Raw genomic sequence first — 56,175 nt, 5'->3', positions numbered from 1 at the left:
GCCGGCCAGCAGCCCAGAGGGCCAAGTCAATATTAGATTAAGGACTGGCTGGGTCGCTAATCCAACCGGGGCCGCCAAGCCCCTTGAACATGGCTCGATCAGGCTGGTTTCTACTGTAATGGGGGCTACTCCACGCCCACCATAACGTCGGTGGACTTCACGATGGCAAGCGCCTCGCCGCCTTCTGCCAGCCCCAGCTCTTCAATGGCCTCGTTGGTGATGGAACCCTTGATGAGGGAACCCTCGGCGGTTTTCAACGCCACTTGGCCGTTGACGGCGCCCTTTTTCACGGATGCGATGGTTCCCGGAATTTGATTGCGGGCGGAGATGCCTGCGATGCGCTTGGTTCCGGCGGCGAACATGACGCTGCTGGCCTTGATGATAGCCGTGGCGCTCATGCCCTCGGCAAGCCCCAGGTCGGCGATGGCCTCCATGGTGATGTCGGCTTTGACTACGGTGGATCCCAAGTTGATGGACACCACGCCGTTGACGGCTCCTTCGGTTATTCCCGAAACGGTGCCTTTAAGCTGGTTGCGAGCGGAAATCTTCATGTGCGATTCCTTTCGTTGGGGCCTCTAGTATGTCGGAGGCCGATTGGGTATGGCCGCAGTATCGCAGCACCCGACGATTTCGTGAAGAAGTCGGGCGGAATCGTCTCCCATTTGTATTCTTGACCGGCTTTTGCGGGCGGTATTCGGGGCGCCCGGTCACCGTGTCTCGCTTTCGACCTGCGGTCGGCGCTTGCGGCAACGGCTCAATCCCGCTTACGCGGTGCGTGACGTCCCCCTTCGCTGTCAAAACGGACGAGTTTTGCGGCGGTTTTCGGCCCTTTCGGGGCGACCCGGCTGCGGGTGTTTTGCAACATGCCAGGTCAGAGGCTTGCCGCCGGTCATTATCCTGATTCGAGGACCAGCAAAACTCGTCCGTTTTGACAGCAGAGGGGGCCGGGCGGTCCAAGCCGGGCAGGTTCGGGGTTCCTACACGCCCACGGTCATGTGCATGGCGTAGAACGCGAAGCGCACGGCGAACGAAGCGGCAAGGGCCAGCATTCCGGCGCCCGCAGTGAGCAGCAGCCGCACCGTGCCGGTGCGCCGGGCAACGGTGAAGGGGTCGATCGACGCGGGCGCTGGCAGCGTTTTGCGCAGCGAGGCAACGGCGCACAAAGCAACGGCCCCGGCTTCCAACGTCAGGTACAAGCCCAGCAAAAGGCCAAGGTTGGGAACAAGGTCGGTCGCGCGCGTCGTGGTGGTGACAATGCCTTCAAGCGCTTGCCACTCCAAAGCCAGAACACCCGCGTTCGCCGCAGCTGCGCAGGCCGTAACCGCAAGCGCGACGAAGGCCGCGCGCCGCGACGGCTCCTGGCGAGCAAGCGCCAGCCCGAACAGTCCCACGATGGGCCCGCTCGACAGCGCGTTCAGCCACAGCGTCAGCGGCGCGGTGGGCAGGTTCCACGTGGGAACCGAGGGCACCGAATACGCCACGCCGATGAACCACACGAACGCGAGGCCCGCCGCGATGGTGGGCACGAGCCAAGCGGTGCGAAAGGCGCGGGTAAGGTCGTTGCGAAATGAGATGATCCAGTAGATGCCGCCAAGTGCCAGAAACGCCACCGCGGCCACCACTTCGTTCGAAAGCGGCGACCTGCCTATGCCCGTAATCACGTACAGCGCGTTCGCCGGGGTGCCCAGATGCGTGGCCGATGCGATGAGGCCGGAGATGGCCAGCACAAGCGGAACCACCAGATGGCGGCTGATGGCGTCGGCGCGGTCCTTCTTGCTGGCGCGTACGATAGCTGCGGCCATAAGCAGATAGCCTATCACGCCTGCGGGTGCGATAGTGGTGAACAGCACGAGCGTGATCTCGTTGATCGCCGTCTCCATGAGCGTCGGGCCTCTTTTCGCGTGTCGTGGGCGGTGGTTTCCGATACGTGCATCGGCAACCACCAGTATAAAGAATACGGGCGAGCGGAGGGAGACCGCTCGCCCGTATTCCGGGAGGATACTGCTTTGTACGAGACGTTACAGGGCAATTCCCATGAACAGTCCGTAGAATCCGATGCGCGCTACGAACACGCCGACAGCCACGATGGCGCACGAGCCTACCATAAGCGCCGGCGCGAACGCCTTCTTCGACGCGACGTAGGCCAGCACTGCTCCCAGCAGACCGCACGCGGCGAACGCTGCCAGCATCATGCCGATGGCCGGAACCAGCTGCGCCGCCGATCCCCAGATGTTGCGGATGCCTTCAAGCCCGGCGATCTGCATGCCGAAGCCCGCAGAGGCTATCACAACGCCGGCCAGCGTGAGGGCCAGAGCTACCGTGCCGGCGCCCTTCGGCAGTCCCACCTTGGCAAGACCCACGGTGCAGAATCCCAGCACCGTGCCGCCGGCCACCATGAAGCCCACCATCTGAACAATGGACGTCGGGGTGTTCCACGTGGGGATGGTGTGCATCATGTACGCCAGGCCGCAGAACGCCGAGAACACGACGGCCAGAACCGACAGCGCAATCAGGAACGCGCGACGTGCGCCCTCGGACAGCTTTCCTGCCAGGCCAAGCGCCCAATAGATCACAGCCGCTACGACGAACAGCACGCCCGCCAGGATCTCGTTCGAAAGTGGCGAGGATCCCACGCCCGCGAATACCCCGAAAGCTCCCAGAGGGCTGGCCAGGTGCATGAACGCACCCGCAAAGCCCACGGCCAGTACTGCCAGCGGCAGCGCGGTCCAGCGGTCGAGGCGCTTTGCGGCCGCCTGGTCGGGCTTGCCTGCCAAGAACGCGTACGTCAGGACGATGAACGCTCCTGCGCCCATGGGAGCGAGGGTGGTGAACACCGCCAGTGCGGCATGCTCGAATCCGGAACCCATGTTACCTCACCTCCGTCTTGTTGGCCACGACGCACGAGGTCGAGCCGCACGGCTGCGCTGCCGCGCAGTTCTTAATGTAAAAGTTCGGCGTGGTCACGCTGGGATCGGGCAAGGGCGCTACCGCCGCGCGGCCGTCGCCTTGCTCCAGCTGGTCGATCGGCCCGAACTCGATGGCGCGCATAGAGCATGCCTCCACGCACATGGGCTGCTTGCCTGCGGCTACACGGGACGCGCAGCCGTCGCACTTCACGCTGTGGCCCTTCTGGCGATCGACGTGCGGGTTGCCGTACGGGCAGGCCAGCTCGCAGTAACCGCAGCCGATGCAGCGATGCGTATCCACGGAAACAATGCCCTTATCGTCTTTGTGCATTGCGCCGGTGGGGCATACGTGCGTGCATGCCGGGTTGTCGCAATGGCTGCATGCGAACGACGTGTAGTACGTGTAGGAATCGGTGCTCCAGGTGCCGTCGGCCGCCTGGGTCCATCCGCCGCCTTCAAGCTCGTACACGCGGCGGTACGAATAGTCCAGCGGCAGGTCGTGATAGTCGCGGCAGGCCGCTTCGCAGGTCTTGCAACCCGTGCAGCGCGTCGCGTCGAAATAGAAACCGTACTGCGTCATGGCTTACCCTTCCACCTTCTCGATCGTGCCGATTACGCTGTGTTGGCCCGTGCCCTTCGACACCGGGTTGCAATGGCGGCTGGTCAGCGTGTTGCTGCAACCGCCGTGGTCGATGCGGTCGCCCTGCATGTCGGCGCGATGCCAGGCTCCCTGCGGGTACATGATGGTTCCGGGAATGACGCGGTTCGTCACCTTGGCCGTCGTGCGGATTTCTCCCTGTGCGCTGACCAGGCGAACCTTGTCGTTGTCCGCGATGCCGCGCGAAGCGGCGTCCATCGGGTTGATCCACGCCTGGAACGGAGCCAGCTTGTGCAGCGTCGGGTTGGCGGCGTACGTCGAGTGGGTGGTTCCCTTGTGATGGAAGTCCACAATCTGGAACGGGAACTCTTCGGTCGTGGAATCGGGGCCGTCGAAGCCAGGATAGTACACGGGGATGGCCGAGATCACGTCGCCTTCCTGCAGATCCCATGTCTCGGCGATCTTCGCCAGCTCGGGGGAGTAGATCTGGATCTTTCCAGTTGCCGTTTTAAGCGGGTTTGCCACGGGATCCAAAATGAAGTCGTCAACCTTGGTGGACGGTTCGATGTCGTACGTGAACGCGCCCATCTTCACGCCCTCGTCGTACGTGGGAAGCTCGGGCTTGTCTTCGCGCAGCTCGTCGTAGAGCTTGCGGCACCAGTCTTCGCGGGTCAGGCCGCCCTCGGAATACTCGTCGTACACGCCCAGGCGCTTCGCCAACTCGCCGCACACCTCGTAGACTTCGCGGCGCTCGAACTTCGGACCGTAGAGGGGCTGGCCGAAACGGATGCCCTCGACGTCGTTGGACTCGCCGGCGGCCGTCAGGCTGTACGTTTCCTGCGGGGTCAAGTCGGGCAGGACGATGTCGGCCCAGTTGCACGAATCGGTCCAGGCTATGTCGTACTGCAGAATGAACTCGCACAGGGTTTCGTCGCGCAGGATATCGGTGGTGAAGTTGATGTCGGCGTTTTGGTTGGCCATCATGTTGTTGCCGTAGTTCACCAGGAATTTGACGCCCACTTTCAGGCCGTCGGCGTTCTGGATGCCTGCGTTGGCGGCGGTCAGCTTCGCGCCGTCGCGGATGGCTTCGGGCCACAGGAAGTTCGGGAACTTCGCCTTGATGGGGTTCTTGCCCGTGGGCAGGGTGTTCAAGCCGATGTCGTCGTTGCCGATGGTCCCGCCCGACGTGGTGCCCGGCTTGCCTACCTGGCCCACCAGCTGCGGCAGCACCATGATGGCGCGCGAGGCGTTGTCGCCGTTGGTATGCCGTTGGGGCCCAAGGCCCTGGCAGATGTAGCACGGGTCGGATTCGGCAATCTCGTGCGCCAGCTTCACGATGCGCTCTTCCGGCACTTTCGTGATGGCGGATGCCCACGCGGGGGTCTTCTCCACCTGGTCGTAGCCGGTGCCCAGGATGTAGTCGCGGTAGGACAGGTTCTTGCCGCGAGCATCTTCGGGCATGGTCTCCTCGTCGAAGCCCACGCAGTACGTGTGCAGGAAGTCCAGGTCAACCAAGTTTTCGGTGATGAGCACATGGGCAAGGCCCGCTACCAGGGCTGCGTCGGTGCCGGGCACGATGGGAATCCATTCGGCGCCCTGGTTCGTGCAGGTTTCGTTGCGGCGCGGATCGATGACGATGACGCGCGCGTTCTTCTTCTCGCGAACCACGTTCAGGTCGTAACCCGGGCCGTCACCGGCCATGCGCATGTCGTTCGGCGCGAAGCCGAAGAACACGACAAGCTCGCCTTCCTGGATGGTCTTGAGCGAGCGGTTGCCCCACGACTTGCCGTACGTGTACGGGTACGCCCCGAAGCTGATGGACGCGCTCGAGTAGCTGCCGTAGCGCGTGACTTCGCCGCCCAGCAGGTTGAACAGGCGGAAGAAGGGATTGTTCATCATGATGTTCTGCTCGACGCCCGAGCATTCCTGGATGAACACGGCCTCGTTGCCGTACTGCTTCGTGATGCGCGTGAATTCGCTGGCGATGATGTCGAGCGCCTCGTCCCAGCTGATGCGCTCGTACTGGCCCTCGCCGCGCTTCGTGCCCTCGACGCGCTTCATCGGGTAGTTCAGCCGGTCGGCGCTTCCCAGCCACGGGCGGATGGAGCGGCCGCGCAGGCAAGCGCGCGCCTCGACGGCGCCGAATGCGGGGTCTCCCGTGTTGTCGGATTCGACGTACTTCAATTCACCGTCCTGCACATGGCACTGCAGCGGGCACGCGCCTCCGCAGTTGACGTGGCAGTGCGTCCAGACGATCTCCTCGTTGCCAGCCGCGTCTTCGGCATAGGCTTGCGGAGCGTCGGCGAACAGGCTTTGGGATGCCGCTCCGCTTGCGGCGGCAAGCGCGCCGAGCGCGCCCGTCGCCTTCACGAAGGTGCGGCGGGTCAGTCCCTGGGATGTCGTGGTGTTCGACATGCAACCCCCTCCAATACTCGTAGGTTCCTCGTTTGCTTCGTGCGCCTTGCCTTCGCCTCGTCAACGCTCGGCAGGGCACGTCCATGCAGTTCGAACTGGCGAAAACTATAGATGTTTCGGGGTTGCAACCTTGTCACCAGAATGTTGTGATATTTTCGTTTCCCCAGGTAAAAGCTGTCACCATATTGTCGAATGGCTGAGTTTCACCCCGTTTTTCGGCATGAGAGCGTCTGTTAGAATGGCACCACGACAACCAAAGGAGGGATTCCGTACATGCGCGCGCCAACCGCACTCAGACCGGACGTCCCCAGCTTCGGGTACGCTGCATTCCTGTCGATAAACGCAACGTCGATTTGGGGAGGAATCTTCCCGTATCTGTCCGCACCGTGCCAGACCCCGCTTACTACCATTGTATTTTATACGGTGCAGATAGCGTCGTTTTGGGCTGCGTTCTGCGTATGCATGGCGGTCACATGGGCGCGTCCGGCCTTCGCCCGGCGGGCCCATGTTTTGGCGTTCTCCGTTCCGCTGGCGTTTGGTCCGCTGATGCTGGTGGGCGCTATGTACCTGGAATCGCTGGCGTTCGCGCTTATCGTGGTTGCCGCGGCGCTCATAGGCGTGGGATCGGCCGGATACCTTATGAGCTGGCAGCGCGTGTTCGCTTCGCTCGACAGCGCGCGGGGGAACATGGCGCTCATCAAGGGCACGGGCTTTTCGGCGCTGCTGTACTTTTTCCTGTGCTTCATTCCCACGGCTTTGACGGCGTACTTGATTCCGCTTGTGCTGGTTCCGTTGGCGGGGCTGTGCCTGTGGATCGCGGCGGAGGGCACCGACGACGCGCAGCCTATGTTCGACGACGTTCCGCGCGAGCATGCGCTGGTGTATCGCAACGCCTTGCGCGAGAGCTTGCTGCCGGCGCTTTCGGTGGGCGCGCTGGGATTTTGCTCGGGCGCTATTCGCTTTATTGCGGTTACGCACCAGGACCTGCTCAGCACCATCAACATCTTTTCCATGTTCGCGCTGCTGGCCGTGGTGGCGGCATTTTACGGAGCATGGCGTATACGCACCATCCACGTTGACTTGATGAGCGTTTTTCGGGTGCTGTTCCCGGTGGCGGCGACTTGCTTGATCGTTCTTCCGTTCGCGGGCGAGTGGTTCACCATCATTGGCAGCGGGGTTACGTACGCCTGCTTCATGCTGGCCACCGTGCTGGTCATGATGCACTGCGGCCAGATATCCCGCGATAGCGGCATCAATCCGGTGTTCATTTTCGCGTTCTACGGCACCATCACGTACTTTCTGCAAATGTGCGGGTACGTGGTGGGCTACGCTTCCGGCAGCGAAGTCACCTTGGGCGTCGAGCAGCTTTCGTTTGTGGGACTGGTTGCGCTGTACGTTTTGTTGCTGGTTGCGTTGGTCGGTCGCAGGGTGGGCAAGCTGCACACTAACCGCCTGGAGTTTCTTATGCTCACGCCGAAGGCTCGCCGGAAGGAGGCGTCGGCGGAGATTGCCGTGAGCCGCGCCGTGCGCGCTCGCACGACGGCCGAGGCGGATGCGTCCGAAGAGGGCCGGGCGAGCGCGGCGAAGGGCCGGGCCGCGCGAGCGGCGGGCGCGAATCCTGCGGTGTCGGGCGAGGCGGGCTCTTCCGCGGCTTCGTCTGCGGTTGCGGTTGCGGGATCGGCGCCTTTGGTGGATCGGCTGTCGAAGCAGTGTCTGCGACTGAGCGAGTTGTACGGGTTGTCCAGTCGAGAGGCCGAGGTCATGGAGCTTGTTGCGCGCGGGCATTCGGGTCCCGCCATTGCCGAGATGCTGTTCATATCCGAGAACACGATGCGCACTCACAGCAAGCGCATCTACGCCAAGCTGGGCATTCACAAGAAGCAGGAGCTGTTGGCTCTTCTGGACGAGGTGTAGCCGCAGGCTGGCGGCTGGCATGGGACGCGTCGCGCGGCGCGGATGCGGGTGTGGGTGCGGGCGTAGTGCGTGCCGGGGGTCTGGGGCTGGTGCGGGGCGCTCGGCTCCGCCGGGGCGGAAGCGGTGCGCGGCGTACGGGCATGGGACGCGTCGCGCGGCGCGGATGCGGGCGTGGGTGCGGGCGTAGTGCGTGCCGGGGGTCTGGGGCTGGTGCGGGGCGCCCGGCTCCGCCGGGGCGGAAGCGGTGCGCGGCGTACGGGCATGGGACGCGTCGCGCGGCGCGGGCGTGGGCATCCGGCGTGCCGGGGGCCTGGGGCGGCGACTTGCGCCCGCTTTTTCAGTTCGCGTGGCGGCCCCATCTTGCTCCCGCAGCGCGTGGCGCTCCCCTCGCTGTCAAAACGAGCGAGTTTTGCGGCGGTTTTCAGCCCTTTCGGGGTGCCTCGGCTGCGGGCGTTTTATAACATGCCAGTTCAGAAGCTCGTCGCCTGCCATTATCCTGATTCGAGGACCAGCAAAACTCGTCCGTTTTGACAGCGGCAGGGGATCGACGGCGAACGCGACCGCCGCGCGACGGCTCGCGGCCCCGACGGCGACCGCGACCCCATTACAGTAGAAACCAGCCTGATCGAGCCATGTTCAAGGGGCTTGGCGGCCCCGGTTGGATTAGCGACCCAGCCAGTCCTTAATCTAATATTGACTTGGCCCTCTGGGCTGCTGGCCGGCCGCCTCCGGATGGCCCTAGTCCCCTGCCTCTCGCGAAGGCCCGGGGGGTGTTGCCACCGGAGGTCGGCCGCCGCGATTCCGGCTGATAGGAACCTGCCGGGCGCATCGCGCGCCACGGCCGAGTAATGTGGTTGCCGAGACGCGGCGAACGGTGCGGCCAGCCGTGTAGAAAGGGTAACACCATGGCCGAGAAGAACGCAACGCTCACGAGCAAGCACGCCGCCTACCTGGGGCTCGACGTCGGAAAGTTCGCCCACTGGGCGTATGCGGTCGACCTCGACGGAGAGGTCCTGCTGAGCAGGCGCGTCGCCAACTCCGAGGGGGAGCTCGACGCGCTGCTGGCCGAGCTTCCCGCAGACACGCTCGTGGTAGTCGACCAGCGCCGCAACATCGGCGCGCTCGCAATCAAGCGCGCGAGGGCGGCGGGAAGGCCCGTCGCCTACCTGCCGGGATCCGCCGAGCACGAGCTCGCCAAGAGCTTCCCCGGGATCGCCAAAACCGACGAGCGGGACGCGCAGGTCATAGCGCGCGCGGCTCTGGGCATGCCCCAGACGCTCCGCCCGGTGCCGGCCGAGGACCCGGCGCTCGACGGCGCCAGGATAATGTCTGCCCAGGTGGCGCAGGTGCAGAAGGACCGCACTGCGTGCGCCAACGCCCTGCACTCGCGCCTGCTCGAGTCGTGCCCGGCATTCGAGGCGGCATGCGAGATGACCGAGCCGTGGTGCGCCGGCATGCTCGCCGAGCTGGGAGCGCCCTGGACCATGCTCGACGCCGGGCGCAAGAGGTTCTGCGCGGCGTCCCGCAAGCACCGCGCCACCCGCGAGCAGCGAGACCGCCTCTGGAACTCGATCTGCGGCGAACGCCCGTCTGAGCAGGCCGTGGCCGCCGAGATGCGCTACGTCAAGCATTTCGCGGGCCGCATCGTGGCAGACAACGAGGCCGAGTCCGAGCTCGAGGACGCGATAGCGGAATCGCTGTCCGACAACGCCGACTTCAAGAACCTGCAGACAATCCCCGGCATCGGGCCGAGGACGGCCATGCAGCTGGTGGTCTCCATCGACATCTCCGAGTTCGGCAGCCACGACAAGCTGGCCAGCTATTGCGGGCTGGCGCCTTCCACCCAGCAATCCGGAACCTCCACCAACTACGACAGGGGGCACCGCGGCGGAAACAAGCCGCTCAAGAACCTGCTGATCTTCTCGTGCAACTCCCTGACCAGGTCGAAGGGCTACTACGGGGAGTATCTAAGGAAATGCCGGGCCAGGGGCATGAAGTACAAGTGCGCGCTCAAGGCCACGGCGAGAAAGAGGATGAAGGTCATCTACGCGGTCATGCGCGACGGGGTGCCGTACTCCGCGTAGCAAGCTCGGGCGCAGGTCGCCGACAACCGCCTCCGCCTTGAAGCCGGGGCGGCGCGTCACCATGCCCGCAGATGGATTCGTCATTGCGGAAATCCCGCCAAATACCTACTTGACGGATTCATAGGAACACCCCCCGACGGCGAACGCGACCGCGGCCCCCCCGTCGGCGAACGCGCCTGTTGCGCGGCCCGCAACGACAGGGCGACCTCCCGTTTTCGCCGTCGTGCGTGTGGCGAATCGGTCCGTTTCCGCGCCGCAACAAGGTTGCCATATCTTACTTTGATATACTTGCTTATAGAAGAAGCAAGAAGCGGGGGTGAAGCGGATGAGTGAGCTCATGGTAGGGACGATCCTGGTGCTGCTGATATGCGCCCTGTTCTTGGCGCTGGCCTGGAACTACTGGCATGGGCGGTGGCTGCGGTCGATTGCGGGAAACACCATGGCTACCGACGAAGAGCTTGCTTCACCTGAGCAGAAGCGGTTGGGCAAGCGCATGTCGGCGGTCATGCTGGTGTGCACGGCGGCGCTTCTGCTTCTGGTGGGATCGACGTACGTGCGCGAACTGGGAGGTTTCGACTTCGTAGGCATTGCGATATTCGCGGCTATTGCGGGCATCGTGGGTTCCTGCGCGTGGACATGCCTTGCTACCTGGCGCGATAATCGTGCGATTCGGAAAAGATCTCAGCAAGATAGCGAGCCCTTGAGCGAGGACGCCAAGCTTGATCGACGCGCGGGCATTGTTCTTGCCGTCATCCTGGGTATCTACCTGGTTGTATCGTTCGTGGTTGCTCCGCTGGCGAAAGGCTGACGCTACCGCGATCTTTTCGGGGCGCGCCGTGCGTGGGCCGTGCCGCCGCCTGCGCCTTCGGCGGTGACACGCCTTCTCGAATGTGGGACAATGGCAGGCGAACTATTCGAAACTTCGCACGTTAGGTATCAGAATCATGTCTGCCCAGTTCAACATTAAAGCGGCCGATCCCGCTTCCGTGGATCTATTGCAACGCGAATTGGCCTTGCCGCGCTTCATCGCGGCCACGCTCGTCGCGCGCGGCATCGAGCGCCCCGAAGACGTCCGTCGCTTCCTTGCGCCCTCTATCGAGCGCGATTGGCTTGACCCGTACATTATTCCCGGGTTGTCCGAGGTGGCCGACGCTCTGGAGGCCGCTGTCAAGCGCGGCGACCACATCTTGGTGTTCGGCGATTTCGACCTGGACGGCATTTCGGCCACCACGGTGCTCACCCGCGGTTTGCGCGCCTTAGGCGCGCAGGCTACGCCGTTCATTCCCCTGCGTTTCGAGGAAGGCTACGCGCTGTCCGAGGCCGCGTTTTTGCGCGCGTGCTCGTTCGGCCCGGACTTCATCGTGACCGTGGACTGCGGCATCGCCTGCAAAGCGGAGGCGGCCATGGTGGTGGAGGCCGGTCTCGGCCTGGCCGTCACCGACCATCACGAGCCGGTTGACCTGGTGCCTGAAGGCGTGCCCGTGGCCGATCCCAAATGCGATCCTGCCTGCCCCAGCGCCATTCTTGCCGGCGTGGGCGTGGCTCTCAAGCTGGTGCAGGTGCTGGGCGGTCGCCTGGGGCAGCCGCACCTATGGCGGGACTACACCGACTTCGCCACCCTGGGAACGGTGGCCGACCTCATGCCCATGCGCGGCGAGAACCGCGCGCTCGTGGCAGACGGCATCGCGCGCATGAACAAGGCGCCCCGCCCGTGCATCGCGGCGCTCCTTGCCACCAGCGGCGCCATCGACAAGCCCATCAGCGCCACCAATTTAAGCTTCTCGGTCATTCCGCGTCTGAACGCCGCCGGCCGCATGGGCGACGCGCAACTGGCGCTCGATCTGCTCATGACCGATGACTTCGAAGAGGCCAATCGCTTGGCGGCCGAGCTCGAGCACGTGAACGACCAGCGCCGTGCCATCGAGGCGGAGCTTTCCGAGATCGCGAAAGCCCGCGCCGCAGAGGTGTACCAGGGCCAGCGGGCGCTTGTGGTGTCGGGCGAAAGCTGGCACGAAGGCGTGAAGGGGATTGTGGCAAGCCGCCTGGTCAACACGTACGGCGTGCCCAGCCTGCTGTTCACCATCGACGGCGACGAGGCGCGCGGCAGCGGTCGCAGCGTGGGCCAGGTGAACCTGTTCAAGGCCGTGGAAAGCGCATCCGATCTGCTCACGCGCTTCGGCGGGCATGAGGCCGCCGTGGGCGTGACGCTGCCGGCCGACAAGCTCCCCGAGTTCGAGCGGCGCCTGTGCGCCTACATGGACGAGCTGCCCGAGGGCGCGTTCCATCCGCTTGTGAAGATCGACGCCTGCGTGAGCCTGGACGAGCTGACGTTGGAAAGCGTGGCTCAGCTGGACAAGCTTGCTCCGTTCGGTCAGGAGCATCCGGTGCCCGTGTACCTGGCGCGCGACGTGACGCTGGTGAACGCGCGCGCGGTTGGCGCCGAGAAGAACCACTTCTCGTGCTCGCTCACGGACGGGCGGGCCACGGTGGCCGGCATCATGTTCCACTGCTCGGACATCGAAACGCTCATGCGCACCGACAGCGTGGTGAACGCCGCGTTCGAGGTGCAGATCGACGAATGGCGCGGCCGCAAATCGGTGAAGGCCATGCTCCAGTCGCTGGCTCCTGCGCGTACGTGCGGCGCGCTGGAAGCGTGCCTCAACCCTGAAAACCTCAGCTTCGTGGCCGATCTGTATGCCACGAGCGATGCGGAGCTGTGCGCCAACGTGCAGCATCGTCCCGAGGACGTGGAAGCGTACGAGGCTGCGCTCGAGAAGAACCGTGCGTTCTGGGAGGCCAAGGCCGTCGAGGATCCCGAGGGTTTGGAGCGCGATATCGTGCGCGCCATCATCGGCGACCGTCGGCTGCACGACGCCCAGCGCGACATCTTGGACCACCTGGACGCGGGACGTTCGGTTCTTGGCGTCATGGTGACGGGACGCGGCAAGTCCCTGACCTTCCAAGTGCACGCCGCCATGCGCGCGCTGGCGAACCACGAGGTGAGCCTGTTCGTGTATCCCTTGCGCGCGCTTATTGCCGATCAGGCGTTTCATCTGCGCGAAGCGCTGGATGCGTTCGGTGTGCGCGTGGTCACGCTCACGGGCGAGAGCACGCCCGAAGAGCGTCGTCAGGCGTTCGCCGGATTGGCTGACGGCATGTACGATATCGCCCTGACCACGCCCGAGTTCCTGGCGTGGCATGCGGACGAATTTGCCGCTACGGGTCGCGTTCGCTTCGTGGTGGTGGACGAGGCCCATCACGTGGGCTTGGCGAAAGCCGGGCAGCGCGTTGCCTACGCCACCATTGGCGCCGCCATCGCGAAGCTGGGAAGCCCCGCCCCTACGGTGCTGGCGCTTACCGCCACGGCTGACGACGACGTGACCGCCGCCATCGAGCGCGAGCTGCCCATCGATTCCTGCGTGTTCGACACCGCAGATCGTCCGAACCTGGCGGTGGACGACCGGCGCAACCTGCGCAATCGCGACGACTACCTGGCCAATCTGGTGGCGTCGGGCGAAAAGACGGTCATCTACGTGAACTCGCGCGAGCAGTCCGTGGCCGTTGCGCGCAGCTTGCGCAAGCGCGTGCCGCAGGTGGCGCCGCTCATCGGCTTCTACAACGCGGGCCTTTCGCGCAGCGAGCGCAAGCGCATCGAGGAGCTGTTCCGCACCGATGCGCTGAGCGTGCTGGTGGCTACGAGCGCGTTCGGCGAGGGCGTGGACATTCCTAACATTCGCCATGTGGTGCTGTACCATCTGCCGTTCAACGAGATAGAGTTCAACCAGATGAGCGGCCGTGCGGGGCGCGACGGGCAGGGCGCGAGCGTTCACCTGCTGTTCGGGCGCAACGATTGTTCCATCAACGAGAGCATCTTGCGCGACATGACTCCCGACCATGATTGCTTGGCGCAGGTGTACCGCAAGCTGCGCAGCTTGCAGCGCGAAAGTTCCGATACGTTCTTCACCTTGGGGAACGCCGATTTGGCCGCCGCTGCCAGCACGGACGTCTTCCCGGTGAGCCCCGCTTCCGCGGCATGCGGTGTGGCGGTGTTCCGCGAACTGGGCCTCATCGAGACCCATGCGGCGTTCGGCGCCGACGGGATGGCGCGATCCATTCACGTGAAGGACACGCAGGATAAAGTGGAGCTGACGGACAGCGTTCGCTATCGCGAAGGTTTGGGGGAGCGCGAGATATTTCACGCGTTCCGCGACTGGGCGATGAAGAGCGATTCTGCTAGCCTGCATATACGCGTTTCCCGGCCCATTTTGCCGGGCAAGGCGCTGCATGGAAAGGAGGGCGACGATGACTAAGAACGATCGCGAAGAGCTGCTGGGCGAGGCCCCGAAATCGACGGGCAGGCAGACGGTCGAGGACAATCTGCTGGGCCGTCCGCATGTGGCCGAGAAATCGTTCGCTCCCGAAGCGAAGAAGGACGCTCAAGCGTCGCATACTCCCGAGGACCGCTTCATCGAGCTTCAGCGTTTGACCTCGACGTATCTTTCCGAAGCCGACGAGGCTCTTCTTGCCAAGGCGTTCCGCTTCGCAAGCGACGCGCACGAAGGCCAGTGCCGCAAAAGCGGCGAGCCGTTCGTGGCCCATCCCGTGGAAGTGGCCATTATCCTGGCCGATTTGCGCATGGACGTGGAAACGCTCATCGCCGCGTTGCTTCACGATACCGTGGAGGATACCAGCGTGACCGCCGCCCAGGTGGCCGAAGAGTTCAACGACCAGGTGTCGCAGCTGGTCGAGGGCGTGACGAAGATCACTCGCATCGAGGTGGAGAGCTTGTCCGACAAGCAGGCGGCCACCATTCGCAAGATGTTCGTGGCCATGAGCAAGGACATCCGCGTGATCGTCATCAAGCTGGCCGACCGCCTGCACAACATGCGCACGCTGGGCGCGCTGCGCGAGGACCGCCGCATCTTCAAGGCGCGCGAAACCCTGGAGATCTACGCGCCCATCGCCCACCGCCTGGGCATCAACTCCATCAAGTGGGAGCTTGAGGACCTGTCGTTCTATTATCTGGAACCCAACAAGTTCAAGCAGGTCAGCCGCATGGTTACGGAAAGCCGTGCCGAACGGGAGGACTACCTCAACCAGATCATCGGCATCCTGCACGACGAGATGGGCAAGGTGAACATCCAGGCGCAGATCATGGGCCGCCCGAAGCACCTGTACTCCATCTACCAGAAGATGACGAAGAAGGGCAAGGGCTTCTCCGAGATTTACGACCTGATCGCCGTGCGCGTGATCGTGAAGTCGGTCAAGGACTGCTATTCGGCTCTGGGCGCGGTGCACACGCTGTGGCACCCCATGCCGGGGCGCTTCAAAGACTACATCGCCATGCCGAAGTTCAATATGTACCAAAGCCTGCACACCACGGTCATCGGCCCTGCCGGTCGGCCGCTTGAGGTGCAGATTCGCACCGAGGACATGCATCGGCAGAGCGAATACGGCGTGGCTGCCCACTGGCGCTACAAGGAGAAGGGCGGCAAGGGCGGCGACGCCATCGACCAGCAGCTGGCGTGGCTTCGCCAGATGGTGGACTGGCAGGACGAGTCGCAGGACTCGCGCGAGTTCCTGAAGGACCTCAAGGTTGACCTGGCGCCTACGGAGGTGTTCGTCTTCACGCCGAAGGGCGAGGTCATGAGCTTGCGAGCCGGATCGACCCCGGTCGATTTCGCGTACGCCATCCATACGGAGGTGGGAAACCACTGCGTTGGCGCGAAGGTGAACGGCGCCATCGTGCCTCTAACGTACGAGCTGCAGCTGGGCGACCGCGTGGACATCCTCACGCAGAAGAGCGCAAGCCCTTCGCGCGACTGGCTCAACATCGTGAAAACGCCGAGCGCGCGCAGCAAAATTCGGTCGTACTTCAGCCGGGTGAGCCGCGGGGACGATTTGCAGAACGGCCGCGACAAGCTGACGCGCGAGATGCGCAAGCACGGCCTGGGCATTTCGAGCGCCCAGTCGATGCGCGCCATCAAGAGCGTTGCCGATCACATGGGCTACAACGATCCCGACGACATGCTGGTGAACATCGGCACGGGCAAGGAAAGCGCCCAGCATGTGTCGAACCGCCTGCTCAAGATCTTGGTGGACAAGGGCAACGAAGAGGCCGAGACGCTCGGCTTCGGCGCGTCCGATATGTCCACGGGCAAGCTGCCGCCCATGCTGACGTCGGTGAAGCGTCCGAAAAAGCACGAAGCCCATACCAGCAACGGCGTGGTGGTGAAGGGTATCGACGACGTGCTGGTTCGCTTGTCGCGCTGCTGCAACCCGGTGCCCGGCGACGAGATTCTGGGCTTCGTGACGCGCGGGCGCGGCGTGTCGGTGCACCGCGCGGATTGTCCGAACGCAACCGACCTCAAGCAATCGCCGGAGCGCATCATCGACGTGGCGTGGGAGCGCGACCTTCCCAAGAACACGTCGTTCAAGGTGGAGGTGTTCCTTGACGCGCTCGATCGCATGAACCTGCTGCGCGACGTGACCGTGGTGCTGTCCGAAATGGGAGCGAACGTGCTGAACTGCTCCGTCACGGCTCATCGCGACGGCATGGCGGAGATGCGCTTTTTGTTCCAGGTTTCGGACATCAACCATATCGATACCATTTTGAGCAAGCTGCGCGGCATCGAGGGCGTATTCGACGCTCGCCGCATGGTGCCCAAGCAGGGCAACGGAAAGAAAAAGTAAAGGAGGCCGTCCATGGCTCAGGTGAAGAAGGTCAAGAGCACGTGCGTGCCCGTCGAGTTCGTGACGCTTGGCATGCTGGGCAACAACGTGTACATCATCTCGGACGGAGAGGCCACCATCGTGGTCGATCCTTCCTGCAAAGCCGACGAGATTTTGAAGGCGGTGGGCAATCGCACGGTCGATGCCATCGTTTTGACGCATCGCCACTCCGATCACGTGGGGGCGGCGAAGGAGCTGCGCGACAAAACCGGCGCAACCGTCATCGCGTCGGCGATCGACGCGCCCATCATCGAGGGCAAGAAGCAGCTGCCGCGTGACGACATGCGCACCGAGCCGTGCCCGGTTGATCATGTTGTCAGCAACGGAGACATCGTGAAGATCGGCTCCATGCCGTGGAAGGTGCTGGTCACCCCCGGGCACACCGAGGGCAGCATGTGCTTGTTCCTCGACCCTCAGTTCGGCACGAATCCTGCGGGAGATCCGGTGCTGATCTCGGGCGATACGCTGTTCTGCGGATCCATCGGCCGGACGGATTTCCAGGGTGGCGACATGAACGCCATGCGCCGCTCCCTGAAGCGTTTGGCGGCGCTGCCCGACGAGACGGTCGTTTTGCCAGGGCACGAGGCTTTGACCAAGATCGGCAACGAGCGCAAGCGCGTATTCGCGTTCTACGCGTAAGGAAGCAAGGCTGGACGGGGCCGCCGAGCGAAGAGGCTCATGCCTCGCCTCGGCGGCCCCGTCCTTCTGCTCCGTTTTACCTGCTGCTTTGCTTCATCTTCAGCGATAACGCTAGACATACGAGCGCGAACAGGCCGAAAGCGGCAAGGCCGGGCGCGTTCGTGCCGAAGGCCGCCATGGACGCTGACAAAACCAGGGGCGGAAAAAAGCCGCCCAAGCCTCCCCACATGGAGACGATGCCGTTTGCCGGCCCGGCTTGCTTGGTGAAGTACAACGGCACCAGCTTGAACACCGTTCCGTTGCCGATGCCGCAGGCGATGCTGATCAGGTAGATGCCTCCAAGGTACGCCGGCAGCCCGGGAGCCAGCGCCAGCACGGCCGCACCTGCTGCGAGCGCAACGAATACGCAGGCCAGCAGCTTGTAGCAGTCGAATCGATCGGCCAGCCACCCGCCCAAGACGCGAACCGTTGCGGCAGTCACGATGAAGATCGAGGTGGCGGCTCCTGCGCTCACGCCGTCAAGAAGGTAGTGCGACGTGAGGAAGTTCGGCAGATACACCGTCAACGCTACGAACGCCCCGAAGGTCACGAAGTAGAACAGCGAGAGGATCCACAGGCGTACATCTGCGCCGATCTGCTTCATCTGCTGCACGATGGGGGTCTTCACGCGAGGCTCGCTGCGATCGCCCAGCGCAAGGTTCAGGATCACGAACACGGCCAGCAGCACCAGGTACAGCTTGACGGCCCCGCGCCATCCCAGCGCCAACGCCGCAACCGGCGCAAGCCAGGTGGTCAGCGCCGTTCCCATGTTGCCGAACCCGTACACGCCGTTCACGAACCCGTGTCGTTCTTTCGGGTAGTATTTGGGCAGCGAGGTGACGCCCACGGAGAACACGGCTCCCGCAATGCCCAGGAACGTGCCGCTTGCCAGCAGTTCCTGGTAGGTGGTGGCTTCGCTCAGAAGCCAAACGGGAACCAGCAGCGCCGCGAAGCTGGCAAGGAACACGGTTCGCGCGCCGAAGCGGTTCGCGCAGTAGCCGAACGGCACGCGCAGGACGCTTCCCAGCACGACGGGGATGGCGGTCACCAGCGCGATCGCATCGGACGGGATCGCGATGTCTTGCTTGATGGAGGGAAGCAGCGACGACAAGACCACCCACACCATGAATCCGGCGATCAGGTCGGCTGTCTGCAAAGGCAGCTGCAGGCGTTTTTCCATGTTCGATACCCCTCCCCCTTGGGGTGCCGCCGCAGCGGTTTGCCGGCGGACGCTCGTCAAAGCGGACTCGGCTTCGCGTTGTGCGCGGCGCCCGAAATCCCTATTGAACTGCTTACTCTATCACGGAGCGTTCGTGCGAGCGAAGGCAGAGCCGATAATGCGGGTTTTCCCGGATGCCTTTTACGTTTATTTTACTTCTGGATACGAAATAGGACGTGGAAAGCGGGTTAAGACCCTTTCGGTTTGTCAGATTTACGTTAAACTGATGAGTTGCTGAGCCTTTTTACTGGTTTGTTGAAAGGGAACTTGTGACCATAGAGTGGGCTGCATTTGTGGCCGAGCTCGCCTCCAACCCGGTGCTGGTGGCGGTGACCCTGCTCAATATCGGCGTGATCGTCGTCAACGGCGCGACCGACGCTCCCAACGCTATCGCAACCGTGGTGTCGACGCGCGCCATGAAGCCGAAGCACGCTATCCTTATGGCGGCTATCTGCAACTTCCTGGGCCTTCTGGTCATCTCCTTGTTCACGTCGGCGGTTGCCCACACCATATTCAACATGGTCGATTTCGGGGGAGATGCCCGCCAATCGCTCATTGCGCTTATGGCCGCGATGGTGGCCATTATCGTTTGGGGCGCAACGGCGTGGTACTTCGGCATCCCCACCAGCCAGAGTCATTCGCTCATCGCCGGGCTGACGGGCGCCGCCATTGCGCTGCAGGGCGGTTTCGGGGCCATCAACGGCGGGGAATGGATGAAGGTCGTATACGGCATTCTTTTGTCCACGTTGCTGGGCTTTTTTCTGGGATGGGCGAACTCCAAGATCATTGGCCGCGTATGCCGCAACAGAGATCGGCATCGAAGTGCGGCTTGCTTTCGGTGGGCTCAGGTGGTTTCGGGCGCGGGCGTAGCGTTCATGCACGGTGCGCAAGACGGCCAGAAGTTCATGAGCATCTTCGTTCTTGCCATCACGTTGGCAACCGGCGTGGGCCAAGCCGATCAAATGGTCCTTCCCATCTGGTTGATGTTCTTCTGCGCGCTCAACATGGGATTGGGCACCGCCGTAGGCGGCGAGCGCATCATCAAAAGCGTCGGGGTCGACATGGTCAAGCTGGAACCCTTCCAGGGGTTCGCTGCCAGTTGCGCGACGTTTTTCTGTCTTATGCTCTCCACGTTCGCCGGGCTTCCGGTGTCTACTACCCATACGAACACGACGGCTATCATGGGGGTGGGCGCGGCAAAGCGAAAAAGTGCCGTGAAGTGGGGAATTGCCGTCGAAATGGTGAAGACGTGGGTACTTACGTTTCCGGGCTGCGGTTTGCTTGGGTTCGTGTTCGCTCACTTGTTCCTGATGTTCTCGTAAGGAGGCCCTTATGGCCAAGAAGGAAAAGTTCGATTACTTTGACGCGTTCGAGAAGCAGACCAAGTTGGCCATGCAGGAAGCCGACTTGCTGATCGAAGCAATCGAGAAGTTCACGGAGGCTGAGAACCTGAGAGGCGCCATGGAGCGCGCGCATGAGCTCGAGCACGAGGGCGACGAGATCAACCATGCGATCTTCAGGACGGTTGCCACCGACTTCATCACGCCTATCGAGCGCGAGGACATCATCGACATGTCGCAGTTTTTGGACAACATCATCGATTACATCGAGGACGTGATCCAGCGTTTTTACATGTACGACGTGCACTTCATGCACCATGACGCACTCGAGTTCGCCTGTCTGATCAAGAAGAGCTGCGAGGCTCTGGACACGGCCATGGAGGATTTCCGCAACTTCAAGAAGTCCAAGAAGTTCAAGCAGCTGATCGTGGACGTCAACACGTACGAGGAAGAGGCCGACCAGCTGTACCTGCAGGTCATTCGCAAGCTGCATACGCACGACCGCGAAAACCCCATGCGCGTGCTGGTGTGGTCCCAGATCTTCGACCGCATGGAGCGCTGCTGCGACGCATGCGAGCATGTTGCCGACACCATGAACACGGTGCTGCTGAAAAACGTGTAGCGAACAAGCTCGCCGACGAGGCATCGGCTTCGTCGGCGAGCTCGCGCCTGCAAGGCTTGCGGGCGCTTGCTTCTACGAGCGCGGCTCGAAGGGGTCGCGCTCGTCCTCGTCGTTCGATCCCCCGGTGCTGTCGATGAAGCGGCGCAGCTCTTCCCGGTTGACGATGATGCGATCGCTGGGGTCGCTGGCCTGCGACGGCGTCGATGCTGCGGCCCCGTCGCCGTCGGCGTTCGTCGTATTCGCTACGGGCGGCAACGGCGACGTGCTGCCCGGCGCTCGCCAAAGGCGACGCAGCTTGTCGTACGCCGTTTTGCGCTCGCGCTCGCGTTCGATCTTTCCCTTCGGCGGCCGCACGCGGCGGGCGACCGACTTCACGGGACGAGCCACGACGCTTGCCACCACGTCCGAGTAATCGCGCGGCTCTTGCGTGCGCCATCCGAAGAAAAGCGACGCGTAGCGAAGTCCCAAAACGATGGTCACGCAGATGATTTCCGCATAATGATCCAGGATATGGTTTTGGTGCAGCACTGCGTACACGATGCTGCCTACCAGCGCCGCGCTGCCGTACAGGGCTCCTGCCTGAAACGCTTCCGGCTCCCGATTCATGCAAATGTCGCGCAGGATGCCGCCTCCCACAGCGGTGATGGTGCCCAAGATGATAGCGGGCACGATGTCGAGCCCGGCCGACGTGGCTTTGCCCACGCTGATGACGGCCCACAGGGCTACGGACAGGTTGTCCAGAAGATCCACTACGGGGTCCAAGTACGTAGCCAGCTTGCCGAAGTAGAACACCACCACGCCCGCAACGGCGCAGGCTATGATAAGCGTAGGTTTCTGAAATGCGTAAATGCCGTAGTTCTGAAGCAGCACGTCGCGCATGATGCCGCCGGCAAGACCGGTGATGATGGCGATGCACACCACGCCGAATATGTCGTAGCGCGCCCGTACGGCGCTCATGGCGCCGGACAGCCCGCCGGTCAACGATGCGGCAAGCTCGAGCCAGAAGGGGATGGCGAGGACTACTTCCAGCATGGGCGCTTACGCGTCCGCAAACGAGGTGGAAGGAGCTTCGTCTTTCGCGCCGTCTTCGACGGAAACGAGCACCGCCACCGTCGGCTCGCCCGAAAAGTCCAGGTTGTCGGTCAGGGTGCGAGCATCTTCCAGGTTGAAGCTTTCCCGGTCGAACGCGGAGATGTTCCCGTATGCTTTTTCGAGTGCTTCGTTGTACAGGTCCCAGAAGCCGACCGTGCGCACCTCTCCCGTGAAGGGGTTCTCCCAGGGGCGGTGCTGCCGGTTGTCGAACGGGCTTTCCGTCAGCTCGATCGGGCGATGGCTCATAGACTGGAAGAACGAGTGCGGGCGCAGAATCCGTTCCAGGCGTCCCGCCACGGCGCGCTTGGCTCCGGCGGGGGAGTAGAACACGCGTTGGACCAGGCGGAAGTTCTTCACGGCTCGCTCGAACAGGTCGGCGGGAACGATCGCGCCGTACACGGTGAGAGCAGCGTAGGCGAACATCTTCGAGATTACGTTCAGCGCGAAGTCGCTTGCTTTGAGGATTTCCTCGGAGGGATTGAACGCGGCAACGGTAACCCCGCGCTTCTTGAACAGAACCAGCTCGTCGAGCTCGCTTTCGATGACGCCGTGAACCTCGGAGCCGTCTTCGCGCGACAAACCGGGTTCGCCGGCGTCGCACAGACGGTACTCGTGGAAGAACACGAACGGGTGCATGGTGGAATCCAGCGTGTAGTGGCACAGGAAGCCCAGCGCGTACGCGCGGCCCACGGGCAGCTCGGCGCTGCTGAGGATCGAGAGCGAGTCTTTGAACGCTTTGAGCAGTTCGGCGGGCTTTTCGCTGTGCATGGTGTTGCCCAGGCGATTGTGCGACCTCAGGCCGGGGCTGATGACGGTGTAGAACAGCGGGTCAGGGCCCTGGTTGCCCAGAAGGAAGGCGTCGGCTTCGTCGCGCGAGCCGCCGATAAGGGAAAACAGACGGTCGTACACGTCTCGTCCGAAAAAGTCATGCGTGATGATAGCCGGCATAGCGTGAACTCCGTTTCTGACCTTGATTTTACCGATGACGCTACGCGCTATCATATACAATGTGCGGGTACTTGTTAACCGTCGGTTTTTCACTTGTGGAAAACCTTACAGGGGGGCGCTGCATGTTCGGAAAGCTGACCAAGCAAGAGCGAAGCTGGATTCTCTACGACGTGGGAAATTCAGCGTTCATCATGCTGTCGACGGCGCTCATTCCCGTGTACTTCGCAACGCTTGCCGAGCCGGGCTCGTCGGTGGTCGTGGCATGGGGCTATGCGGAAACCGTGGCGGCGCTGCTGCTGGCGCTGCTCATGCCCATCCTGGGCAGCTTGGCCGACCTCAAGGGCAACAAGAAGAAGTTCTTCATCGGCTTCGTGGGCACGGGCGCCGTGGCGTGCGCGGCGTTGGGTATTCCCACCGAGGCGCTTCCGTTTTTGATCGTGTACGTGGCGGCATCCATTATGGTGAACGGGTCGATGGTGTTCTACGACGCGTTTTTGGTGGACGCTACCACCGAAGAGCGCTACGACGAGGTGTCGTCGCAGGGCTACGCTTGGGGCTACATCGGTTCGTGCATTCCGTTCATTGCATGCTTGGCGGTAGTGCTGGGCGGATCGTTCATAGGGATCGACATGATGACGGGCATGAAGATCGCCTTCGTCATTACGGCGGCTTGGTGGGTTGCGTTCAGTGTTCCGTTGGTGCGCGACGTGCATCAGACGCACTACAAGGAGCGTGCGAAGCGCGTGTTCCGGGATACGTTCTCGGGGTTGTGGAAAACGCTCAAGAACATCGTGCGCGACCGGCGCCTGCGGTACTTCATGCTGGCGTTCTTCTTCTACATCGACGGCGTGCATACCATCATCAAGATGTCGACCAGCTACGGTACCGACCTGGGAATCGACTCTACGCATTTGGTGCTTGCGCTGCTGCTGACGCAGTTCGTGGCGTTTCCGTCGGCCATCGCCTACGGGCGGCTTTCCACGAAGTTCGGAACGAAGCGCATGCTGCTGGTCGCCGTGTTCGCGTACTTCTGCATCACGCTGTTCGCCGCGTTCTTCCTGCGCGAGGCGCTGCAGTTCTGGATTCTGGCCGTGTGCGTGGGTCTGTTCCAGGGTGGCATCCAGGCGCTGTCCCGCTCTGAGTTTGGCAAGCTCATACCGAAGGAGCATGCGAACGAGTATTACGGCTTCTTCGATATTTTCGGCAAGTACGCTGCTGTTATGGGCACGCTGCTGGTGAGCGTGTTCACGCAGATGACCGGGAATTCGTCGGTAGGCGTGCTGTCCGTGGCGGTCTTGTTCATCGTGGGCTTCGTCCTGTTGTGGAGGATGCCGAAAGAGGGGTAGGAGGCGGCTGAAAAGGCGGTCGCTTCGCTCGAGTCCTTGTTTTCTCGCATGCGGTTATCACTGTGCGCGTTGATTTTCCTGCTTGTCAGACGGTATAGGCAATTTTCGTTAAACTCGTTTTGCCATCGAGGCTTACTCTTCGCGATGCGGTATCATGCGAGCCATCGTATCTTCTTGATAGTCACTTCTCGTGCGGGTGAGGCGGAGGATTCTTGGTTACCGTTGCGGACATCGTTGCGTTGCCAGCGTTCAAGAGCGTAGATCTGATTGCGCCTTGTGAAGGGTCCCAGCAGCGGGAGGTTCGCAATGTCGGCATTCTGGACTGCCCTCCCGATTACAACGACTACAGGGTTTACGTTCCGGGAGAACTCATCCTCACGAATCTTGGTTTCGCATATGGCAATCCTGAGCTTGCAGAAAAATCGCTCTTGGCTATGCTGCGCAGAGATGTTGCCGCTATTGCGATCAAGACAGTGTACGACCCTCCCATCAGCGACGCTGTCCGCAAGGAGAGCGAGGAGCGCGGCGTCCCCGTCTATTTGTACGATGGTGCCTACCATGAGACGGTGGCGTACCAATCGCTTGACCTGATTCGAAGGGATCGGGCGGAGCTGGACAAGGGAAGGGCTTTGGATGAGCTGCTTGCGGCCCACGATGACGATCGCATCCGTACAAGGTTGAGCGCTATCGTCGGCACGACCGGCTCTATGCTTCAGTGCTTCGCTTTTGCCCTGCGTGCGGGTGACACCTGCTCGTTTTACGCCATGCTCGACTCGGTGTCCTCGTCGCTGGACGCGGTGAAAGCGGAATGCTATGCAGTGGAATCTGTGGGCGCATGTCGCTACCACGATCATATTCTTGCTTTCGTATCCTACGGTTTCGTGGGCGACGAGGAGCGGTTGGCCGCCGAAAAGCGATGTCTTTCAATGACCGGACTGGAAGAGGGGTTGCATGTTGGCGTAGGCGAAGCGGTTCATTTGGGCGACGGGGATGTTGGCATCCGTCAAGCGCTCGCAGCTGCGGATAGCGCACGTCGCTGCGGCCAGCATCTGATTCGCTGGTCGGAGCTGCATGTCGCAGCGTTTGCTCATGCCGTGCGCTACGATCGTTTGTTTATGAGCGCAAGCGCGTTGTATCGAGCCATGCTTTCCGATTACGATAAGAAGCACGGAACTGAGCTTGTTCACACGGCCGAAGCGTTGGTGATGCGGCATGGAGATGTCAAGACGATAGCGGAGGAACTGCACCAGCATCCCAATACGATACGTTACCGCATGCGGAAAATGAAAGCTGTGCTGGGGATTCCTCATGAGGACGATAAAGCGTTCGTCGGTTTGCTCGATCTTGTGTTTCTTCCCGAAAGAGATTCTGTTTGATTTCTTATTTTAGTCGGTCGGCGCCGTTCTTGATGTTTTCGGGAAGTCTTTCGTGCAATGGGGAGGGGATTTTTTTCTTGCTGACGGCGTTGGCGATTGTGTAAACAATCAGGCCCGACCCCATTCCGGCTACAATGGGAATGGAGCTTGCCGTTCCCACCGTCAGGAAGCTCACGGTAACTGCGACCGAGCTTACCCCCAATGCGTATAGACCTGCCCTCGGGCTGAATCGCTTCAATACGAAGCTTGCCACGAGAGGCACGAACACGCATCCCGATAGGTATCCGTAGCAGATATCGATTCCAACGAGAACATCGTTTATCCATAGGGAGCAGATCATTACGATGATGCCTATGATGAGGGCGGATAGGCGAGTTGCCGTAACTTCCCGCAGATGACGGGATCGCTTTCCGCCGAAGCGTACGTACAGGTCGTTGTACAGGATAGTGGACGATGCGAGGATCGTGCCGCTAGAAACCGACATCGTGGCGGCCATGGCAGCTGCCAAAACAAGTCCGCGGATCCCTACGGGCAGAAATGTGGAAATTCCGGTTACGAATGCGTTCTGCGGATTGTCCAGATGGGGCAGAAGTACTGCTACGCTCATGCCGACGATCACCGTGGCGAACGCGTACATGATGCTGTAAAGGCCGGCTCCGATTGTGCCCCGCTTCGATACTTTTTCGTCTTTTGCAGTGAATATGCGTTGCCAGATGTCTTGGCCGATGATAAGCCCGGGAACGTATAACACGATATAGGAGAAGCTTTTGTCGAACCCCATGCTTCCCACTGAAAGGTACGCTTCGGGCACCTTGCTTACCAGCGCATCCCAGCCTCCGGCGGCTGAGATGCAGAAAAGAGGTGCAAGGATGAGAATGCCAATGGTCTTCACAACGAACTGCACGATATCGGTCATGGTGACCGACCACATTCCTCCTACGAATGTGTACAGTATTACGATGCCGCCGCCTAGCGCCATCGACAACGTAGGATCGAGCCCAATGGTTCCGTTGATGATCGTGCCTATGGATATGACTTGGACTACGCTGAGGGTGAGCGTGTATATAAGGGTGAGGACGGAGCTGAATACGCGGGCTGTGGGCCCGTAGCTGCTTTCCACTACTTCGTTCACGCTGAGCGCACGTAATTTTGACAGCTTGCTTGTTACGAGAAAGCCTGCGACGATCAATCCGAATCCAATGCTCAGGTTGAGCCATATGCCGCCGAATCCGAACTGGTAGCCCAGTTGGGCGCTGCCGATAGTGGATCCGCCTCCTAACGTAAGCGCCGCCATGCATCCAAAAAACAGGGGAAACGATAGTCGTCTGCCTGCAACCAGATAATCTTCTTGGGTTTTCGTGAATCGTGCGGCTACGAAGCCGATGGTCACGATGGCGACAAAGTACAGCGCGATGATGACGTAGTCGATAGACGAAAGAGCCATGTGCGACCTCCGCTTCTTTGGAAGAACCCGCCTTGTACCCCATCCTAGATTTTTGCTGTTCAGAATTGTTTGTTCAGGCGAACAAAGCAGTTGGTTCCAGTTTTGTCCTTTCGTCCAGTGGGAGGTTGCTCCACCGCTTCGTATGATGCATGCAGTACCTGGCCTGCCAGGAGGGGTCGTGCCAATCGGGTGCGACGTCCGTCGGGGATTGGGACGCAGAGGCATCCAACGAAAGGAGCACTACATGACTAAGTCGGTATTCCAAGGACGCAGCCTCCTCTCCACGAGGGACTACACGAAAGACGAGCTGATGTATCTCATCGGATTCGCCGAGCATCTCAAGGATTTGAAGCAGCGCAATGTCGAGCATCATTATCTGGCGGGCAAGAACATTGCGCTTCTGTTCGAGAAGACATCCACCCGCACTCGCGCTGCGTTCACTACTGCGTGTATCGACTTGGGTGCGCACCCTGAATATCTGGGAAAGAACGATATTCAGCTGGGCAAGAAGGAAACGGTGCGCGACACCGCGCTCGTACTGGGCAGCATGTTCGACGGCATCGAGTTTCGCGGGTTCGCGCAGGAGCATGTCGAAGACCTTGCAAAGTACAGCGGCGTGCCGGTATGGAATGGCCTCACCGACAAAGAGCACCCCACGCAGATGCTGGCTGACTTCATGACTATGAAGGAAAACTTCGGCAAGTTGGAGGGTCTTACGCTGGCCTACTGCGGCCAAGGGCGCAATAACGTGCAGAACTCCCTTATGATCACAAGTGCTATCTTGGGTGTGAATTATTATAATGCCACGCCGGCCGAGCTCGAACCCGACCCGGCCATCGTTGAATTGGCCCGGGCTTTCGCTGCCGAAAGCGGGGCCACCATCACCGTAACGAATGACCCGATTGAGGCCGTGGAGAACGCGGATGCCATCTACACGAACGTGTGGGCGGCCATGGGCGAAGAGTCTCAGTTCGCCGAGCGCGTGAAGCTCATGTCTCCCTACCAGGTGAATGCCAGCCTGTTGTCGCACGTGAAGAATCCCGACTACATTTTTCTGCATTGCTTGCCGGCCTTCCACAACGCCGATACCGAATACGCTGCCGATATAGCCGAGCGCTTCGGCGTCAAAGAAATGGAAGTTACCGACGAGGTGTTCTATTCCGATCATGGACGCCAGTTCCAGCAGGCCGAGAATCGCATGCATACCATCAAGGCCATCATGGCGGCAACTCTGGGCGACCTGTACATTCCCCGCGTCTAATACGGCATCCCGGCACGCCGTGGGGTTCTGCGCAGGGCCCCACGGCAGCGCGGCCTGCAAGGATTCGCTTCGGCGGCACCCTTGGGGCTGCGCCCTGATACGCCGGAAACGTCGAAGATAGGAGCTTCCATGTCAGACAATGAGCCCGCGAAGGGCAAGAAGAAATTCAAGATGCCGAACACGTACGTCATCTTGTTCGGGGTCATCTGCTTTATCGCCGTGCTCAGTTGGTTCGTGCCGGGCGGCGCGTACGAACTGAACGCCAACGGCGATGCTATTTCGGGGACATACCACATCGTCGAGTCGAACCCCCAGGGATTGTGGGACGTGCTCATGGCGCCCATCACGGGCATGCTGGGTTCGGGTGCCATCAGCGGCGCCATCGCCATCTCGCTCACCATCCTCTTGTTCGGCAGCTTCCTCGAGATGATGGAGGAGACCGGTGCGGTGAAGACGGCACTCAAGCGCATCACCATGAAGAACCAGAACAACATGCACCTGCTCATCGGTATCCTCGTGTGCCTTATGTCGTTCCTCGGTACCTTGGAAGGTGCCTACGAGGAAGGCATCGTGTACTTCCTCATGTTCGTGCCGGTGATCCTGGCGCTCGGGCTCGACACCGTAGTGGCCATCATGATCGTGGTGCTGGGCACGCAAGCCGGCTGTTTGGCCTCGACGGTGAACCCGTTCGCTACGGGTATAGCGTCGGGCATCGCGGGTATCTCGGCCGGCGACGGCATGGGCATGCGCGTGCTGATGCTCGTAGTGTTTACTGCGCTTGTAATCCTCATTATCAACCGCTATGCCGACAAAGTGAAGGCGCACCCTGAGAAATCGGTCCAGTTCTTCCGCCGGAAGCTCGACCTCATCGAGTTCCCGGTTTCTACCAACGAGAACTTGGATCTGTCGGGCCGTCAGAAAGGCGTGCTGGCCATCTTTGTCCTCACGTTCGCCGTCATGGTAGTAGGGTGCGTGCCGTGGACGTCCATCAACCCGGATTGGACGTTCTTCGAGCAGTTCGTCGCGTGGATCGGGGTCACGCCGGTGCTGCGCGAGGTGCTAGGAAGCGATATCACGCCGTTCGGTTCGTGGTACTTCCCCGAGATCGCCATGCTCGTGATGGTGATGACGCTGCTCGCCGGCATCGTCATGCGCTACAAAGCCGACAAGATCATCGACACGCTGATCAAGGGTGCTGCCGGTCTGGTTTCCACCGCGTTCGTCGTGCCGCTGGCGCGAGGCATCCAGGTGGTGATGGACGGCGGCCAGATCACGCCCACCATCCTGCACATGTGCGAGAACACGCTGTCGGCCCTGCCTCCCGTTGCGTTCGTGATCGTAGCGCTGATTTGCTACTTTCTCATCGCATGCCTCATCCCGTCGTCAACGGGTTTGGCGGCTGCGACCATGGGCATCATGGCGGCGCTCTCGCAGTTCGCCGGCGTGGACGTGGCCATCATGGTGACCATCTACTGCATGGCGCTCGGTTTGGCCAAGATGATCTCGCCTACTTCGATCGTGGTGATGACCTGCACTTCGGCCGCCCATATGAGCTACGGCGATTGGGTGAAGAAAGCCGCGCCCATCGTGGGCTTCCTGTTCTTCGTGTGCTGCGTGTTCCTTACTGTGGCCGTGATGTTGTAATCCTCCGCTTTCTCGGGGCACCTCGCGTGCTCCGGTTCCCAGACGATCTTCGCGAACATACCAACGAAAGGAGCCTCCCATGGCTGAAGAGAAAGTGTACGTGTCCAATGCGACGAATCCCCTAAAGAAAGTGATGATGTGCTCGCCGCGCTACTACCAGTTCAACGGCATCAATGTGATCACCGCCGAGTGGATGAAGAAGGGCGACCAAGAGAAGAACGACGTCATGGTGGCCGAGTGGCAGATGCTCGTGGATGCCTACAAAGCCAACGGCATCGAGGTCGTGGAAGTGGAAGCGCGTCCCGAGTTCGAGGTGATGACGTTCGCCCGCGACTACGGCTGCATGATCAAGGAAGGCGCTGTGATCGGCCACTTCCGTCATCCGGTTCGCCAGGTCGAGGCCGTGGCGTACGAGAACAAGCTCAAGGAGATGGGTGTTCCCATCGTGGCGCGCGTGAACGCGGGCTGCATGGAGGGCGGCGACTTCTGGATGATCGACGAGCACACGCTGGCGTGGGGCCAGGTGGACCGCACTGACCAGGCTGGCGTCGATAATCTGCGCGATCAACTGCAGAAGCTTGGCTACACCGTAGTGGGCGTGCCGTGTCCGCCGGACAACCTGCACCTCGATATGATCTTCAACATCGTGGCCCCACAGGTGGCGCTGGCCTGCATCGACCAGCTTCCCTACAACTTCTTGCAGATGCTCAAGCGCCGCAACTTCGAGCTGATCCCCGTGGCTAGCGAGGACATGTACAAGCACGGCTGCAACGTGCAGTGCATCGGCGACGGCAAGGTCATCGCCATCGAGAAGAACAAGCATATCAACGACAAGATGCGCGTATTGGGCCTGGACGTGATCGACGTGCCGCTCGACCAGATCCTCCATGCGGGTGGCGGCCCCCACTGCCTCACGCAGCCCATCGAGCGTCCGTAATGGCGTCGTTCAGGAAGGCGGAGCATTTATGAAAGTTCTGATTTGCGATCATCCAGATTGCATGATGCCTGATCATACCTTGGAGATTGAAACGCTGAAGACGGGTCTTGGCTCTGATGTAGATGTTGAGGTGTACGAGTACGAAGACGGCAAGCGTGGCGAATTCTACGAGCATTTAGCTGATGCTGACGCGCTGCTTACGGCATTCGTTCCGGTGGATGCCGAGGCCATGGATCATGCTTCTCGACTCAAGGTGGTGTCGTTGAATTCGACGGGGTTCGATCAAGTTGATTTGGACGAGGCGACCAAGCGCGGCATTGGAGTGTGCCCTGTGGGCGAGTATTGTACATGGGACGTTTCGGAGAGCGCCATCGCTTACATGAGTGCGCTCAACAAGCACTTCAAGTTCTACCAAAAGGAAATTGACGAACGTCATAAATGGGATTATGCGGCAGCGCCTCAGTGGCCTCGTCTCGAGGATCAGGTGCTTGGCATCGTTGGGTTTGGAAAAATAGGGAAATGCACGGCCGAGAAGGCATCGGGACTGGTGAAAAGGATAATCGCATGCGATCCTTATGCGCCCAATGCGGATTTTGTTGAGCGAGGGGTGACGCAGGTCGACAAGAACGAACTACTTGCGGAGTCTGACATTATCGTGAACCACATGTGCTTGACCGACGACAACGAGCGCTATTTCGATGCTGCGGCGTTTGCCCGCATGGTTCGCAAGCCTTTGTTCATCAATCTTGGCCGCGGTTTGTGCGTGGACGAAGACGCTCTTGTCGAGGCTCTTGATGAAGGACGAGTACGCGCGTTCGGTGCCGACGTTCTGTATGACGAAACGCCCGATTTGGCATCCAATAAGCTGGTTGGTCGAGACAACGTTGTCATCACGCCGCATTCTGCGTTCTATTCAACCACGGCTATTGAAGATCTTGAGCGTTTGAGCTGCGAGAACATCGTTCATTTTCTCAGAGGGGAAAAAGAGAAGGTTTTCAAACTAGTCAATCAAGTGTAGCCGGCTTCTGATTTCCCGGATGCGATCGAGAATGAAGATCCGATCGCATCCGGACGGATCTGCCGAGGGAGATGTGTGCATGCATCGAATCGAATGCCGAAAGAGGGGTAGGAGGCGGCCGGTCTTGCCGAAAACCGGCGTTTCACCTGCGAGGTTTAATTCGGTTTACGGGCAGGAGCGCTCGGCTTGCTGCCGCTGTTCGCTTGCATAAACCCCTTTATGTCTTTTCATGGGACGCTGCGGTTCGTATGCTTTCGATGCCGAGCTCTTTCGGCTGTCGGCCTGTGTTTTCGTTATCGAAAGAAAGAGAGAAGCTATGCCTTATCAGAAGGGTGACGGCAAGTCCGTTGTCATCGCGCTGGGCGGCAACGCCCTGGGCAACACGCCCCAGGAGCAGCTCCAGCTGGTCAAGGACACCGCCAAGAACATCGTCGACATGGTCGAGGAGGGCACCAACGTCATCGTGTCCCACGGCAACGGCCCGCAGATCGGCATGATCAACAACGCGTTCGCCTACGCGAGCGCCAACGACGGCAAGACCCCGGAGATGCCCTTCCCCGAGGCCGGCGCCATGAGCCAGGGCTACATCGGCTACCAGCTGTCCCAGGCCATCCTCAACGACATGAAGCTGCGCGGCATCGACCGCTCGACGGCCTGCGTCGTGACGCAGACCGTGGTCGACCCCGCCGACCCGGCGTTCCAGAACCCCACCAAGCCCGTCGGCGCCTTCCTCTCCGAGGAGGAGGCCAAGGCCAAGGCCGCCGAGACCGGCTGGACCTACAAGGAGGACGCGGGCCGCGGCTGGCGCCAGGTCGTCGCCTCCCCGAAGCCGGTCCGCATCGTCGAGTTCGACGCGGTCAAGGACCTCATGGACGCGGGCTACATCGTGGTGTCCACGGGCGGCGGCGGAGTGCCGGTGTTCGAGAAGGAGGGCCTGTACGAGGGCGTCCCCGCGGTCATCGACAAGGACCGCTCCAGCGCCAAGCTGGCCGCCGACTTCGGCGCCGACATGCTGGTGATCCTCACGGCCGTGGAGAAGGTCTGCATCAACTTCGGCAAGCCGGAGCAGGAGGAGATCTCCACCATGACGATCGCCCAGGCCGAGGAGTACATCGCCCAGGGCCAGTTCGCCCCCGGCTCCATGCTGCCGAAGGTCGAGGCCTGCATCGAGTACGTGCGCGCCTACCCCGAGGGCAAGGCCCTCATCACCAGCCTCGAGTGCGCCGCCGCGGGCCTCGAGGGCAAGACCGGCACCATCATCACGGCGTAGTTCCCGCCGCATCGTGCAGCGCCCCGCTCCCTTCCAAGTCGGAGGGGCGGGGCGCTCGTGCACCCCGTGCGTGGGCGCTTGCGCGCGCGAAAAACCCCTGCCGCTGGCAGCTTTTGACGGTTTGGGGTCGTTTGGTCTGGCGCCGTGAGCGTCCTTAGGAGTCCCATCCGACGTCACAATGTTCTGACCAGGCAAAATAAAAAGCGCGCAAAGCAGTGAGATAAGCAGAGCTCCTCTCGACGACCTCAAACCGTCAAAAACCGCCAGCGAGGGCGGTTTTTCGTGCGCAACTCCTCGAGGCTTGCTCCCCTTGGAATTTTGGGCGCGACTCGAATTGTCGCAGGTACCGATTCGCGCCCAGGTTTTCCAAGCGGCGGCCCCCGGCTCCCGGGGTTTCTTGTGGGGACGGGCGCGCTTGCAAGGTGTCGGGCGAGAGCGGAAGCATCAACCCGACCAGGCTTGATGTAGGCTGCCATGTTCGAAAGACTTGCCAAGCTCCGGCTCGGCAACCGAAACCCCCAACGACAGCATAGTTGATCGCGGCGACCTCCATTTCGCGCAAAACCGCCTTCGATACGGCCGCGTGCGTATCTGCGGTGGTTCGGTGCCGCGCTTTCGCGGTGAAAATGATGCCAGGCGGCGGGCTTTCCGCAGGCGCAACCTCGGGTTGTTTGGTATAGTGATGAGCCGATTGGACCATCGCAACGAGAAAGAACACCATGTCGTTAATCGTATGCAAATTCGGGGGCACGTCCGTCGCTTCGCCTGAGCGCATCCAGATGGTTGCGAAAAAGCTCATCGCGAAGAAGCAGGCAGGGCATGACGTCGTGGCCGTTGTGTCCGCTATGGGCAAGACGACCGACGAGCTGGTAGGCTTAGCCGCCTCGCTCAACGACAATCCGCCTGCTCGCGAGATGGATCGCCTGCTGTCCACGGGAGAGCAGGTTTCCATGACGCTTCTGGCCATGGCCATCGAGGCGCGCGGCTACAAGGCCATGAGCTTCACCGGACGCCAGGCCGGCATCGAGACGGACGGAACGCACGCAAAGGCCAAAATCGTGAAGGTGCACAACGAGCGCATCATGGATGCGGTTCGCAACGGCATGATCGCGGTGGTGGCCGGATTCCAGGGCATCGACGCGAACGGCGACATTACCACGCTCGGCCGCGGTGGGTCGGACACCACGGCGGTGGCGGTGGCGCACGGCCTCGGGGCCGATGTGTGCGAGATCTATTCGGACGTGGACGGCGTGTACACGGCTGACCCGCGCGTGTGCCCGCGCGCGCAGAAGCTCGACGTTATCAGCTACGACGACATGCTGGAGCTTTCCAGCTCGGGCGCGGGCGTGCTGCAGATGCGCGCCGTGGAGTTCGCGCGCAAATACCAGGTGGTCATTCATTCCCGTTCGGCGTTCTCTGATGCCGAAGGCACCTATATCAAGGAGGATACCGACATGATGGAGGAAGCCGTCATCACCGGCGTAGCTCACGACACGTCCGAGGTGAAATTCACGATTCGCGGCGTGCCCGATATGACCGGCGTGGCTGCGAAGGTGTTCTCGGCGCTGGCGGGCAACAACGTGAGCGTGGACATGATCATCCAGAACATCTCGCTTGACGGCATCACCGACATCAGCTTTACGTGTCCGGGCGCCGATCAGCAGCGTGCGTGCGAAACGGTGGAGCGCATCCTGCCGGATATCAACGCGCGTGAGTACGATGTTGACGAGGATATTGCGAAGGTGAGCTTGGTGGGAACGGGCATGAAGTCGTCGCCCGGCGTGGCCGCAAAGGCGTTCCAAACGCTTGGCGAGAACCAGATCAACATCCTGGCCATTTCCACATCGCCTATCCGCTTGTCCGTGGTGGTGGACGGCGCGCAGACCGCGCAGGCCGTGCGCTGCCTGCATACGGCGTTTGACCTGGATTCCGATAGCGTGTTCGAGGAAACGCAGCTGAGCGCCGAAGAAATCGCTGCGAAGATGAACAAGGGTCGATAAAGGTTGCGTCGTTCGGCAGAACGACGCAACCCCTCTCGCTGACTGACTGCGCCAACCTGGAGCCCCGCTTCAACCTGGGCGGCGCGCGCAAACGGCAGAGACACGCATGCAACCTGAACGTCAACCTGGAAACAAGGGGAAAGGGAGATTACCGATGGCTTGGACGAAGGAAATACCGGCGAACCCGGTGGTGGCTATTGCAGGAGCAACGGGCGCCGTGGGCGCCGAGTTCTTGCAGGTGCTGCATGACCTGGACTTTCCCGCGAGCGAAGTGCGCGCGTTGGCGTCCGCCCGTTCGGCAGGCAAGGCTTTGCCGTTCTTGGGCTGCGGACAGGTGCCGGCGGGCGACCTGATCGTGCAGGAGATGACTCCCGAGTCGTTCCAGGGCGTGGATATCGCGCTGTTCAGCTGCGGAGCTGGCATGTCCAAGCAAATGCGCCAAGCCGTAGTGGATGCTGGCGCCGTGATGATCGATAACTCCAGCGCGTTTCGCATGGACGAGGACGTGCCGCTGGTGGTGCCCGAGGTGAACCCTGCCGACGTGGCTTGGCACAACGGCGTGATCGCGAACCCGAACTGCTCCACCATCCAGATGGTGGTGGCGCTCAAGCCCCTGTACGACCTGTCGCCGATCACGCGCGTGGTGGTGTCTACGTACCAGGCGGCCAGCGGCGGCGGCGCGCCGGCCATGGAGGAGCTGTACAGTCAGACGAAGGACTTCCTGGGCGGCACGCCTTCCGAGGATCTGACGGTCGAGGTGTTTCAGCATCGCATCGCGTTCAACTGCATTCCCCACATCGACGTGTTCATGGACGATGACTACACCAAGGAAGAGTGGAAGATGGTCGTCGAGACGCAGAAGATCATGGGCGACCAAAACGTCAAGGTCGCGCCTACGTGCGTGCGCGTGCCCGTGCTGCGCTGCCATGCCGAGTCGGTGAACGTGGAATTCGCCGACGAGGTGAGCGTGGAGGCTGCGCGCGAAGCGCTCGAAGCGTTCGAGGGCATCACCGTCATGGACGACGGCGCTACCAACACGTATCCTATGCCGGGCCTTCTGGCGGGGACCAACGACACCTACGTTGGCCGCTTGCGCAAGGATCCCACGGTTGAGCACGGCCTGGCGTTCTGGGTGGTCGCCGATCAGATTCGCAAGGGCGCGGCCCTCAATGCGGTGCAGATCGCGCAGCTGCTTCTGCCGTAAAGCCCATATGGCAAAGCTCTTATTCGACGGCCGCCTGCTTGGGCGGCCGTCGTTGCGAAATGAAGGGAAAGGGGTAGGGCAGGGGTGCATTTCTTCGTCTTGCCCCTTCGTCTTGCCCCTTCGCTTCGTTCGCCTCGCTTCGCCGTTGTCCGCTTGCGGGAAGGCGCGTTCGGCGCAACGCATCGAGGACGCGGCGCGGGATGAACTTGCGCTCGCTTGCCGCGCTGCGTTCGGACGCTCCTGCATTTCGCCAGGTGGTTGGTTTCGGTGCCGAAACAAACGTGCCCTTTCGGATTCGTGCGGATCTTTTAAGGTAAGCTAACGCATCGGACATATTCGCGAAGAAGGAGGGGCCATGCTGGTGGGTTGGGTGCGGGCATTGGTGAACCCTCCTGAGTTCTCGGACTATCGCGAGGCCGTGCGTGAGCAGAATCTGTCCATGATGAAGGGCTTGTGCCTCGGCTGCTTGATCGTATCGTTCGGCGCCGTGCTCCTGGAGCTTATTGACGCCTCGTTCGGATTCAAAGGCGCGGGCGCGTATGCGCTTGCGGCGCTTTCCGTCGTGGGCTGCGTGAGCACGCGAACCGTTCTTGCCCGCCGCCTGGATATCGTGCTGGTTGCGTACTACGCGTTCTTGGGCCTGATGTTGCTTTTGTTCATGCTCATGGGAACCGTATGGGATACCGAATCGGCGGCTATCACGTTCATCATGTTCATGGTGATGCTGCCTTTGTTCGTGCTTGATCGGCCGTGGCGCATCGCTCTTTTCATCGGAGCCGCAACGGCTTTGTTCTGCTTTTTGGCCACGATGTTCAAAAGCCCGGAATTGGCGTTGGCCGATGTGAGGAACAGCGTATCGTTTTGCTTCATGGGCATTGCGATAAACGCGGCGTTCATGCGGGTCAAGCTGAACGATGTGGTGACCAGGGCGGAATTCGAGAAGCTCAGCACTATCGATTCGCTGACGGGGGTGCTCAACCGTCGTTCGGGGGAAAGCCTGATCGAGTGGCTGCTCGAGGCTCGTGAAGAAGGCGTGCTGTCGGCGCTTGCCATGGTGGACATTGACGACTTCAAGCAGGTGAACGACACGCACGGGCATAGCGTGGGCGATGGCGTCCTGCTCAGCGTCACGCAGGCGATCGAGCGCGAATTGCGGCCCGGCGACGTGCTGTGCCGGCTGGGCGGCGACGAGTTCGTCGTGTTCTTCTCGAAGCTTGCGTCGCGGGAGGAAGGGGTTGCTCTTGCTCAGCGGTTCGTGGAGAACGTTCGGAAAGGTCACGAAGAAGCCACGGGAACAAGCGTGAGCGTGGGGGTGGCGTACTGTCCGGATTCGGGAACCGATTTCGCTTCGCTGTACCAGGCGGCCGATCAGGCGCTGTATCGTTCGAAGGGCGAGGGGAAGAATCGGGTTGCGTGCGCCGGGCAGGTTGCCTGACTCCGCGCTTTGTTTCAATCTTTGCGAGTGAAGCTTTATACTGTGCCCCATGAAAAAAATTCGATTGGATACGCTCCTGGTGGAGCAGGGCTATTTTCCCCATGCGGACGCCGTGTTGCGTGCGGTGCTGGCGCATGAGGTGAAGGTGGACGACGTGTACGCAACCAGCGCGGCCGTGAAGGTTTCGCCGGACGCCGACGTGGTGGTGAAGAATCGCAAGCGCTTCGTTTCGCGCGGCGGGCATAAGCTGCAAGGCGCGCTCGACGCGTTCGGGCAGAGCGCGTCCGGCATGCGCTGCATCGACATCGGCTCGTCGACCGGCGGGTTCAGCGATTGCTTGCTGCAGGCGGGCGCGGCCTCTGTGGCGTGCGTGGACGTCAACTACGGGCAGCTTGCCTGGAAGCTGAGGCAAGACCCGCGCGTAAGCGTGTTCGAGCGGACGAACATCAAGCTTGCCGATCCGGGCAGTCTGGGCGCTCCGTTCGACATGCTAGTGGCCGATCTCAGCTTCATCGGGTTGGCGCAGCTTGCACCCGTGTTCGCGCGGCTTTCGCATCCGGGGTCTATCTTCATCGGCTTGGTGAAGCCTCAGTTCGAGTCGCGCGCGGGCGAAACGGAAGGCGGCGTGGTGCGCGATGCGGCCGTGCGCGAGCGCACGGTGGCCGAGGTACGCGAGGCGCTCGAGGATGCCGGGTTCGACGCGACGGGCGTGGTGGAGTCTCCCATCACGGGCCCGGAAGGCAACGTGGAGTATTTGGTGCGCGCGGTATTCGAAGGGTCTGGTGCATGACGGAGCTGTTCTCTGCGAGAAGCTTTTCGGGCGCATGTCAAGAGCGCCTTTCCCCGTCGTTTTTTGGAACCAGTTTAGTACTCGTTTGGATACAATGCATTTTGTATGCTCGCTACATTTGGGTTGATTCCGGGTTAACCACTGTTGAGATCAACTTTGCGCGCTGCGCGTGCATCGTGGCGCTGGGAGCAATCGCGCTTCGAAAGCCGTTCTCTCATCGAATGCAAACGATGCTCGGCTGGACGTCGATCTTGTTGATGACGTTGGGCAGCTTGTTGTTTTTCGTGCAATCGCTTATGCCCGATCTTCCGTTTACCTTGGTTGCGGCGATTTGCTCCGGGATCGGTTTGACTTGGGGCGGCGGCATGTGGATCAATTTCTACGTACGCCTTGGCCTGCGCGAGGCGTTGCTGGTCGCGTTAGGGTCGTTGGCCATTTCCACTGTCATAGGCATTTTCATAGGCTACGTGGAGGCGAAGACTGCGTTTTTCATAAGCATGCTTTTGCCGGTGGTCATTCTGGTCATGTATCTTCAGGCTCAGAAGGTGCTTGATGCACGCGAGGCGTGCGGAATCGTTACTCCGTCGCCGGATGACGTGTACGCGCACGAGCCTCGTTCAACTCTCGTGCGTTTGATTGTGGGCATCGCCTTGTTCAGTTTCGTGCTTGGCGTGTCGCGAGGTTTTCCGTTCGGGGAATCAATCAAGCTCTCGCCTTCGTTTCAGCTAGTGCAACACGTGGGTGTGACGGCTGCGGCGCTTGGCGTTATGTGGTGGGCGCTCGTCAAAGGCCGACGCCTGCGATTTTCGGTTTTATGGCAGGCGCAGCTTGCCGCTCTCGCGGTGGGCGTAATCATGTTGTCCACGCTTGATCCGTTTACCGGTCAAATCGGAGCTACGCTCATTGCTGTCACGAATTTGTTCCAGGTGGGCTTTCTTTGGTTCACCTCGTACGATGTTGCGCGTCATCGTGCTTTGCCACCGTACCTGGTCGTAGGTTTCTTTTGGTTCCTTCATCTGTTTTTTCGCGAGAGCGGGCGATTGGTCATGTTGGGGATAGGAAACCACGGAGGATTCGAGCAGATGCTGGTGATTGCGGGGATGATTTGCCTGCTTGCTATGAGCGTGGGTTTCCTGCTGACGGATGCCATTCCGCGGACAAGGCCGCTGTTTGCGGAGGATTGCTTGGATGGGGGAGCTCCGTCCACTCGGGAGGAGTGCCCCGTATTCTCTGCGCTTGCAAATGGGGACGTGCGCGTTCCCGACGAATCGGATCGCTTGATGCAGGTGCGCGAGCAGTACGGCTTGACCAAGCGTGAGATCGAAGTCCTTTCCTTTCTTGCGGAGGGGCGCAGTTCGTCTTACATCGCCGGGGAATTATACCTTTCGGATAATACCGTTCGTAGCTATGTGAAGAACATCTATCAGAAGCTTGACGTTCATTCGAAGCAGGATCTTATTGACTTCATGAAAAAATGACCGATTGGCGCCTTGCGTCCCTGGCTTCTTGCCGCCTGGTTTCGCATGTTCGGGCATCTCGTGAAATCCCGGCGTTTGAAGTGAACCCCTAAAGTTAGACCAGATTTAATAAAATCGGTCACGACTTTAGGGGTTTCTTATGCCACGGGCTTTCGTTGGAGGGATCAATCTTGTTGAGCGGCCTGTCGATGTGTCGTCAGCCTGCAATAGCGGAGCGGGCTGCGATGCGCCCGAAGATCAGGCACTCCGCGACATTGCCGCCACCTTGGTACACGCCGCTCCAAATGGAGCCGAATTCGCCCGCAGAGTACAGGTGCGGAATGGGGGTTCCATCCGGATCGAGGATTTCTGCTTTGGCATTGCGAACGGGTCCACCGTCGGTGTTGAGGAATGCGGGACAGCATAACTGCGCGTAAAACGGAGGGGTGGAGATGGGGGAGAGGGTCTTTGCTGGTCGATGGAAGAAGATGTCGGCGCCGTTTGTGCAGCATTCGTTCCATTGGTCTACCGTGGTTTTTAACTCGCTTGCGGGAACGCCCATCTGGTTGGCTAGTTCCTCGATGCTGCTTGCGGAATAGGCGAGCTTGTCTGCAACCGGGTCGGACGTGGTGGAAGCAGGTATGGCTCCCGCCTCCAGACCTTGCTGGTCGAATACGAACCATGCTTTGCTTGGCTGGGCGAGGTGAGGCCATTCGCCGCCGATTTGCATGTGGCCATGGCGACTTCCAACGGCTAGGGATACGTTGTCCCTGTACGCGATATCCGACTTGTTGCTATAGCCATCCCAATCCATATAGTAGCGACGTCCGTTTGCTCCCACCGTGATGCCGAATTGCTTCGGGCACGGCGAAATGATCTGGTTGTTCGTGAACTTCGTGTTCGCCAAATCCCGTCCGGCCATCCAGAAGCCCGCAACATGTTCCATGTGCCAAAAATCCGCACCGATTTTCATGCACGCCTTATGCCCGTCTCCGGTGTTCAAGTCTTCGATGGCGGGGTGCGCGGCTCCTTGTCCAATGAAGTCTTGGCGCATGGTGGGGTTTGCCTCGAAGCCTCCTGTGCACATGATGACGCCCTTGTTTGCCTTCACGTTTTTGCCACCAATGACGGCGCCGAGGATCTCTTTCGTGGCCGGGTCTTGCACGAGCTCGCTGAGCGGGGCTTCGGTGCGGTATTCGATAACGTCAGCATGGCTGGTTATGATGCTGTCGAGCAGCTTGGTAATATGCTTCGCGCCTTTGATTTCAACGTCTTTCTTGCCGGCTATCGTGAGTTTTCCCAATGAATAGCAGTGTTCGAACTCAGGCCATTCGGGCGTAGGGGCCAAGGGGTCGTCCTTTGTGCTGGGCGGGATGATGGACGCTTCTTCCAGCGCTCCTCCCAAAGTGTTGAATACCCAGTCGTAATTTTCGGCAGCCCCCTTGGCATAGGCCGCAATTACATCGTCAGGCGTGGTTCCTTCGCTGCCGCGCATTTCGAGCATGTACTGGTTGAACGCGTTTTCGTCGTTTGTGTAAACGATGGTCCCTTTGCAGAAAGGGCTGTTGCCGCCCGGCATGGTGCCTTTTTCGGCTAGTAGGCATGTCGCGCCGTTTCCTTCGAGGGCAACCGTGATTGCGGCGGCTTGGCCTGCGCATCCAGCGCCAACAACCACTACGTCGAACTCTTCGTCCCATTTTGTGTCGGAGCCTTTGGCTGTCGAGCCCTTATCCGAACTGTTCGATGCTCCCTGCGGTGCGCATCCGACGATGCTAAGGCCTGCGGCGCCTGCAAGCGCCACGCCTGCGGTCTTGAGAAATGTGCGACGACTCTGGTTTGCAAGACTGCTTGTTTCTCCCATGCGAATCCTCCTTGGTTCGATTCATACGCAACGGCTGTTGCGCATGTGCTGAAGAAGATCCTAGAAAAAGAGGCTTTTGCGCGGCACACCCCAAGTGCGGTGTTTTGCGCGGCAATGTGGCTCCCCTGCAAAACGAGGGGGTGCGGCGGCGTTGCCGTTGACCTGCTTGAATTGTGCAGGAAAACCGTGCAATCGTTTTGCGTGCGTGAAGTGCCCTACGATCGATGCTCGTTTTCGGGAAGCACGCCTCGTATGACCCCTTCTTGTCCAAATATGCGACAATAGGCCGATGCAGTTGTGCAGGCGCGGCTATGAGCGGCGACCTGCGCGAAATTGAGAACAAGGAGCATCCGTGGCGGAATTCATTTATCAAATGTACAAGGCGCGCAAGGCGCATGGCGACAAGGTCATCTTGGACGACGTGTCGCTGTCGTTCTATCCCGGCGCCAAGATTGGCGTGGTGGGCCCCAACGGCATGGGCAAGTCGACGCTGCTCAAGCTGATGGCCGGTCTTGAGGAGGTCTCGAACGGCGAGGCGCGTCTCTCTCCCGGTTACACGGTGGGCATTCTGCAGCAGGAGCCGCCGCTCGATGAGGACAAGACCGTCCTGGAGAATATCGAGCTGGCGTTCGGCGAGGTCAAGGCGAAGATCGATCGCTTCAACAGGATCGGCGAACTCATGGGCGAGCCCGATGCCGACTTCGATGCGCTCATGGCGGAGATGGGCGAGCTTCAGGACGCCATCGATGCGGCGAACGGCTGGGATCTGGACAGCCAGCTATCCCAGGCCATGGACGCGCTGCAGTGCCCCGATCCCGACATGCCGGTGAACGTGCTGTCCGGCGGCGAGCGCCGTCGCGTGGCGCTGTGCCGCCTGCTGCTCGAGGCTCCCGACCTGTTGCTTTTGGACGAGCCGACCAACCACTTGGACGCCGAATCCGTGCTGTGGCTGGAGCGTTTCCTCAAGAACTACCAGGGCGCTGTTCTGGCCGTCACGCACGACCGCTACTTCCTGGACAACGTGGCCGAGTGGATCTGCGAGGTTGACCGCGGCAGCTTGTTCCCGTACAAGGGCAATTACTCCACGTACCTGGAGACGAAGGCCGCGCGCCTGGAGGCCCAGGGCCAGCGCGATGCAAAAATGGCGAAGCGCTTGCAGTCCGAGCTCGAATGGGTTCGTTCCAGCCCGAAGGCTCGTCAGGCGAAGAGCAAGGCCCGTCTTGAGCGCTACGAGCAGATGGCCGCTGAAGCTGCCGCATCGAAGAAACTCGACTTCACCGACATCCAGATTCCCGTGGGCCCGCGCCTGGGGTCGAAGGTGCTCGTGGCCGAGCATCTGCACAAGGCATTCGGGGACCGTGTGCTGATCGACGACTTGTCCTTCGAGCTGCCGCGCAACGGCATCGTGGGCGTGATCGGCCCGAACGGCGTGGGCAAAACCACGCTGTTCAAGGCGATCGTGGGCTTGGAGGAGCTAACTTCGGGTTCGCTCGACATCGGCGAGACGGTGAAGATCTCCTACGTCGACCAGAACCGCGCGGGCCTCGACCCGAAGGCGAACGTGTGGGAGGCCGTGTCCGGCGGCACCGATTACATTCGCGTGGGCGAGACCGAAATCCCGACGCGCGCGTACGTGGCCAGCTTCGGCTTCAAGGGTTCCGACCAGCAGAAGCCCACGGGCGTGCTGTCCGGCGGCGAGCGCAACCGCTTGAACCTGGCGCTCACGCTGAAAGAGGGCGGCAACCTGCTGCTTTTGGACGAGCCGACCAACGATCTGGACGTCGAAACGCTCGAGTGCTTGGAAGAGGCGCTGTTGGCGTTCCCGGGTTGCGCCGTGGTGGTCAGCCACGACCGCATGTTCCTGGACCGCGTTGCCACGCACATCCTGGCATGGGAGGGCACCGACGAGAATCCTGGCAACTGGTTCTGGTTCGAGGGCAACTTCGAGTCCTACCAGAAGAACAAGGTGGAGCGCTTGGGCGAAGAGGCCGCGAAGCCGCATCGCATCCATCGCAAGCTCACGCGCGACTAGCGCATTGTCCAACCGGTTTCAAACGAAGGGGCTGCATCAAACGTGATGCAGCCCCTTTTCGGTGCGCCCGGCGCGTTCGGCAGGGCTTTGCTGGGTCGATTCGCGCCCATAATGGTGCGGGAGGCGGCCCGTGACCGCCTCCGGGAAGCGCGCTAGTTTTTCAGCGAGTTGATCGGCGCGGGCATGCGGCCGCCGCGATGAGCGAACACCGTGCCTGCATGCTGGTTGACCGGCATGACGGGCGCGTAGCCCAGCAGGCCGCCGAAGTCCAGCTGGTCGCCTACCTGCTTGCCGATTGCGGGGATAACGCGCACGGCGGTGGTCTTGTTGTTGATCATGCCGATAGCGCATTCGTCGGCGATGATGCCGAAGATGGTCTCGACGCTGGTGTCGCCGGGCACCGCGATCATGTCCAGGCCCACCGAGCATACGCAGGTCATGGCCTCGAGCTTCTCCAGGGACAGGGCGCCGGATTCCGCCGCGCGAATCATGCCGGCATCCTCGGACACGGGAATGAACGCGCCGGACAGGCCGCCGACCGATGACGACGCCATGACGCCGCCCTTCTTCACGGCGTCGTTGAGCATGGCGAGCGCGGCCGTGGTCCCCGGACCGCCGCACTGGCCAACGCCGATGGCTTCCAGAATTTCCGCCACCGAATCGCCTTCGGCCGGCGTAGGGGCCAGCGAAAGATCCAGGATGCCCTGCTGCACGCCCAAGCGGCGCGATGCTTCGCGCGCCATCAGCTCGCCCGCGCGCGTGATCTTGAACGCGGTAGCCTTGATGGCTTCGGCAACCGACGTGATGTCGGCGTCTTTTGGCAGATCGGCCAGCACGGCGCGCACCACACCGGGTCCCGATACGCCCACGTTCACCACGGCGTCGGCCTCGCCTGATCCGTGGAACGCGCCGGCCATGAAGGGGTTGTCCTCCACGGCGTTGCAGAATACCACCAGCTTGCCTGCGCCGATACACTGGCGGTCGGCCGTGGCTTCGGCCGTCTGCTTCACGATGCCGGCCATCTTGAAGGCGGCGTCCATGTTGATGCCCGCGCGCGTGGATCCCACGTTCACGCTCGAGCATACGTTGTCGGTTGCGGCCAACGCGTGGGGGATCGACTCCATCAGCGTGTTGTCGGCTTTCGAGGCTCCCTTGTGCACGAGCGCGCTGAAGCCGCCCACGAAGTCGACGCCCACTTCCTTGCCGGCTTTGTCCATGGCAACGGCGATGGGCGTGAAGTCGGTTGCGTTGGTAGCTGCGCAGATTTCGGCGATAGGCGTGACGGAGATGCGCTTGTTCACGATGGGGATGCCGTACTCGCGCTCCAGCTGTTCGGCGGTGGGAACCAGCCGTTCGGCGGCGCTGGTCATGCGGTCGTAGACCTTGCGGGCCATAACGTCGATGTCGGCGTCGGTGCAACCGCGCAGGTTCAGGCCCAGCGTGATGGTTCGGATGTCCAGGTGCTGCTTGCTCACCATCGCAAGCGTCTCGGCGATTTCTGCCGGCGTGATCTGCATGGCGTCCTGTCTTTCTCTCTGGCGTTTGGGTATCGGTACAGTCTAGCAAATTATAGGGCGGGATGCCGGGCGAGACGGGGGGACGCTGCCGACGTGACGAAATTGCGCGCGCAAAACCGCTTCCGCTGGCAGGTTTTTACGGTTTGGGGTCGTTTGATCTGCCGGATCAAGCGACCGCGACAGCATGCTTCGACTATGCAACGCCGTGACCAGGCAAAACGAAAATCGGGCCAAGCAACGATGAAAACGATGCCCGACTCGACGACCCCAAACCGTAAAAACCTGCCAGCGAAGGCGGTTTTTCGTGCGCAACTCGGTAATGCGGGGGAGTGCAGGGCGATGCGGGGTAGTGCGGGGGCGCTCTGCCCGGGTCCGCCCCCGACGCTTCCGCAACGCCATGCGCAAAGGGGCGCTTTGCCCCCATGCGCATCCCGATGCGGGTGTGCGGGCATTGTCGATCCTAAAACACGTTTTTGGGCCCAAAAACGTGTTTTAGGATCGACAATGAGCTTCCCGGCACGGCGCGAGCGCTTCGCCCCGGCTTTACCCCAGCACGGCGCCGATGGCTCCGCGAGCGCGCTCCACGGCGCAGTCGAGCTCGTCTTCGGTGATGGTCAGCGCCGGGTTGAAGTACACGACGTTGCCCAGGGGCCGCAGCATCAGGCCGCGATCGAGCGCTTGGCGGTAGATCCGGTACCCCATGCGATCGCGCGGGTCGAAACCCTCCTTGGTGTCGCGATCGACTACCAGCTCAAGCGCGTGGATCATCCCCAAGCGACGGATCTCTCCCACATGGGGGTGTTCGCCGAACGCCTCGGTCAGCCGCCTTTGCAGATGGTCCGCCCTGACAGCGGCCTGCTCGAGCACGCGATCCTCGCGCATGATGCGTTGCACCGCCAAAGCCGCCGCTGCCGCGATGGGGTTTCCGGCGTAGGTGTGGCTGTGCATGAACGCCTTGCCTTCGGAGTAGTCGGCGTAGAAGGCTCGGTAGATGTCGTCGGTCACGGCCGTTACCGCCATGGGAAGAAAACCCCCGGTCAGGTTCTTGGAGGTGCACAGCATGTCGGGGGAGGCGCTTGCCTGGTCGAAGGCGAACATGGTGCCGGTGCGACCGAAGCCGGTGGCCACTTCGTCGGCGATGAGGTGCACGTTGTGCCGGTCGCACAGCGCTCGCAGCTTTTCCAAGTACAGCGGCGGGTACATGCGCATTCCGGCGCTTCCCTGCAGAAGCGGCTCGACGATGACGGCGCACGTTTCGTGCCCGTGCCGCTCGAACTGTTGCTCGGCATGTTCGAAGCAGGCGCAGCTGCACGTGTCGCGCGTGCAGCCATAAGCGCAGCGGTAGCAGTCGGGCGCTTCGATGACGTGTGACCGGTGCATGAGCGGCGCGTACATGCCCGCGTACGTGGCATCGGCGCATACGGACAGCGCGCCCAGGGTTTCGCCGTGGTATCCCTCGGAGAAGCACATGAACCGTTGCTTTTCCGGGTGGCCCGTTTGCAGGTGGTACTGGAAGCTCATCTTGAGGGCGCACTCCACCGATGTGGAACCGTTGTCCGAGAAGCAGAACTTGTCCAGCCCTTCCGGCATGATGGCGGCCAGCTCTTCGGCAAGCTGAATGATGCCCTCGTGGGAGAAGTTGGCGAACAGCACGTGGTCGAGCTTCTTCGCCTGCCGGGCGACGGCTTCGGCGATGGCGGGATTGCAATGCCCCAGCGTGTTGCACCACCACGAGCTGATGATGTCGATGTAGTCCTTCCCCTCGATGTCGAAGAGGCGCACGCCTTCTCCGCGCTCGATGATGATGGGAGGGAAGTCCTCGTAATCTTTCATTTGGGAGCAGGGGTGCCAGATGTGCGCGAGGTCGCGCTCTTGCCAAGTTGCCATGCGGATTCCTTTCCGGGGTCGGTGCGGGCGGGGTGCGCCGCGCGATCTGCCGCGCGCGACGGCGGGTCAGTTGAACAGGCTTGCCAGATAGTGAGCGCTGCAGTCGAGATCCTGCGCGCCTGGCGGGATGCAAGCGATCGTGGGAATCCCGGTCAACTCGCGCGCCATCAGCCGGTTGTCTTCGTGCAGGGGGTTACCGGCTTCGTAGTTGTTGAGCAGGATGCCGTGGCAAGCGATGCCGCGTTGGGCAAGGTAGAGGGTTGTGGTGGCAAGGGCGTTCAGCGTGCCCAGTCCTGCGTCGGCGACCACGACGGTTCCCAGGCCCAGCTTCAGCACCACGTCCTCCAGCATGAGGCGGCGCTTGCCGTCCCAGCGCAGCGGGCAGACGATGCCGCCGCTTCCCTCCACCAGCACCAGCTCGTGCCGGGTGCGAGCGCGGTCGTAGTCGCGTTGGACGACGTCCAGGTCAACGGGGTTTCCCTCCAGCCGCGCAGCAAGATGGGGCGATACCGCCGTTCGGTACGTGTAGGAGACCAAGCGCTCGTGGGGCTCGTCCAACCCGGCAACTCGGGCGACGTACGAGGCATCGCTCGAGATAGCCCCCTGGTCGTCCGTTTCGATGCCGCTGATGGCGGCTTTGTAGTAACCGGCGTCGTATCCCGCTTCGCGCAGCTGCTTCAAAATGAGGGCGCTCACGTAGGTTTTGCCGACGTCGGTTCCGGTCGCGGTGACGAACAGGCCGCGCGATGTCGTATCCATGCAGTTCCTCGTCTCTGGTTGAAGGTTGCTCGACGCGCGCGGGGCGGTGCGCTCCGGGGTGCGTCAGATGATGGGGTCGGGCACAAAGAACCCGGCGGAAGCGGCCATCGCCCGATCGGAAAGGACGGTGAACCCGCCCGTGGTCAGCATGTCCCCCGATATGAGGGCGTTCGCGCCCGCGCTCAGGCAGTCGCGACCCGCCTCGCGCAAGAGCGCGCGCCCGCCGGCAAGCCGCAGCGACGTGCCGGGCATGGCGAACCGGAACAACGCCACCGTGCGCAGCACCTCGTCGTGCCCGAGCGGCGGCATGTTTGCCAGCGGCGTGCCGGGAATGGGGTTCAGCACGTTGATGGGCACGGAGTCGGGGCCGATCGCGCGCAGTTCGAGCGCCAGGTCGATGCGGTCGCTCCGGCTTTCCCCCAGCCCGATGATGCCGCCGCTGCACACTTCCAGCCCGGCGTCGCGCGCGGCTTGTATCGCGTGCAGCTTGTCATCGTAGCCGTGCGACGTGCATATATGGGGAAAGAACGCGCGCGAGGTTTCCAGGTTGTTGTGCACGCGCTCAAGCCCGGCTTGCGCCAGCATGGCGAAATCCTCCTGCGAAAGCAGGCCGAGCGAGGCGCACACGGAAACGCCTGTCGCGCGTTTGACGGCGGATATGGCGTTTGCAGCTTGCTCGACTTCGCGCGGGGACAGCTTTTGGCCGGATGAGACGAGCGAGAACCTTTGCACGCCGGCTTCGACGTCGCGCTTCGCCTGGTCCACGATGGCGTCCACGCTTTGGAAGGGGTACTCCTGAACGGAGACGTTCCAGTGGGCCGATTGGGCGCAGTACGCGCAGTTCTCCGGGCAGCGTCCGCTTTTGGCGTTGACGATGCTGCACAGGTCGAAGTCGTCGCCGCAACGCGCTTGGCGGATGCGGTTCGCGGCCGCGGCAAGGTCGGTCAGCGGCTCGGCGGCAAGCGCCATCAAATCGTCGCGGCTGAGGTCGCCGCCTTCGACGGCGATGCGTTCGCATCGGGCGATGGGGTTGCGGTCGAAGGCGCTCATGCGCGGCCCTGCTTTTGGCTTATCAGGGGCAGCAGGCGCTTGGCAAGCGCGGCGCTGGCGAAGCACAGCGCGATGTCGCCCGGCACGGCAAGCACGAAGCAGTACAGCACAAGGGGCCCGAGCGCGATGGGGGCTCCTATGACGAAGTTGCTGATCAGGTAGAAGTAGACCATGCCGATCAGGTAGACCACGCCCAGCCCGGCGAAGCATGCGGCAAGCAAGCGCTTCATGGAGGGTCGCGGCGTCGCCCACGCGATGCGCGCTGTGAGGTACGTGCCCGCGCAAAAGCCGATCAGATAGCCGAAGCTCGGCTGCGCCAGATACCCGATGCCTCCGCCGGACGCGAAGATGGGCAGGCCGATCAGTCCGAGCGCAACGTAAGCCGCCACGCTCAGCGTTCCCCAGCGCGGGCCGAGCAACAGGCCGGCTATGGTGGTGAACAGGAATTGCAAGGTGAACGACACCACGGGAACCGGCACCTTCACGAAGGCTCCTACCGCGATGAAGGCGCAGAACAGCGCGCACAGCACAAGCGACCGCGTGCGGGCTTTCGTGTTGTTCGCCAGGCTCGGGCGGGTTGATGCTTCGGCTGCTTGCTTAGGCATGGGCGGTGCTCACTTCCCCGTACGGGAGCTCCAGGCGCGTTTTGTCCGGAAGCTCTACCACCAGTTTGAAATCCTCGGTCAAGTCGACGGCCCGCGCGCGCACGCGCGACTCGTCGCGCGTGATCACGATGGGCTCGCCCAGCAGAAAGCAGCGGCGGCGATACTCGTCGTAGAACGAACGGTCGGGTAGATGCCGGTACAAGTCCCAGAACCGATCGAGCACTTCCGCCACCAGCCGGTTGCGCAGGGCTTTTTCGTCGGCGTCGCAGACGGATCCCGCAATGTCGCCAAGGGGGGCGGGAAATCCTTCCGCGGGCGGCTTCACGTTCACCCCGATGCCCAGCACGGCATGGTCGAAGCAGCCCGACTCCATGTCCACGGCGCCTTCCGTCAGGATGCCGGCCACCTTCTTTCCGTTGCAGTAGATGTCGTTCACCCATTTGATGGAAGCCTGCTTGCCCGCTACGTGCTCGATCGCCTGGGCGCAAGCAACCGCCGCGGCCGTGGTCAGGTACTGGGCGCGATCGGCTTGCAGGGCGGGCCGCAGCACGATGCTCAGGTAGATGCCGGTTGCGGTGGGGGAAAAGAACTCCTTGCCCCGCCGTCCTTTTCCCGCTGTCTGCCCCTCGGCCACCACGACGGTTCCTTCGGGTGCGCCCTCGATTGCGCGGCGGCGCGCTTCGTCGTTCGTCGAGTCCACAAGCTTGCGGACGATCAGGTTGAACGGGTGGTCTCGGGGCAGGAACCGCTCTATGCCTTGGGGCGAGAGCAGGTCGTTTTCCTGCGAGAGGGCGTAGCCCTTGTTCGTGACGGCGTCTATTTCGTAGCCTTCCGCACGCAGGGCGTTGACCGCCTTCCATACGGCGTTGCGGCTGACGCCGATGGCCTCGGCAAGCTTCTCTCCCGATACGTACCGTTCTCGATTGCTTTCCAGCAGACAGAGCAGCTGCTCTTTGGTTCCCATCGACCCTCCGTTTGTTCGCTCGGTATGCGCATGGTAGGGGAGGCTCGGTTGTCGTGTCAACGAATTCCGGTACTTGCGGGTGACAATGCGGCCGGGACGAAGCGAGCGCTTCTTGAGCGGCACGGGTGCGCGCGGGGTTGTGCCGCATGCTTGAGCGGCACGCGCGCGGGGCTTGCCGCACGCTTGGTTTTTCGATGACGTCGCCCGACGCTCCCTACCGCGCCGGTTGCCTTTCCGTGCGCGAAGCCATAGAATATCGTTATTGAACAAACTGTTCATTATTGATCGAGTTGTTTAAAAGGAGTGTCTCCATGGCAGAAACGCGTGGCGACGCCTCGGCGTCCTCCTGCGAAGACAGGCGCATTACGCGGTCGAAGAAGGCCCTGCGGGACGCGATCGTCGCGCTTATGGAAGAGCGTGATTTCGACGACATCACGGTAAACGACCTGTGCGAGCGAGCCGATCTGAACCGCGGCACGTTCTACAACCATTTTCGGGACAAAGACGATTTGCTGGCTACCCTCGAAAACGAGGTCATAGCCGATCTGGACCATTTCCAAGAGCAGATGCAAGACCTTACGGTTCCTTACCTTTGGACGCACAAGACCAAGAAGCGGCCGCTGCCCCTGCTGGTGGAACTGTACGATTACCTGCGCGAACAGGGTGACTTCCTGCACGCCGTCCTGGGTCCCGGCGGCGATGTGCGCTTTGCGCCGCGCCTGCGGGACTCGGTTTGCACGAACCTGATCCAATCCATCCTGCACGAACGCTACCGCAACGATCCCGAGCCGTTCGTGCGGTACTACGTGGCGTTTTTCGCGTCGGCGTACATGGGCGTCATCATGCGCTGGATCGAGACGGGCATGCAGGAAAGCTCGGAGGACATGGCGCTGATCGCCGTTCGGCTGTTCTTCATCAAGCCGGGCGAATCGATTGTATTGTAGGTGGAAACGATGAACCGAAACGACGAAACAACCCCTTCGAAGGAGAACGTCATGGTGAACGAGACCATGCTGAACAGCGCACTGCGCATCGGCATCGACGTGGGCTCGACTACGGTGAAGCTGGCTATCCTGGACGAGGCGAACGACGTCAAATTCTCCGTCTACCGCCGTCACCACGCCGACGTGCGGGCCACGATCATCGAGGTTTTGAGCGAGGCCGCGGCTGATTTCGGGAACGAGCGCATGACCATCGCCATCACCGGGTCGGGCGGTTTGCTGCTGGCCCAATGGCTGGGAATCGAATTCGTGCAGGAGGTTATCGCGTCCAAGACTGCGGTGGAAACCTTCATTCCCGAAACCGACGTGGCCATCGAGCTGGGCGGCGAGGATGCGAAGATCATCTACTTCGATCAGGGCATCGAGCAGCGCATGAACGGCACGTGCGCCGGCGGTACCGGCGCGTTCATCGACCAGATGGCCGCCTTGCTCAACACCGACGCCGGCGGTTTGAACGAACTGGCTCGCAATCACACGACCATCTATCCCATTGCAAGCCGTTGCGGCGTGTTCGCGAAGACCGACGTCCAGCCCCTGCTGAACGAAGGCGCGCGCAAGGAGGACATCGCCGCGTCCATCTTCCAGTCCGTGGTCACGCAGACCATCAGCGGCTTGGCGTGCGGGCGTCCCATTCGCGGACACGTGGCGTTTCTGGGCGGCCCCCTGCAGTACCTTCCCGAGCTGCGCAAGCGGTTCTACGAAACGCTCGACCTGGACGACCAGCACATCATCGTGCCTGAAAACGCGCACCTGTTCGTGGCGGGAGGCTGCGCCATTGCCGGCGCGGCAAGCGACACCGTGAAGGCCGAGCTGCTGGCCGACGTGCTCGATCGCCTGAAAAATCTTGGCGATATGCAGGGGTCCGAGGTGGTGCGCCTGGACCCGCTGTTCGCCGACGAGTCCGCATACCGCGAGTTCAAGCGCCGCCACGATGCCGAGGTGGTGCGTCGCGGCCAGCTTATGGCCTACGACGGCACGGCCTATCTGGGCATCGATGCAGGATCGACCACGTTCAAGGCAGTTCTGATCGGGGAAGACGGCGCGCTTCTGTGGTCGCATTACGCCAGCAACAAGGGCGACGTGCTGGGGTGCGCTCGCGCGGCGCTTTCCAACCTGTACAACGACATGCCGGTGGACGCCGAAACGGGCGAGCCGCTGGTGCGCATCGGCCACGCCACGGTGACCGGCTACGGCGAGCACTTGCTGCTGGAGGCGCTGCGCCTCGACTCGGGCGAGATCGAAACGGTGGCGCACCTGAGGGGCGCTCAGGAGATGCTGCCGGGCGTGGAGTTCATTCTGGACATCGGCGGGCAGGACATGAAGTGCCTGCGCGTGAAGGACGGCGTCATCGACCACATCATGCTCAACGAGGCGTGCAGCTCGGGCTGCGGCAGCTTCATCGAAAGCTTCGCTACGGGCTTGAACTTGAGCGTGTCGGAGTTCGCGCAGGCTGCTGTAGAGGCGAAACGACCCGTTGACCTGGGAAGCCGTTGTACGGTATTCATGAACAGCCGCGTGAAGCAGGCGCAGAAGGAAGGCGCCACCGTCGGCGACATCGCGGCGGGCTTGGCAATTTCCGTCATCAAGAACGCGCTGTTCAAGGTCATTAAAATCCGCGACCCGCACGACGTGGGCTCGAAGGTCATCGTGCAGGGCGGCACGTTCCTCAACGATGCCGTGCTGCGCGCGTTCGAGCAGTTGTCCGAAGTCAACGCGGTGCGTCCCGACATCGCGGGCAACATGGGCGCGTTCGGCGCGGCTCTGCTTGCGCGCGACCGGTACCAGGAGGCGATGGCCGAGCGCGAGCGCAGGGGTCAGGCGGCTGCGGCGTGGAGCTCGGCCGACGGCGAGGCGCTTGCGCCTGCTGCGCTGGAATCGACCATGCTCACGCTCGAGCAGCTTTCCGCGCTTTCCCCCACGCATAAAACCGTGCGCTGCAAAGCGTGCTCGAACCACTGCCTGCTGACCGTCAACGACTTCGGCGTAGACGAGCGCACGGGCAAGCGCCGTCGCTTCATCACGGGCAATCGCTGCGAGAAGGGTGCCGGGACGTTCGACGAAAGCAAAAACGTGCCGAACCTGTACGAGTACAAGTCGAACCGCCTGTTCGGCTACGAGCCGCTTTCCGCCGAAACGGCCACGCGCGGTTCGGTAGGCATCCCGCGCGCGCTCAACATGTACGAGAACTATCCCTTCTGGTTCACGTTCTTCACCGAACTGGGATTCCAGGTGGTCTTGAGCGATCCTTCCACGAAGAAGACCTACGAATCGGGCATTGAGTCCATGCCGTCGGAGAGCGTGTGCTACCCGGCCAAGATGTCGCACGGTCACATCATGAACCTGCTGGACAAGCGTCCCGACTTCATCTGGTTCCCGTGCTCGAAGTGGGAGCGCCAGGAGGACCAAGGTGCGGGCAACCACTTCAATTGCCCGATCGTTGCCAGCTATTCGGAGGCATTGCGTCTCAATGTGGACGATCTGCGCACGTCCGGGGTGCCGTTCCTCAATCCGTGGCTGCCCTACGATCAGAAGGAGCATCTGAAGAAGCGCCTGTTCGTGGAACTGGTCGAAACCCATCCCGAGCTCATGGGCACGGCGGGTGCGCCCACGCAGGCCGAGGTGGACGCGGCGGTGGAGGCCGCTTGGGCCGAAGACGAGGCGTTCAAGCGCGACATTCGCGCGAAGGGCGAGGAGACGCTTGCGTGGATGGAGCAGACGGGCACGCACGGTATCGTGCTGGCGGGACGCCCGTACCATAACGACCCGGAGATCAACCACGCCATCCCCGAGCTGTTGACCAGTTTCGGTTTGGCAGTGCTGACTGAAGATTCGATTGCCCATCTGGGGCAGCTCGAACGCCCGATTCGCCTGGTCGATCAGTGGATGTACCACACGCGCCTGTACGCTGCCGCCAAGGTTGCCACCGAGCGAACCGACCTCGATCTTATCCAGCTGAACAGCTTCGGCTGCGGTTTGGACGCGCTCACCACCGATCAGGTGCAGGAGATCCTGGAACGTGCGGGCAAGGTGTACACCGTGCTCAAGATCGACGAGGTGTCGAACCTGGGCGCCGCGCGCATCCGCGTGCGCAGCTTGCTGGCCGCGCTCAAGGACCAAGCCGAAGAGCGCGCCGACGCCCTGCGCAAGCCGCGCCCCTGCCCGGTGGGCATCACCGTGCCCGAGAGCTTTTCGGAGAAGGCCTCGCCCGAGGTCATCGCCAGCTTCAAGCAGCGCGAAGGCGCGACGACCGAATTCCCCCGCGCCGTGTTCACGCAGGAGATGAAGGATGCGGGCTACACCATCCTGGCGCCGCAGATGGCTCCTATTCACTTCGACCTGCTGGTGGAGGTGTTCCGCAAGGAGGGCTACAACTTCGAGCTGCTTCCCTCGGTGGACCACGGCGCGGTGGATGCGGGCCTCAAGTACGTGAACAACGACATTTGCTATCCGTCCATTCTGGTTACGGGCCAGATCATGGAGGCGGTCATGTCCGGGCGCTACGACACGGACAAGCTTGCCATCGTCATCACCCAAACCGGCGGCGGCTGCCGTGCCACGAACTACATCTCGCTCATCCGCAAGGCGCTTGCATCCGTGGGCTTGCCGCATGTGCCCGTGATCGCGCTTTCGTTCAAGGACTTGGGCGAGGACAACCCCGGCTTCAAGGTGACGCCGAAGATGCTGCTTCAAGCCACGTACGCCGTGCTGTACGGCGACCTGCTTATGACGGCTCTGTATCGCACGCGTCCGTACGAGGTGGAGCCGGGCAGCGCGAACCGCCTGTTCGATCACTGGATGGCCGAGTGCAAGGGCCAGCTGAAGCGCGGCCTCAAGCGCAGCGAGTTCAAGCGCGCGGCCCGGCGCATCGTGGAGGATTTCGACACGCTTCCCTTGCAGGGCGAGGGAACGAAGCCGCGCGTCGGTGTGGTGGGCGAGATTTTGGTGAAGTTCCATCCGACGGCGAACAACCAGGTCATCGACGTGATCGAGCGCGAGGGATGCGAAGCGGTCGTGCCCGGCTTGGTCGAGTTCTTCCTGTTCGGCATAGCGGGGTCGATCTTCCAGAAAGACCCGCTGGGACGCAGCGCGAAAAGCGCGCTCGGCGGCAGGATCGGCCTTGCCTTCATCGACAAGTTCCGTGCTCCGGTGACGAAGGCGCTGCGCGATTCGAGCCGCTTCGAGCCGCCTGCGAACATCTACGAGCTGGCCGAGTACGCAAGCGAGATCCTCAGCTTGTGCAACTCGATGGGCGAGGGATGGCTGCTCACCGCCGAGATGGTGGAGCTTATCAAGACGGGCGCGCCGAACGTGGTGTGCGCGCAGCCGTTCGCCTGCCTGCCGAACCACGTGGTGGGTCGCGCCGTCATCAAGGAGCTGCGCCGCCGCTATCCCGAAAGCAACATCGTTGCCGTGGACTACGATCCGGGCGCGTCCGAGGTGAACCAGCTCAACCGCATCAAGCTCATGATCAGCGTGGCGAAAGCCAACCTGGTCGAGAAGGAGCAGCAAGCGCGCGCGAGTCGCGACGAGTTCGTGGGATCGACCTGCCCGTGCGCTTCGTGCGAGCGAGCCGGTGCGCTTGAGATCGAAACGGAAAAGGCGTAGGGCCGACCGACTGGCGCTCTGCGAGAAATAGGCGAAGCGGGGGGTGTTCCTATGAATCCGTCAAGTAGGTATTTGGCGGGATTTCCGCAATGACGAATCCATCTGCGGGCATGGTGACGCGCCGCCCCGGCTTCAAGGCGGAGGCGGTTGTCGGCGACCTGCGC

Annotated in this window: 39 protein-coding genes; 23 read left to right on the top strand and 16 right to left on the bottom strand. The window is 61.7% G+C overall.

The features are described 5' to 3' along the window. Positions 1–125: 125 nt before the first annotated feature. From LG373_RS12205 to LG373_RS12185, 5 genes are all read right to left on the bottom strand, one after another. Positions 126–551, bottom strand: coding sequence for a molybdopterin-binding protein (locus tag LG373_RS12205; RefSeq protein ID WP_225749902.1), 426 nt, complete (start codon positions 549–551; stop codon positions 126–128). 426 nt (positions 552–977) lie between these two features. After that, a complete protein-coding gene (locus tag LG373_RS12200; RefSeq protein ID WP_216529969.1) occupies positions 978–1,880 on the bottom strand; it encodes a DmsC/YnfH family molybdoenzyme membrane anchor subunit in 903 nt (300 codons plus the stop codon). A 138-nt stretch (positions 1,881–2,018) separates the two neighbouring features. After that, positions 2,019–2,867: a DmsC/YnfH family molybdoenzyme membrane anchor subunit gene (locus tag LG373_RS12195; RefSeq protein WP_216529968.1), complete on the bottom strand. Its 849-nt coding sequence runs from the start codon at positions 2,865–2,867 to the stop codon at positions 2,019–2,021. A gap of 1 nt (position 2,868) precedes the next feature. Then, positions 2,869–3,486 (bottom strand): DMSO/selenate family reductase complex B subunit, encoded by a 618-nt coding sequence (locus LG373_RS12190; RefSeq protein WP_216529967.1) that lies wholly within the window; start codon positions 3,484–3,486, stop codon positions 2,869–2,871. Positions 3,487–3,489: 3 nt separating this feature from the next. Continuing rightward, a complete protein-coding gene (locus LG373_RS12185) occupies positions 3,490–5,919 on the bottom strand; it encodes a DMSO/selenate family reductase complex A subunit (RefSeq protein WP_216529966.1) in 2,430 nt (809 codons plus the stop codon). A gap of 273 nt (positions 5,920–6,192) precedes the next feature. Between LG373_RS12185 and LG373_RS12180 the strand changes: the two genes are divergently transcribed. The 6 genes from LG373_RS12180 (at position 6,193) to LG373_RS12155 (ending at position 17,288) form a co-directional block, all read left to right on the top strand. Next, the gene (locus tag LG373_RS12180) at positions 6,193–7,833 is read left to right on the top strand and encodes a helix-turn-helix transcriptional regulator (protein ID WP_225749901.1); all 1,641 of its coding nucleotides are present in this window, start codon (positions 6,193–6,195) and stop codon (positions 7,831–7,833) included. A 905-nt stretch (positions 7,834–8,738) separates the two neighbouring features. Then, positions 8,739–9,917: an IS110 family transposase gene (locus LG373_RS12175; protein WP_225749900.1), complete on the top strand. Its 1,179-nt coding sequence runs from the start codon at positions 8,739–8,741 to the stop codon at positions 9,915–9,917. 316 nt (positions 9,918–10,233) lie between these two features. Beyond that, entirely contained in the window at positions 10,234–10,725 is a 492-nt protein-coding gene (locus LG373_RS12170; RefSeq protein ID WP_225749899.1) for a hypothetical protein, read from the top strand. A 136-nt stretch (positions 10,726–10,861) separates the two neighbouring features. Next, a complete protein-coding gene (gene recJ / locus LG373_RS12165) occupies positions 10,862–14,227 on the top strand; it encodes a single-stranded-DNA-specific exonuclease RecJ (RefSeq protein ID WP_225749898.1) in 3,366 nt (1,121 codons plus the stop codon). After that, the gene (locus LG373_RS12160; protein ID WP_114567353.1) at positions 14,220–16,610 is read left to right on the top strand and encodes a bifunctional (p)ppGpp synthetase/guanosine-3',5'-bis(diphosphate) 3'-pyrophosphohydrolase; all 2,391 of its coding nucleotides are present in this window, start codon (positions 14,220–14,222) and stop codon (positions 16,608–16,610) included. The genes recJ and LG373_RS12160 overlap by 8 nt, the downstream gene beginning before the upstream one ends. A 12-nt stretch (positions 16,611–16,622) precedes the next feature. Beyond that, positions 16,623–17,288: an MBL fold metallo-hydrolase gene (locus LG373_RS12155; protein WP_114567352.1), complete on the top strand. Its 666-nt coding sequence runs from the start codon at positions 16,623–16,625 to the stop codon at positions 17,286–17,288. A gap of 76 nt (positions 17,289–17,364) precedes the next feature. On the opposite strand, the gene LG373_RS12150 is transcribed toward LG373_RS12155, so the two are convergent. Then, complete coding sequence (locus LG373_RS12150; RefSeq protein ID WP_225749897.1) at positions 17,365–18,507, bottom strand: MFS transporter; 1,143 nt, start codon at positions 18,505–18,507, stop codon at positions 17,365–17,367. 308 nt (positions 18,508–18,815) lie between these two features. On the opposite strand from LG373_RS12150, the gene LG373_RS12145 reads away from it, so the two are divergent. Both LG373_RS12145 and LG373_RS12140 read left to right on the top strand, forming a co-directional pair. Next, positions 18,816–19,868 carry an inorganic phosphate transporter gene (locus LG373_RS12145; RefSeq protein ID WP_225749896.1) on the top strand — a complete coding sequence of 351 codons (1,053 nt, stop codon included), beginning with the start codon at positions 18,816–18,818 and terminating at the stop codon, positions 19,866–19,868. Between the two features lie 10 nt (positions 19,869–19,878). Next, positions 19,879–20,508, top strand: a complete 630-nt coding sequence (locus LG373_RS12140; RefSeq protein WP_114567349.1) for a DUF47 domain-containing protein — start codon at positions 19,879–19,881, stop codon at positions 20,506–20,508. A 72-nt stretch (positions 20,509–20,580) separates the two neighbouring features. On the opposite strand, the gene LG373_RS12135 is transcribed toward LG373_RS12140, so the two are convergent. Together LG373_RS12135 and LG373_RS12130 are read right to left on the bottom strand one after the other, a co-directional pair. Beyond that, positions 20,581–21,540, bottom strand: a complete 960-nt coding sequence (locus LG373_RS12135) for a trimeric intracellular cation channel family protein (RefSeq protein WP_225749895.1) — start codon at positions 21,538–21,540, stop codon at positions 20,581–20,583. Between the two features lie 6 nt (positions 21,541–21,546). Beyond that, positions 21,547–22,548, bottom strand: a complete 1,002-nt coding sequence (locus LG373_RS12130; protein ID WP_225749894.1) for a zinc dependent phospholipase C family protein — start codon at positions 22,546–22,548, stop codon at positions 21,547–21,549. Between the two features lie 122 nt (positions 22,549–22,670). Between LG373_RS12130 and LG373_RS12125 the strand changes: the two genes are divergently transcribed. Next, positions 22,671–23,894, top strand: coding sequence for an MFS transporter (locus tag LG373_RS12125; protein ID WP_114567346.1), 1,224 nt, complete (start codon positions 22,671–22,673; stop codon positions 23,892–23,894). Positions 23,895–24,106: 212 nt separating this feature from the next. Next, entirely contained in the window at positions 24,107–25,270 is a 1,164-nt protein-coding gene (locus LG373_RS12120) for a helix-turn-helix domain-containing protein (RefSeq protein WP_114567345.1), read from the top strand. Between the two features lie 4 nt (positions 25,271–25,274). Here the strand turns inward: LG373_RS12120 and LG373_RS12115 are convergent, their stop codons facing one another. Continuing rightward, a complete protein-coding gene (locus tag LG373_RS12115) occupies positions 25,275–26,714 on the bottom strand; it encodes a sodium:solute symporter (RefSeq protein ID WP_225749893.1) in 1,440 nt (479 codons plus the stop codon). A 244-nt stretch (positions 26,715–26,958) separates the two neighbouring features. On the opposite strand from LG373_RS12115, the gene argF reads away from it, so the two are divergent. The 10 genes from argF to LG373_RS12065 all read left to right on the top strand — a co-directional run bounded on the left by argF (position 26,959) and on the right by LG373_RS12065 (position 39,751). Then, positions 26,959–27,975 (top strand): ornithine carbamoyltransferase, encoded by a 1,017-nt coding sequence (gene argF, locus LG373_RS12110; protein ID WP_114567343.1) that lies wholly within the window; start codon positions 26,959–26,961, stop codon positions 27,973–27,975. Between the two features lie 129 nt (positions 27,976–28,104). Continuing rightward, positions 28,105–29,619 (top strand): YfcC family protein, encoded by a 1,515-nt coding sequence (locus LG373_RS12105; RefSeq protein WP_225749892.1) that lies wholly within the window; start codon positions 28,105–28,107, stop codon positions 29,617–29,619. Between the two features lie 79 nt (positions 29,620–29,698). Then, entirely contained in the window at positions 29,699–30,556 is an 858-nt protein-coding gene (locus tag LG373_RS12100; protein ID WP_114567341.1) for a dimethylarginine dimethylaminohydrolase family protein, read from the top strand. 28 nt (positions 30,557–30,584) lie between these two features. Then, complete coding sequence (locus LG373_RS12095) at positions 30,585–31,574, top strand: NAD(P)-dependent oxidoreductase (RefSeq protein ID WP_114567340.1); 990 nt, start codon at positions 30,585–30,587, stop codon at positions 31,572–31,574. Between the two features lie 316 nt (positions 31,575–31,890). After that, a complete protein-coding gene (arcC, locus tag LG373_RS12090; RefSeq protein ID WP_225749891.1) occupies positions 31,891–32,844 on the top strand; it encodes a carbamate kinase in 954 nt (317 codons plus the stop codon). Between the two features lie 719 nt (positions 32,845–33,563). Next, positions 33,564–34,844, top strand: coding sequence for an aspartate kinase (locus LG373_RS12085; RefSeq protein ID WP_114566456.1), 1,281 nt, complete (start codon positions 33,564–33,566; stop codon positions 34,842–34,844). Positions 34,845–34,998: 154 nt separating this feature from the next. Continuing rightward, positions 34,999–36,048 (top strand): aspartate-semialdehyde dehydrogenase, encoded by a 1,050-nt coding sequence (locus LG373_RS12080; protein WP_114566457.1) that lies wholly within the window; start codon positions 34,999–35,001, stop codon positions 36,046–36,048. A 355-nt stretch (positions 36,049–36,403) separates the two neighbouring features. Next, positions 36,404–37,483, top strand: a complete 1,080-nt coding sequence (locus LG373_RS12075) for a GGDEF domain-containing protein (RefSeq protein WP_225749890.1) — start codon at positions 36,404–36,406, stop codon at positions 37,481–37,483. Positions 37,484–37,532: 49 nt separating this feature from the next. Then, complete coding sequence (locus LG373_RS12070; RefSeq protein ID WP_225749889.1) at positions 37,533–38,273, top strand: TlyA family RNA methyltransferase; 741 nt, start codon at positions 37,533–37,535, stop codon at positions 38,271–38,273. 365 nt (positions 38,274–38,638) lie between these two features. Continuing rightward, on the top strand, positions 38,639–39,751 hold the full coding sequence (locus LG373_RS12065; protein ID WP_225749888.1) for a LuxR C-terminal-related transcriptional regulator: 1,113 nt from the start codon (positions 38,639–38,641) through the stop codon (positions 39,749–39,751). A gap of 196 nt (positions 39,752–39,947) precedes the next feature. On the opposite strand, the gene LG373_RS12060 is transcribed toward LG373_RS12065, so the two are convergent. Next, positions 39,948–41,591 (bottom strand): FAD-binding protein, encoded by a 1,644-nt coding sequence (locus LG373_RS12060; RefSeq protein WP_225749887.1) that lies wholly within the window; start codon positions 41,589–41,591, stop codon positions 39,948–39,950. Between the two features lie 352 nt (positions 41,592–41,943). Between LG373_RS12060 and ettA the strand changes: the two genes are divergently transcribed. Beyond that, positions 41,944–43,623 carry an energy-dependent translational throttle protein EttA gene (gene ettA, locus LG373_RS12055; protein WP_216528998.1) on the top strand — a complete coding sequence of 560 codons (1,680 nt, stop codon included), beginning with the start codon at positions 41,944–41,946 and terminating at the stop codon, positions 43,621–43,623. Positions 43,624–43,775: 152 nt separating this feature from the next. On the opposite strand, the gene LG373_RS12050 is transcribed toward ettA, so the two are convergent. The 6 genes from LG373_RS12050 to LG373_RS12025 form a co-directional block, all read right to left on the bottom strand. Beyond that, a complete protein-coding gene (locus LG373_RS12050; RefSeq protein WP_114566464.1) occupies positions 43,776–45,140 on the bottom strand; it encodes a PFL family protein in 1,365 nt (454 codons plus the stop codon). A gap of 543 nt (positions 45,141–45,683) precedes the next feature. Then, positions 45,684–47,027, bottom strand: a complete 1,344-nt coding sequence (gene bioA, locus LG373_RS12045) for an adenosylmethionine--8-amino-7-oxononanoate transaminase (RefSeq protein WP_216528999.1) — start codon at positions 47,025–47,027, stop codon at positions 45,684–45,686. A gap of 66 nt (positions 47,028–47,093) precedes the next feature. Continuing rightward, the gene (bioD, locus tag LG373_RS12040) at positions 47,094–47,786 is read right to left on the bottom strand and encodes a dethiobiotin synthase (RefSeq protein WP_216529000.1); all 693 of its coding nucleotides are present in this window, start codon (positions 47,784–47,786) and stop codon (positions 47,094–47,096) included. A 63-nt stretch (positions 47,787–47,849) separates the two neighbouring features. Next, positions 47,850–48,836: a biotin synthase BioB gene (gene bioB / locus LG373_RS12035; protein WP_225749886.1), complete on the bottom strand. Its 987-nt coding sequence runs from the start codon at positions 48,834–48,836 to the stop codon at positions 47,850–47,852. Beyond that, a complete protein-coding gene (locus tag LG373_RS12030; protein ID WP_216529002.1) occupies positions 48,833–49,441 on the bottom strand; it encodes a biotin transporter BioY in 609 nt (202 codons plus the stop codon). The genes bioB and LG373_RS12030 overlap by 4 nt, the downstream gene beginning before the upstream one ends. Further along, positions 49,434–50,405: a biotin--[acetyl-CoA-carboxylase] ligase gene (locus LG373_RS12025; RefSeq protein ID WP_216529003.1), complete on the bottom strand. Its 972-nt coding sequence runs from the start codon at positions 50,403–50,405 to the stop codon at positions 49,434–49,436. The genes LG373_RS12030 and LG373_RS12025 overlap by 8 nt, the downstream gene beginning before the upstream one ends. Positions 50,406–50,716: 311 nt before the next feature. On the opposite strand from LG373_RS12025, the gene LG373_RS12020 reads away from it, so the two are divergent. Both LG373_RS12020 and LG373_RS12015 read left to right on the top strand, forming a co-directional pair. Then, complete coding sequence (locus LG373_RS12020; protein ID WP_114566470.1) at positions 50,717–51,349, top strand: TetR/AcrR family transcriptional regulator; 633 nt, start codon at positions 50,717–50,719, stop codon at positions 51,347–51,349. A gap of 51 nt (positions 51,350–51,400) precedes the next feature. Further along, on the top strand, positions 51,401–56,011 hold the full coding sequence (locus LG373_RS12015) for a 2-hydroxyacyl-CoA dehydratase (RefSeq protein WP_225749903.1): 4,611 nt from the start codon (positions 51,401–51,403) through the stop codon (positions 56,009–56,011). Positions 56,012–56,175: the final 164 nt, after the last annotated feature.

Origin of the sequence: Paraeggerthella sp. Marseille-Q4926 (assembly GCF_916618935.1) — a bacterium.
Taxonomy (GTDB): Bacteria; Actinomycetota; Coriobacteriia; order Coriobacteriales; family Eggerthellaceae; genus Paraeggerthella; species Paraeggerthella hominis.
Note: the sequence above shows the minus strand (reverse complement) of the source record. Positions and strands in the feature narration are given on the sequence as shown.

Bases quoted from the DNA above. Each gene is read 5' to 3' on its own strand.
- LG373_RS12205 (WP_225749902.1), bottom strand. From the start codon at position 551: ATGAAGATTTCCGCTCGCAACCAGCTTAAAGGCACCGTTTCGGGAATA.
- LG373_RS12200 (WP_216529969.1), bottom strand. From the start codon at position 1,880: ATGGAGACGGCGATCAACGAGATCACGCTCGTGCTGTTCACCACTATC.
- LG373_RS12195 (WP_216529968.1), bottom strand. From the start codon at position 2,867: ATGGGTTCCGGATTCGAGCATGCCGCACTGGCGGTGTTCACCACCCTC.
- LG373_RS12190 (WP_216529967.1), bottom strand. From the start codon at position 3,486: ATGACGCAGTACGGTTTCTATTTCGACGCGACGCGCTGCACGGGTTGC.
- LG373_RS12185 (WP_216529966.1), bottom strand. From the start codon at position 5,919: ATGTCGAACACCACGACATCCCAGGGACTGACCCGCCGCACCTTCGTG.
- LG373_RS12180 (WP_225749901.1), top strand. From the start codon at position 6,193: ATGCGCGCGCCAACCGCACTCAGACCGGACGTCCCCAGCTTCGGGTAC.
- LG373_RS12175 (WP_225749900.1), top strand. From the start codon at position 8,739: ATGGCCGAGAAGAACGCAACGCTCACGAGCAAGCACGCCGCCTACCTG.
- recJ (WP_225749898.1), top strand. From the start codon at position 10,862: ATGTCTGCCCAGTTCAACATTAAAGCGGCCGATCCCGCTTCCGTGGAT.
- LG373_RS12160 (WP_114567353.1), top strand. From the start codon at position 14,220: ATGACTAAGAACGATCGCGAAGAGCTGCTGGGCGAGGCCCCGAAATCG.
- LG373_RS12155 (WP_114567352.1), top strand. From the start codon at position 16,623: ATGGCTCAGGTGAAGAAGGTCAAGAGCACGTGCGTGCCCGTCGAGTTC.
- LG373_RS12150 (WP_225749897.1), bottom strand. From the start codon at position 18,507: ATGGAAAAACGCCTGCAGCTGCCTTTGCAGACAGCCGACCTGATCGCC.
- LG373_RS12140 (WP_114567349.1), top strand. From the start codon at position 19,879: ATGGCCAAGAAGGAAAAGTTCGATTACTTTGACGCGTTCGAGAAGCAG.
- LG373_RS12135 (WP_225749895.1), bottom strand. From the start codon at position 21,540: ATGCTGGAAGTAGTCCTCGCCATCCCCTTCTGGCTCGAGCTTGCCGCA.
- LG373_RS12130 (WP_225749894.1), bottom strand. From the start codon at position 22,548: ATGCCGGCTATCATCACGCATGACTTTTTCGGACGAGACGTGTACGAC.
- LG373_RS12125 (WP_114567346.1), top strand. From the start codon at position 22,671: ATGTTCGGAAAGCTGACCAAGCAAGAGCGAAGCTGGATTCTCTACGAC.
- LG373_RS12115 (WP_225749893.1), bottom strand. From the start codon at position 26,714: ATGGCTCTTTCGTCTATCGACTACGTCATCATCGCGCTGTACTTTGTC.
- argF (WP_114567343.1), top strand. From the start codon at position 26,959: ATGACTAAGTCGGTATTCCAAGGACGCAGCCTCCTCTCCACGAGGGAC.
- LG373_RS12105 (WP_225749892.1), top strand. From the start codon at position 28,105: ATGTCAGACAATGAGCCCGCGAAGGGCAAGAAGAAATTCAAGATGCCG.
- LG373_RS12100 (WP_114567341.1), top strand. From the start codon at position 29,699: ATGGCTGAAGAGAAAGTGTACGTGTCCAATGCGACGAATCCCCTAAAG.
- LG373_RS12095 (WP_114567340.1), top strand. From the start codon at position 30,585: ATGAAAGTTCTGATTTGCGATCATCCAGATTGCATGATGCCTGATCAT.
- arcC (WP_225749891.1), top strand. From the start codon at position 31,891: ATGCCTTATCAGAAGGGTGACGGCAAGTCCGTTGTCATCGCGCTGGGC.
- LG373_RS12085 (WP_114566456.1), top strand. From the start codon at position 33,564: ATGTCGTTAATCGTATGCAAATTCGGGGGCACGTCCGTCGCTTCGCCT.
- LG373_RS12080 (WP_114566457.1), top strand. From the start codon at position 34,999: ATGGCTTGGACGAAGGAAATACCGGCGAACCCGGTGGTGGCTATTGCA.
- LG373_RS12075 (WP_225749890.1), top strand. From the start codon at position 36,404: ATGCTGGTGGGTTGGGTGCGGGCATTGGTGAACCCTCCTGAGTTCTCG.
- LG373_RS12070 (WP_225749889.1), top strand. From the start codon at position 37,533: ATGAAAAAAATTCGATTGGATACGCTCCTGGTGGAGCAGGGCTATTTT.
- LG373_RS12065 (WP_225749888.1), top strand. From the start codon at position 38,639: ATGTGGATCAATTTCTACGTACGCCTTGGCCTGCGCGAGGCGTTGCTG.
- LG373_RS12060 (WP_225749887.1), bottom strand. From the start codon at position 41,591: ATGGGAGAAACAAGCAGTCTTGCAAACCAGAGTCGTCGCACATTTCTC.
- LG373_RS12050 (WP_114566464.1), bottom strand. From the start codon at position 45,140: ATGCAGATCACGCCGGCAGAAATCGCCGAGACGCTTGCGATGGTGAGC.
- bioA (WP_216528999.1), bottom strand. From the start codon at position 47,027: ATGGCAACTTGGCAAGAGCGCGACCTCGCGCACATCTGGCACCCCTGC.
- bioD (WP_216529000.1), bottom strand. From the start codon at position 47,786: ATGGATACGACATCGCGCGGCCTGTTCGTCACCGCGACCGGAACCGAC.
- bioB (WP_225749886.1), bottom strand. From the start codon at position 48,836: ATGAGCGCCTTCGACCGCAACCCCATCGCCCGATGCGAACGCATCGCC.
- LG373_RS12030 (WP_216529002.1), bottom strand. From the start codon at position 49,441: ATGCCTAAGCAAGCAGCCGAAGCATCAACCCGCCCGAGCCTGGCGAAC.
- LG373_RS12025 (WP_216529003.1), bottom strand. From the start codon at position 50,405: ATGGGAACCAAAGAGCAGCTGCTCTGTCTGCTGGAAAGCAATCGAGAA.
- LG373_RS12020 (WP_114566470.1), top strand. From the start codon at position 50,717: ATGGCAGAAACGCGTGGCGACGCCTCGGCGTCCTCCTGCGAAGACAGG.
- LG373_RS12015 (WP_225749903.1), top strand. From the start codon at position 51,401: ATGGTGAACGAGACCATGCTGAACAGCGCACTGCGCATCGGCATCGAC.